The organism is Micromonospora sp. CA-249363 (genome assembly GCF_050950185.1).
In the GTDB taxonomy this organism is placed as follows: Bacteria; Actinomycetota; Actinomycetes; order Mycobacteriales; family Micromonosporaceae; genus Micromonospora.
This window is the reverse complement of sequence record NZ_CP192020.1, coordinates 2048952-2106622: the sequence shown is the minus strand read 5'-3', so window position 1 is coordinate 2106622 and position 57671 is coordinate 2048952. Positions and strand designations below refer to the sequence as shown.

At 70.9% G+C, this 57671-nt stretch carries 48 protein-coding genes (2 of these 48 cut by a window edge); 18 read left to right on the top strand and 30 right to left on the bottom strand.

What is annotated here, in order from left to right:
• The 4 genes from ACQPZK_RS09710 to ACQPZK_RS09695 form a co-directional block, all read left to right on the top strand.
• On the top strand, positions 1-109 hold the final stretch of the coding sequence (locus ACQPZK_RS09710) for a family 16 glycosylhydrolase (protein ID WP_433537969.1). The gene continues 1148 nt to the left of window position 1, outside the view; the window shows 109 of its 1257 coding nt (coding positions 1149-1257); its start codon lies off the left edge, out of view; it ends in the stop codon at positions 107-109.
• 154 nt (positions 110-263) lie between these two features.
• Positions 264-1286 carry a DUF4331 family protein gene (locus ACQPZK_RS09705; protein WP_433537968.1) on the top strand — a complete coding sequence of 341 codons (1023 nt, stop codon included), beginning with the start codon at positions 264-266 and terminating at the stop codon, positions 1284-1286.
• A gap of 104 nt (positions 1287-1390) precedes the next feature.
• Positions 1391-1936, top strand: coding sequence for a hypothetical protein (locus tag ACQPZK_RS09700; RefSeq protein ID WP_433537967.1), 546 nt, complete (start codon positions 1391-1393; stop codon positions 1934-1936).
• A gap of 40 nt (positions 1937-1976) precedes the next feature.
• A complete protein-coding gene (locus ACQPZK_RS09695) occupies positions 1977-2936 on the top strand; it encodes a hypothetical protein (protein WP_433537966.1) in 960 nt (319 codons plus the stop codon).
• 67 nt (positions 2937-3003) lie between these two features.
• Here the strand turns inward: ACQPZK_RS09695 and ACQPZK_RS09690 are convergent, their stop codons facing one another.
• The 4 genes from ACQPZK_RS09690 to ACQPZK_RS09675 form a co-directional block, all read right to left on the bottom strand.
• Positions 3004-3456, bottom strand: a complete 453-nt coding sequence (locus tag ACQPZK_RS09690; protein ID WP_433537965.1) for a pyridoxamine 5'-phosphate oxidase family protein — start codon at positions 3454-3456, stop codon at positions 3004-3006.
• Between the two features lie 442 nt (positions 3457-3898).
• Positions 3899-6907, bottom strand: coding sequence for a fibronectin type III domain-containing protein (locus tag ACQPZK_RS09685; protein ID WP_433537964.1), 3009 nt, complete (start codon positions 6905-6907; stop codon positions 3899-3901).
• A gap of 150 nt (positions 6908-7057) precedes the next feature.
• On the bottom strand, positions 7058-7288 hold the full coding sequence (locus ACQPZK_RS09680; protein WP_421475515.1) for a DUF2188 domain-containing protein: 231 nt from the start codon (positions 7286-7288) through the stop codon (positions 7058-7060).
• 73 nt (positions 7289-7361) lie between these two features.
• Entirely contained in the window at positions 7362-8021 is a 660-nt protein-coding gene (locus tag ACQPZK_RS09675; protein WP_433537963.1) for a M23 family metallopeptidase, read from the bottom strand.
• 79 nt (positions 8022-8100) lie between these two features.
• Between ACQPZK_RS09675 and ACQPZK_RS09670 the strand changes: the two genes are divergently transcribed.
• Genes ACQPZK_RS09670 through ACQPZK_RS09660 form a run of 3 tightly spaced genes read left to right on the top strand, consistent with a single transcriptional unit; the run spans position 8101 to position 11814 of the window.
• Positions 8101-10515, top strand: a complete 2415-nt coding sequence (locus tag ACQPZK_RS09670) for a PEP/pyruvate-binding domain-containing protein (RefSeq protein ID WP_433537962.1) — start codon at positions 8101-8103, stop codon at positions 10513-10515.
• Between the two features lie 26 nt (positions 10516-10541).
• Positions 10542-11234, top strand: a complete 693-nt coding sequence (locus ACQPZK_RS09665) for a PH domain-containing protein (RefSeq protein WP_433537961.1) — start codon at positions 10542-10544, stop codon at positions 11232-11234.
• Between the two features lie 13 nt (positions 11235-11247).
• On the top strand, positions 11248-11814 hold the full coding sequence (locus tag ACQPZK_RS09660) for a TetR/AcrR family transcriptional regulator (RefSeq protein WP_433537960.1): 567 nt from the start codon (positions 11248-11250) through the stop codon (positions 11812-11814).
• Between the two features lie 61 nt (positions 11815-11875).
• On the opposite strand, the gene ACQPZK_RS09655 is transcribed toward ACQPZK_RS09660, so the two are convergent.
• The 4 genes from ACQPZK_RS09655 to ACQPZK_RS09640 form a co-directional block, all read right to left on the bottom strand.
• On the bottom strand, positions 11876-13192 hold the full coding sequence (locus tag ACQPZK_RS09655) for a hypothetical protein (RefSeq protein ID WP_433537959.1): 1317 nt from the start codon (positions 13190-13192) through the stop codon (positions 11876-11878).
• A 13-nt stretch (positions 13193-13205) separates the two neighbouring features.
• Positions 13206-14732, bottom strand: coding sequence for an alkaline phosphatase D family protein (locus ACQPZK_RS09650; RefSeq protein WP_433537958.1), 1527 nt, complete (start codon positions 14730-14732; stop codon positions 13206-13208).
• A 113-nt stretch (positions 14733-14845) separates the two neighbouring features.
• Positions 14846-15823 (bottom strand): hypothetical protein, encoded by a 978-nt coding sequence (locus ACQPZK_RS09645; RefSeq protein ID WP_433539160.1) that lies wholly within the window; start codon positions 15821-15823, stop codon positions 14846-14848.
• Positions 15824-15828: 5 nt separating this feature from the next.
• Positions 15829-17103 (bottom strand): MFS transporter, encoded by a 1275-nt coding sequence (locus ACQPZK_RS09640; RefSeq protein ID WP_433537957.1) that lies wholly within the window; start codon positions 17101-17103, stop codon positions 15829-15831.
• A 223-nt stretch (positions 17104-17326) separates the two neighbouring features.
• Here ACQPZK_RS09640 and ACQPZK_RS09635 point away from each other — a divergent pair, with 223 nt between their 5' ends.
• Entirely contained in the window at positions 17327-18703 is a 1377-nt protein-coding gene (locus ACQPZK_RS09635) for a CBM96 family carbohydrate-binding protein (RefSeq protein WP_433537956.1), read from the top strand.
• A 65-nt stretch (positions 18704-18768) separates the two neighbouring features.
• On the opposite strand, the gene mmsB is transcribed toward ACQPZK_RS09635, so the two are convergent.
• The 18 genes from mmsB to ACQPZK_RS09545 form a co-directional block, all read right to left on the bottom strand.
• Positions 18769-20019, bottom strand: coding sequence for a multiple monosaccharide ABC transporter permease (gene mmsB, locus ACQPZK_RS09630; RefSeq protein ID WP_433537955.1), 1251 nt, complete (start codon positions 20017-20019; stop codon positions 18769-18771).
• Positions 20016-21554 (bottom strand): multiple monosaccharide ABC transporter ATP-binding protein, encoded by a 1539-nt coding sequence (gene mmsA, locus ACQPZK_RS09625; RefSeq protein ID WP_433537954.1) that lies wholly within the window; start codon positions 21552-21554, stop codon positions 20016-20018. The genes mmsB and mmsA overlap by 4 nt, the downstream gene beginning before the upstream one ends.
• An 82-nt stretch (positions 21555-21636) precedes the next feature.
• Positions 21637-22782 (bottom strand): multiple monosaccharide ABC transporter substrate-binding protein, encoded by a 1146-nt coding sequence (chvE, locus tag ACQPZK_RS09620; RefSeq protein WP_433537953.1) that lies wholly within the window; start codon positions 22780-22782, stop codon positions 21637-21639.
• A 209-nt stretch (positions 22783-22991) separates the two neighbouring features.
• A complete protein-coding gene (locus ACQPZK_RS09615; RefSeq protein WP_433537952.1) occupies positions 22992-23987 on the bottom strand; it encodes a LacI family DNA-binding transcriptional regulator in 996 nt (331 codons plus the stop codon).
• Between the two features lie 393 nt (positions 23988-24380).
• Complete coding sequence (locus ACQPZK_RS09610) at positions 24381-26516, bottom strand: family 43 glycosylhydrolase (RefSeq protein ID WP_433537951.1); 2136 nt, start codon at positions 26514-26516, stop codon at positions 24381-24383.
• Positions 26517-26871: 355 nt separating this feature from the next.
• Positions 26872-28374 (bottom strand): L-arabinose isomerase, encoded by a 1503-nt coding sequence (gene araA / locus ACQPZK_RS09605; RefSeq protein WP_433537950.1) that lies wholly within the window; start codon positions 28372-28374, stop codon positions 26872-26874.
• A 26-nt stretch (positions 28375-28400) separates the two neighbouring features.
• Positions 28401-29393, bottom strand: a complete 993-nt coding sequence (gene yjfF, locus ACQPZK_RS09600; RefSeq protein WP_433537949.1) for a galactofuranose ABC transporter, permease protein YjfF — start codon at positions 29391-29393, stop codon at positions 28401-28403.
• Positions 29390-30460 (bottom strand): ABC transporter permease, encoded by a 1071-nt coding sequence (locus tag ACQPZK_RS09595; RefSeq protein WP_433537948.1) that lies wholly within the window; start codon positions 30458-30460, stop codon positions 29390-29392. Before ACQPZK_RS09595 ends, yjfF begins: the two co-directional genes overlap by 4 nt.
• Complete coding sequence (locus ACQPZK_RS09590) at positions 30457-31998, bottom strand: sugar ABC transporter ATP-binding protein (protein ID WP_433537947.1); 1542 nt, start codon at positions 31996-31998, stop codon at positions 30457-30459. Before ACQPZK_RS09590 ends, ACQPZK_RS09595 begins: the two co-directional genes overlap by 4 nt.
• 188 nt (positions 31999-32186) lie before the next feature.
• The gene (locus ACQPZK_RS09585; RefSeq protein WP_433537946.1) at positions 32187-33179 is read right to left on the bottom strand and encodes an ABC transporter substrate-binding protein; all 993 of its coding nucleotides are present in this window, start codon (positions 33177-33179) and stop codon (positions 32187-32189) included.
• Positions 33180-33299: 120 nt separating this feature from the next.
• Positions 33300-33992, bottom strand: coding sequence for an L-ribulose-5-phosphate 4-epimerase (locus ACQPZK_RS09580; protein WP_433537945.1), 693 nt, complete (start codon positions 33990-33992; stop codon positions 33300-33302).
• The gene (araB, locus tag ACQPZK_RS09575) at positions 33989-35671 is read right to left on the bottom strand and encodes a ribulokinase (RefSeq protein WP_433537944.1); all 1683 of its coding nucleotides are present in this window, start codon (positions 35669-35671) and stop codon (positions 33989-33991) included. Before araB ends, ACQPZK_RS09580 begins: the two co-directional genes overlap by 4 nt.
• A gap of 529 nt (positions 35672-36200) precedes the next feature.
• Positions 36201-36989, bottom strand: coding sequence for an ABC transporter permease (locus ACQPZK_RS09570; protein ID WP_433537943.1), 789 nt, complete (start codon positions 36987-36989; stop codon positions 36201-36203).
• Positions 36986-37954: an ATP-binding cassette domain-containing protein gene (locus ACQPZK_RS09565; protein ID WP_433537942.1), complete on the bottom strand. Its 969-nt coding sequence runs from the start codon at positions 37952-37954 to the stop codon at positions 36986-36988. Before ACQPZK_RS09565 ends, ACQPZK_RS09570 begins: the two co-directional genes overlap by 4 nt.
• Positions 37955-37986: 32 nt before the next feature.
• A complete protein-coding gene (locus tag ACQPZK_RS09560; RefSeq protein ID WP_433537941.1) occupies positions 37987-38829 on the bottom strand; it encodes a DUF4097 family beta strand repeat-containing protein in 843 nt (280 codons plus the stop codon).
• Between the two features lie 58 nt (positions 38830-38887).
• Positions 38888-39415, bottom strand: coding sequence for a hypothetical protein (locus ACQPZK_RS09555; protein ID WP_433537940.1), 528 nt, complete (start codon positions 39413-39415; stop codon positions 38888-38890).
• A 66-nt stretch (positions 39416-39481) separates the two neighbouring features.
• Complete coding sequence (locus ACQPZK_RS09550) at positions 39482-40693, bottom strand: FUSC family protein (protein WP_433537939.1); 1212 nt, start codon at positions 40691-40693, stop codon at positions 39482-39484.
• 95 nt (positions 40694-40788) lie between these two features.
• A complete protein-coding gene (locus ACQPZK_RS09545; protein ID WP_433537938.1) occupies positions 40789-41757 on the bottom strand; it encodes an SDR family NAD(P)-dependent oxidoreductase in 969 nt (322 codons plus the stop codon).
• Positions 41758-41840: 83 nt separating this feature from the next.
• On the opposite strand from ACQPZK_RS09545, the gene ACQPZK_RS09540 reads away from it, so the two are divergent.
• The 3 genes from ACQPZK_RS09540 to ACQPZK_RS09530 all read left to right on the top strand — a co-directional run bounded on the left by ACQPZK_RS09540 (position 41841) and on the right by ACQPZK_RS09530 (position 45916).
• Complete coding sequence (locus ACQPZK_RS09540; RefSeq protein WP_433537937.1) at positions 41841-42767, top strand: AraC family transcriptional regulator; 927 nt, start codon at positions 41841-41843, stop codon at positions 42765-42767.
• A 162-nt stretch (positions 42768-42929) separates the two neighbouring features.
• On the top strand, positions 42930-45125 hold the full coding sequence (locus tag ACQPZK_RS09535) for a hypothetical protein (protein WP_433537936.1): 2196 nt from the start codon (positions 42930-42932) through the stop codon (positions 45123-45125).
• Between the two features lie 140 nt (positions 45126-45265).
• Positions 45266-45916 carry a class I SAM-dependent methyltransferase gene (locus ACQPZK_RS09530; protein WP_433537935.1) on the top strand — a complete coding sequence of 217 codons (651 nt, stop codon included), beginning with the start codon at positions 45266-45268 and terminating at the stop codon, positions 45914-45916.
• Between the two features lie 6 nt (positions 45917-45922).
• Here the strand turns inward: ACQPZK_RS09530 and ACQPZK_RS09525 are convergent, their stop codons facing one another.
• Positions 45923-46453: an adenylate kinase gene (locus ACQPZK_RS09525; RefSeq protein WP_433537934.1), complete on the bottom strand. Its 531-nt coding sequence runs from the start codon at positions 46451-46453 to the stop codon at positions 45923-45925.
• Between the two features lie 226 nt (positions 46454-46679).
• On the opposite strand from ACQPZK_RS09525, the gene ACQPZK_RS09520 reads away from it, so the two are divergent.
• The 3 genes from ACQPZK_RS09520 to ACQPZK_RS09510 all read left to right on the top strand — a co-directional run bounded on the left by ACQPZK_RS09520 (position 46680) and on the right by ACQPZK_RS09510 (position 50024).
• Positions 46680-47867: an RNA ligase RtcB family protein gene (locus ACQPZK_RS09520; protein ID WP_433537933.1), complete on the top strand. Its 1188-nt coding sequence runs from the start codon at positions 46680-46682 to the stop codon at positions 47865-47867.
• Positions 47864-48526: a peptide chain release factor H gene (prfH, locus tag ACQPZK_RS09515; RefSeq protein ID WP_433537932.1), complete on the top strand. Its 663-nt coding sequence runs from the start codon at positions 47864-47866 to the stop codon at positions 48524-48526. The genes ACQPZK_RS09520 and prfH overlap by 4 nt, the downstream gene beginning before the upstream one ends.
• Positions 48527-48638: 112 nt before the next feature.
• Positions 48639-50024, top strand: a complete 1386-nt coding sequence (locus tag ACQPZK_RS09510) for a glycoside hydrolase family 43 protein (RefSeq protein WP_433537931.1) — start codon at positions 48639-48641, stop codon at positions 50022-50024.
• Between the two features lie 17 nt (positions 50025-50041).
• On the opposite strand, the gene ACQPZK_RS09505 is transcribed toward ACQPZK_RS09510, so the two are convergent.
• The gene (locus tag ACQPZK_RS09505) at positions 50042-50935 is read right to left on the bottom strand and encodes an alpha/beta fold hydrolase (protein ID WP_433537930.1); all 894 of its coding nucleotides are present in this window, start codon (positions 50933-50935) and stop codon (positions 50042-50044) included.
• 183 nt (positions 50936-51118) lie between these two features.
• On the opposite strand from ACQPZK_RS09505, the gene ACQPZK_RS09500 reads away from it, so the two are divergent.
• Positions 51119-51946 (top strand): PIG-L family deacetylase, encoded by an 828-nt coding sequence (locus tag ACQPZK_RS09500; protein WP_433537929.1) that lies wholly within the window; start codon positions 51119-51121, stop codon positions 51944-51946.
• A gap of 21 nt (positions 51947-51967) precedes the next feature.
• On the opposite strand, the gene map is transcribed toward ACQPZK_RS09500, so the two are convergent.
• A complete protein-coding gene (map, locus tag ACQPZK_RS09495; RefSeq protein WP_433537928.1) occupies positions 51968-52786 on the bottom strand; it encodes a type I methionyl aminopeptidase in 819 nt (272 codons plus the stop codon).
• 100 nt (positions 52787-52886) lie between these two features.
• Between map and ACQPZK_RS09490 the strand changes: the two genes are divergently transcribed.
• From ACQPZK_RS09490 to ACQPZK_RS09480, 3 genes are read left to right on the top strand one after another with little or no spacing between them, the layout of a single operon-like run.
• Positions 52887-53153 carry a helix-turn-helix domain-containing protein gene (locus tag ACQPZK_RS09490; protein WP_433537927.1) on the top strand — a complete coding sequence of 89 codons (267 nt, stop codon included), beginning with the start codon at positions 52887-52889 and terminating at the stop codon, positions 53151-53153.
• Between the two features lie 52 nt (positions 53154-53205).
• Entirely contained in the window at positions 53206-53472 is a 267-nt protein-coding gene (locus ACQPZK_RS09485) for a hypothetical protein (RefSeq protein ID WP_433537926.1), read from the top strand.
• Positions 53469-53978 carry a hypothetical protein gene (locus ACQPZK_RS09480; RefSeq protein ID WP_433537925.1) on the top strand — a complete coding sequence of 170 codons (510 nt, stop codon included), beginning with the start codon at positions 53469-53471 and terminating at the stop codon, positions 53976-53978. The genes ACQPZK_RS09485 and ACQPZK_RS09480 overlap by 4 nt, the downstream gene beginning before the upstream one ends.
• A gap of 17 nt (positions 53979-53995) precedes the next feature.
• On the opposite strand, the gene eccCb is transcribed toward ACQPZK_RS09480, so the two are convergent.
• Positions 53996-57671, bottom strand: the 3' portion of a protein-coding gene (gene eccCb / locus ACQPZK_RS09475; RefSeq protein WP_433537924.1) for a type VII secretion protein EccCb. 671 nt of this gene lie beyond the right edge of the window; only the last 3676 of its 4347 coding nucleotides appear in the window; its start codon lies beyond the right edge, outside the window; the stop codon is at positions 53996-53998.

Sequence of the window (57671 nt, the reverse complement as noted above, 5' to 3'; positions counted from 1 at the left end):
CAGCGCCAACAAGTGCGTCGACGTACGGGAGGCCAACCCCAACAACGGCGGCAAGCTGCACCTCTGGGACTGCCTCGGCGCGTCCAACCAGAAGTGGTCCCGCTTCTGACGAGGCCGGCAGGAGCGAACGGGCCGTCCGAGCGCAGCCGCGGACGGCCCGTTCCCGTGCGGGGCAGTGCCCCGAAGCCGATTCGGTCGGGCGATCGCACCACGACCGCTATGTTCGGTTTGTTCCGAAATGTAGCTGTTACGGGAGTGAGCCCATGTCGCACCATCTCGACACCCCCCTCGCCGCCCAGGGAGGTCAGCTCTACATCGACGATCTGTACGTCTTCGACGGCGACCGCGCCACGGTGTTCGTCGTGGACGTCAACAGCTCGGTGACCAGAGCCGACATCAAGCGCGGCTTCCACGCCGAGGCCCGCTACGAGTTCAAGATTCACTTCAACGGGGCGGACACCGAGGAGTTGACCTACCGGTTCGCGTTCGGCGAGCCGGACGCGAACGCCACGCAGGCCCTCCAGCTGTACGAGCTCACCGGCGCCGACGCCCGCGACGACGCCGCCATGGGCACCCCCATCGCCGAGGGCAGAACCGGCGAGGTGACGACCGGGCAGCGCGTCCGGGTCTGGGCCGGCCGGATCACCGACCCGTTCTACATCGACCTCGGCGAACTCGCCACCATCAACGGAGCGGTCAAGAACGGCGCGAAGGTGGACCGCTCGGCGTGGCGGGCGGACCAGGCGAAGAACAGCTTCGCCGGCACCACCGTCGAGTCGATCGTCCTGGAGGTCTCCCACGACGAGCCGCTGCTGCGCGAGGGCACCGAGATCGGCGTCTGGTGTCGGACGCTGCTGGCCACCGACGCGGGCGGGTGGCGACAGATCAACCGTGCCGGCCACCCAATGATGTGGCCCGTGTTCTGGCCCCACGACACCGACTTCTCGGACCCGGCGAACTTCCGGCACCCCCGCCAGGACCTGCCCGAGGACGGGGAGGAGATCGCCAAGGCGGTCGCCGGGGTCGTCGCGGCGAACGGCACCGCGCCGGACCCGCAGGCGTACGGCTGGAGCGTGGCTCGGGCGCTCTATCCCGACGTGCTGTCGTACACGGTGGGCACGGCCGCGAACTACGGCTTCGCGGTGCGTAACGGCCGCACCATGGCCGACAACGCGCCCGAGGTGATGTTCTCGCTGGTTCTCAACACGGGCACGACGTCGGGCCTCACCGCCGACGTGACGAAGGCGGCTCGTGCCGACGCGTTCCCGTACGTGGTGCCGGCCTGACAGCACCTCACCCGGGTGACAACCATACCGTTTGACCGTTTCATGTGTTTTTGCGCAGTTAGCCTCTGACTCGCATCCGTTGGGCGACTCAGATAGGAGACTTGATGCGCAGGAAGCTTCTCGCGGGCGTGGCCGGCATCGCCGCCACCCTCGCTCTCGCGGGACCGGCCGCCGCCGACACCACCGGCGACACCATCGTGACCCTCACCGTCGACGCCGCCGGTGGTCTCTCGATCACGGTGCCGGCGACGGCGAACATCGGACACGGCGTGGAGGGTTCGACAGTCACCGGCCAACTCGGCCCGGTAACCGTGCTGGACCAGCGCGGATCGCTCACCCCCAACTGGAACGCCACCGTCATCTCCACCGACTTCACCACCGGTGGCGGCACCTCGGGTGAGACCATCCCCAACATCAACGTCCTGTACTGGTCCGGTCCCGCCACGGCGACCGCCGGTGGCGGCACCTTCACGCCCGGACAGCTGACCGCGGCCCAGCAGGTGATCATCAACGTCCCGCGGACGGCGATGAGCCACACCGGCGGAACGGGCAACAACTTCGCCACCTGGAACCCCACGCTGTCGGTGAACATCCCGGTCGGCACCGTCCAGGGTGTCTACACGGGGACGGTGACACATTCGGTGTTCTGAGCCGCTCGGCCGGCTGGCGCTGCTGGCCTCCGTCGCCCTCGTGGCGCTCGGGGTCTCCGCGGCGCCAGCCGTCGCCGTGCGGGAGCAGCGACAGGATCCCGCCGACGACGCCGCGATCAGCATCCGCATGCTGGACATCCCGGCGAGCCGGGTGCAGGACCCGCGTGCCCAGGTCTACATCGTGGACCACCTGAATCCGGGCACGACGATCCACCGCCGGGTCGAGGTGCAGAACACCTCGGACGAGACCCAGAAGATCGACTTCTACTCCGGGGCGGCCTCGGTGGAGAACAACGCCTTCGCCGTGCCCGAAGGGCGTACGGGCAACGAACTCAGCGGATGGATCCGGCTGAAGACCGCCACGCTGGAACTGGACCCGGGCGAGCGCCGGCCGGTCGAGGTCGAGATCGCCGTCCCGAGGAAGGCGTCCAAGGGCGAGCGGTACGCCGCGATCTGGGCACAGGTCACCAGCTCGAAGGAGCGCACCGGCAACGTCACCCAGATCCACCGGGTGGGCATCCGGGTCTACCTCGACGTCGGCCCGGGCGGTGAGCCACCGACGGACTTCCGCATCGACGGGCTGGCCGCCGAGCCCGGAACCGGCGAGTTTCCCGTGGTGACCGCCAGGATCACGAACACCGGCCAGCGCGCCCTCGACATGACCGGCACCCTGTCGCTGCGCAAGGCGGCGGTGCAGGCCGGCCCGTTCAAGGTGACGAACGGCGTGACGATCCTGCCCGGCCAGAGCGGCCAGGTCCGCGTCGAGGTCAACCAGTCCCTGCCCGCCGGCACCTGGGAGGTGCACGCGAAGCTCGCCAGCGGCACCGTCGAGCGCACCGCGACCGGCACGATCGTCCTGCCCGTCGCCGCGCCGATGGCGGTCACGACGACCGCCGGGCCGAGTTGGCTGGTCTACGCGGTCGGCGGGCTCGCCGTGCTGGTTCTGGTGATCCTGGGCGGCTGGTACCTCGTCCGCCGGCAACGGACCCGACTGGCCTGACCGCCGACGGTCGAGACCGCCCGGTCGTTCCCTCGCGGGAACGGCCGGGCGACGCCCCTCTCGGCCTTCAACCCAGCCACCGGCCGGCCCGCATCAGGTCACGGTCGGCGATCTCGTTCTCCTCCCGCCACGCCTGTATCCGGCGAGGCGTCACCCGCAGGTACGCGTAGCGGGTCGCGCCGACCCGCGCGTCCCAGAGCTTCGCGGCGAACGCGTCGGCGAGGTCGTCCGGCACGGTCTCGCGCGCGAAGGTCTCGACGGTGCCCTCGACGATGACCACGTCACGGGTCGTGCCGAGCGACATGCGCACGCGTCCGGAGAGACGCAGATTGCGCGCGGTCGGGCTGGACTCGGCGGTGGCCAGGGTGAGCGCCGCGCCGTCCCAGAGAAACGACAGGGGTACCAGGTGGACGTTGCCCTCCCGGTCCGCCGACGCGACCCAGGCATCCAGGTCGTGGTCGAGCCGGGTCAACGTGTCCTGCTTGCGTTGCGTCAGACTGCGCGGTGGTTCGGGCTGCACGTCTGCATCACCCTTCCTGCGGCCGTGAGGGCGCGACCATCGCGCCCCGGGCAGTCTCGCTGTTGAAGCCCGCTTCACCGCAAGAGCCCGCCAGATCGCCGGTGTCGCGGCGTCGCCGCCTGCGGACACCGCCAGATCCCCGATCCGCAGTCGACCTCCCGCCGCGACGGCGGCCCAGGACCCGCGTCCCGGCTGCCCGTCGGTAGGGCGAATGCCCGGCGGCAGCGCCGCATCCCGCCGCCTCCGGTAGGGGCGAGGACTCACCTGAGCGTGATGCCGGTGAGTCATCAAGATGACTCACCGGCATCACGCTCGCCACACCAGGACCCGGGACGCCGCCGCCGGCAGCAGCACCAGGAATGACAGAGGCCGGCTCAGCAAGCACCGGCAATCCGGCGGCGGGGACCCGCCGATCAGACGAGGCGCCGTGATCCCCGCCGCGCTAGATGACGGAGTGCGTCACGACCGCCTGGTAGTCGCCGACCACCAGCCCGTTCGGAAGCCGCACCACGAGCGTCGGGTTCCAGGTGGCGGAGTTCGCGCCGCCGGTCTGGCCGGACCAGCCGGCGGCCGTACGTGGCGTGTCCAGCACGGCGCCGGGCTGCGGGAGGAACGTGCCGTCACCGGTGGTGGCGAGAGCAGCCCCCGAGGCGTACGTGATGTTGCTGTTCGGAATGGTCTCGCCCGACGTGCCGGAACCGGTGGTGAAGTTCGTCGTCGAGACGACGCTGACCCACCGTCCGGAGAAGGGACCGCGATCGTCGGTCACGGTCACCGGGCCGAGTTGGCCGGACACGCCGGTAGCGGCCGAGGTGACGGTGCCGAGTGAGGAGATCGTCGGGACACTGATGGAGAGACCACCGAGCGGGCTGATGACCAGTTGGACGCCCCGGGTGTCGGACTGGTCGAACGAGTCGGTGACCCGGACGGTGAACGGGAACGTCCCGGACGCCGTCGGTGTGCCGGCGAGCAGGCCGGTGACGGGGTCGAGGCTCAGGCCGGGGGGCAGGGATCCCGAGCTGACCGACCAGACGAAGGGGCTGGTGCCGCCGGCCACCGTGAGCTGGTACTGGTACTCGACGTACGCCTTGCCCGGCGGCGGAGGCGCGAAGGTCAGGGTCGGCGGCGGGTTGACCGTCACCGGCGCGGAGGGGGCCGACTGGGGGCCGGTACCGGCCGCGTTGATCGCGGCCACCCGGAAGGTGTAGGTGGCGCCGCCGGTCAGCCCGGTGACGACCTGGGTCGTGGCGGTCCCGCTGAAGGTCTGCGGGGTCTGCGCCACCCCGTTCAGGTAGGGCGTCACCGTGTAGCCGGTGATCGGCGAACTCCCGTTGGCCGGGGTCGTCCAGCTCAGCCTGGCGGCGGTCGTCCCTGGAGTGACCGAGGTGATCGTCGGAGCGCCCGGCAGGGTGTACGGGACCACCGTCGCCGAGGCGGGGCTGGCCGCGCCGGTGCCGAACGCGTTCACCGCCGCCACCCGGAAGGCGTACGACGATCCGGCGGTGAGTCCGGTGAGGGTACGGGTGGTGGTGGAGGCGTCGAACGTGAGCGTCGGTTGGGTGACGCCGTCCCGGATCGGCGTGACGAGGTAGCTGGTGATGGGGCTGCCGTTGCTCGCCGGCGCGGTCCAGCTCACGGTGGCGCTGGTGACGCCGGCGACGGCGGTGGGCGCGGCCGGCGTACCCGGGGTGGACGCGTAGGTGTAGCTCGCCGAGCCCGCCGATCCTCGGGTGACCACGGTGACCGTGACCGCCGCCGAGCTGGACCGGGCGGGCATCGAGGAGATGGCGAGGGTGCCGTTGGGGTTAACGGTGAAGCAGCCGGCCGCCGGGCCAGAGGCGCAGGGCAGCAGTACCACCGACGTGCCGGCCTGCTGTTCGGCGGCCGTACCGATGGTGATGGCGGTGGCGCCGGTGAGGTTGCTGCCGCCGACGGTGACCGCGCCGCCCCCGGAGATCGAGCCGGACGCGGGAGTGGCCGTGATCCCGCTGGGTGCGCTCGCCGGTGCCACCGGTGTGGTGGAGGTGGACAGGCCCGGGTTCGCGTCGATCGACGACGAGGTCGCCACCGTCGCGGTCTGGATCAGCGCGGGTGTCACGCCGGTGCCGGTGACGGTCGCGACGACCGTGATCGGTGGCAGCGAGGTGCCCCCGGCGAACGGGCCGTTGCTGTTGGTACAGGTGATGGTCTGGCCCGATGGAGCGCCGCAGACCCAACCGGTGCCGAACGCGCCGCGTGGCGTGACACCGGCGGGGACGGTCTGGGTGACCGAGATCGGAGCTGTCTCCGCGGTCCCGGCATCGACCCCCGCGATGACCGAGTAGGTGACCGGGTCGCCGGGCTGCGGGGAGGCGCCGACCGAGCTGGTCTGCGACACGTTCAGGTCCGGCACCTGGTTGAAGGTCACCGCCCGGGCCTCGTCGACCTCGTGGAAGTCGGTGACCGAACCGGTCGAGCCGACCCAGCCGAAGGCGAGTTGCCGGGGGTAGCCGTTGGCGTTCAGCCAGGTCGGCGACGGGTACAGGCTCGGCGACACGACCGGGAGCGTGCCCTCCAGGGTCCGCGCGGATCCGCCGACCGGGGTGAACCGGACCCGGTACTGGCCGGCCGGCACGGTGATCCCGGTGTCGGTGGTGTACGGCGAGCCGGTGGTGTTGATGACGACCTCGACCGGCACCACGGACGCGGCGCGGGTGCTGGCCCGTAACGCCACTGCAGGCGCCGAGGTGCTGCCGGCGGTGCTGTTGATCGCGCAGTAGCCGACGCTGTTGCGGCCGGGCCCACGGATCACGACCTGGCCCGGCACCCGCCCTCCGGTGGTGGAGATGTACGGCGGATTGGTACAGCCGGTGCCCTGGTAGGTGCTGCTGCTGAAGTTGCCGAAGACGTCCAGCCCGATGCCCAGGTAGCCGTTGGACAGACCGGCCGACACGCCGTTGAACGCCGCGGAGTAGCCAAGCGAGCCGCCGGACTGGCCGAGTGTCGCCGGGGATCGCGGGTTGGCGGGGTCGACGGCGGCCAGCGCGAAGGCGAGGCCGTCCGCGCCCGGGGTGGAGCCACCGTACTGGTAGGTGTTGAACATGAGGTGCAGGCCCTGCGAGGTGGGGACGCTGACCGCGCCGAACACCCCGCCCTGCCGGTTGATGGTGGCGGGGGTGAGGCGCAGCTTGCCGGCGCCCTGCGGGTCGGTGGAGGTGGTGCAGCTCAGCAGTGGGCCGGTGGTGGAGTTGCCGGCCGCGCTCAGGCACGCGGCGTTGGTGGCGAGGACGCCGGGCACGGCGGGCACGGCCACCGCGCCGATGCCGTTCGCGGTGTTGTTGTGGAACGGCTGGTCGAACAGGACGGTTCCGGCCGCGAACGCCGGTAGCGCCGTGAGCGTCAGGGCTCCCGCGATGACGGCGGCCACGAGAGCCACGCTGCTCGTCGGTCGACGCCGCGCCCCAAACGCCATGCCCACTCCCAGCTGTCACTACAGTCCCGAAACGGACTATATCCCCCCAAAGTTCCTCGACAGCCGGGTCCGCGAAAGCCGACGACGTCCACCCGAAAGCGGACCGACCCCTCGGCCACGCCGAGGGGTCGGTCCGCAGGTAAGGCGCGGTCAGCCCGCGATGTCGCGAGGGTCGCGACTGCGCGGGTAGGTGTTCTTCTCGCCGATCGTGCCGTCCTGCTTCTTGATCACGTGCTCGACGCCCCGGTCGGCCGCCATCTCGCGGCCCTGCGCCTGCGCGTCGGCCTTGGTGTCATGCGTGCTGCTGGCCCGGTCGTTGCCCTCCGGACGGTTCTTCCACTGCCCGTTCTCCTGGTAGGTGTCGACATCGCCCTTGGTCATCGCCAGCTCCTCCCCTGCGTCTGCGCGGTCGTCCTCTTCAGTGCCCCGAGCCGGGGCGGGCAAACCGCCGTCCTCAGGAGACGGCCGGGCAGTTGTTGCTCACCCGGCGGAGGATCTGTTCGCGCTCGTCGGTCGTGATGCCCGACGGCGTGCCGTCGAAGTGGGTCTCCACCTTGTCCCATCCCCGGCGCTGCTCGTAGTGCAGGTGCGGGGCGCCCGAGTTGCCGGTGCTGCCGAGTCGACCGATCTGCTCACCCTGGGCGACCTCCTGGCCGACCGTGACCAGCGGCGGTTCGAGCAGGTGCAGGTACTGCGTCTCCCACTTGCCGCCGTGGTCGATCTTGACCCAGTAGCCACCGCCGCGCCCGCGCGGACCTTCCGGGTTCTCCGGGGTACGCCCACCCAGCGAGCCGTTGATGCCGGCCACCGTGACCGTGCCGCCGTAGGAGGCGAGGACGGGACGCCCCCACGCCTCGCCCTCGATGGGGAAGAAGTCGACGTCGTAGTCGTCATGGCCGGGGTAGGTGCTGAGCTGCCAGGTCTCCCCGCAGGCGACGGGCATCTGGAAGAGCGGGCGCGGACCGGCCGGTCGCAGCATCGGCACCACCACCACGGCGACGCCGACGACGGCCGCCGCCGCGACGAGCGCGAGCAGGATGACGAGGGTTCGCCGGCGGGGCCGGCGATGGGTGCGGACTCTGGTGGGGCGGCCGGTCGTCACCGGTCCGAGCATGGCAGACGCCGGCAATCCCCACCACTTTTACGTTGCAGGTGCATCGTGAAGGGGTTACGGTGGACGCAATGCAGTCGTATTGCAACTGGGGGTCGGCGTGTACGTGCTCGCGTTGTCCGAGGTGACCGCCGAGATGAATGACCTGGTCGGCGGGAAGGCAGCCGGGTTGGGCGCGCTGATCCGGCACGGCGAACGCGTACCGGAGGGCTTCTGCGTCACCACGGAGGCCCACCGACGCGGCGTCGTGCCGGAGCTGGAGATCATCGCGGCGTACGAGCGGCTCGGGGCCGGACCGGTGGCCGTACGCTCCAGCGCCACCGCCGAGGATCTGCCGGACGCCAGCTTCGCCGGGCAGCAGGACACCGTCCTCGGCGTCTCCGGCAGCGCCGAACTGATCGCCGCCGTCGAGAAGTGCTGGAACTCCCTGCACAGTGACCGCGCGACCGTCTACCGCGACGCGCACGGGATCGACCAGCACGAGGTGGCGATGGCCGTCGTCGTGCAACGCATGGTCACGCCCGTGGTGGCGGGGGTGCTCTACACCGCCAACCCGTTGACCGGTCGGCGGGACGAGATGGTGGTCGACGCCGCGCCCGGACTCGGCACCGCCGTCGTGGACGGCGCGACCGTCGTCGACCACTACGTCCTCGACGACATCGCTCGGGACGACACCGGATGCCTGACCTTCGCGCAACGGGAGCGGCTGCGGGCCGCCGGCGAGCGGCTGGCCGGGCACTTCGGCTGCCCCCAGGACGTCGAGTGGGCGATCGACGCGGACGACGTGCTGTGGTTGCTGCAGTCGCGCCCGATCACCAGCCTGTTCCCCCTGCCACCGGCCACCGGCGAACCCCTCCCCCGCGTCTTTCTGGAGTTCGGGCACGTCCAGGGCATGCTGCGACCGGTCACCCCGATGGGCATGGCGACCCTGCGGGCGCAGATCACCGCGATGCTCGCGGCGCTCGGCGTCCGGGTGGAGATCGTCGACATCGGCGGACGCCTCTACGGTGACCTGACCGACCTGGCCCGGAGCAGGTCGTCCCGGAGACGGCTGGTCAAGCTCATGGCCGTCGACTTCGGCCCCCGCGCGCAGGCGGTGATGCAGCACGTCCTGGCCGATCCGCGGTTCGCCCCGACCAGCGGCGGGCGCGGCGCGGCGCAGCAGGCGGCGTCCCTGCGGACCGCCGGCCGGGCGGTGGTGGGGATCGTGCGCGCCCTGGCCCGTCCGGAGGCCGCACGCATCCGGATGTTCGCGGCGATCGAACAGCTCCGAGCCCGCTCGGTGGCCCCCGACGACCTGCGGACCACGGCCGAGCGGCTGCGCTACGTCGAGACGCGCGACGACACGGACCACAGCGACGCCATCATGTGGCCGATCGTCGCCGGCATGCTCGCCGCGGCACTGCCGGCCGCGCTGCTCAAGGGCATCGCCGGTCCCGACGAGATCCACGCCGTGCTCGGCGGGATGCCGCACAACGTCACCATCGAGATGGACCTGGCGCTGTGGCGGCTCGCCCAGGGCGTGGGTGAGCACCGACGGCTGCTTCTCGACACGTCACCGGACGAGCTGGCCGCCCGTCACCTGCGCGGCGCGCTGCCCGACATCGGCCTGGCCGGCTTCCTCGACGCGTACGGGCACCGGGGTGTGGCCGAGGTCGACCTCGGGGTGCCGCGCTGGGCCGAGGACCCCACACCGGTCTTCGCCGCGCTCGCCAACTACGTCCGGGTCACCGACCCGGAGCAGGGCCCCGACCAGCGCTTCCACCGTGCCGCCGCAGCGGCGGAGACGGCGTTGAGGGACCTCGTCGCGCGGGCCCGGCGACGGCGGCCGGTGCGCGGCCGGATCGCCGGGTTCCTGCTCGGCCGCGCCCGCTCGTTGGCGGGCCTGCGCGAGGCCGGCAAGTTCGCCGGGCTGTACCCGCTGCGGGAGACCCGCCGACAGTTGCTCCTGATCGGCGCCGACCTGACCGACGCCGGACTGCTGGACCAGCGCGACGACATCATGTTCCTGACCCTCGACGAGGTGCGTGTCGCCGTACACCAGGGTGTCGACCAGCGCGACGTCGTCGCGTCCCGGCGGGCCGTGCACCGCCGCGAGCTGCGGCGCCGGTCGGTACCGGTGGCGCTGCTGTCCGACGGCACCGACGTCGAGACCGTCCTGCCCCGGGTTCACGACGGTGACGGGACGCTCGTCGGCGTGGGGGCGTCCGCGGGTCGCGTCACCGGCCCGGCCCGGGTCGTGCACGACCCGGCCACCGCCCACGTCGAACCGGGCGACGTCCTGGTCACCGCGACCACGGACCCCGGTTGGACCCCGCTGTTCCTCACCGCCGCCGCCCTGGTCACCGAGACGGGCGCGATCATGGCGCACGGCCCCACGGTGGCCCGGGAGTACGGCATACCTGCCGTCATCTGCGTGCCGGACGCCACCCGGACGATCACCACAGGTCAGCTCGTCACCGTCGACGGTGGCGCGGGCGTCGTGACCGTCCACTGATTACCACCTGAGACCCGAGGACGACGATGACCGAGACAAGGATGCCGACCAGGGCGGCCGTGGGGCCGCTGCTGCGCCGGGCGGTCGTGACCGAGGCCGCGATGTGGCGCAGCCTCTACCGGTGGGCGCGTCGCCGCCCCCTGCCGCTCGTGCCGGGTGACGACCCGTTCGGCTACCTCGGCGTGGTCAAGCCGATCCTCGGGATCTTCATCGCCCTGTCGGCCGTCGAGATCCCGATCTTCGACCTGATCGTCACCCACGTGGTCCCCTGGCGGCCGGCCCGCTGGATCGTGCTCGGCCTCGGCATCTGGGGTCTGCTCTGGATGGTCGGCCTCTGGGCGAGCATGACCATCCACCCACACGTCGTCACCGACACCGGGCTGCGGGTACGCAACAGCTCCGGCATCGACATCTGGATCCCGTGGGCCGACGTCACCGCGCTGCGCAAGCGGTACCGTTCCCTGCCGTCGAGCAGGACCGTCCAGGTCGAGCAGGAGGGCGCCCGCCAGATCCTGCACATCTCGGTCGGCAGCCAGACGAGCATCGACGTCGTGCTCCGTCGACCGATCACGTTCGACCTGCCCAAGGGCCGGTCCGCGCCGATGGACGAGCTGCGACTGTACGCCGACGACCCCGACGGCCTGCTGCGCAGCGCCCGGGGCACACCCGCGCCGGAGGCTGACCGTCACGCGACGGCGGCTCCCGGCCACCCCCTGTGAAACGATCGAGACCATGCCCAAGAAGGTCGATCACCAGCAGCGACGCACCCTCATCGCGGACGCGTTGATGCGGGTCGCCGCGGATCAGGGCCTGGAAGCCGTCAGCCTCCGTCACGTCGCCACCGAGGCGGGCGTGTCCGCCGGGATGGTCCAGCACTACTTCCGCACCAAGGACGAGATGATGGCGTTCGCGTTGAGCGTGGTCCGCGAACGCAGCCAGATCCGGGTCACCGAGGCGGTGGCGCGACTCGGCGAGGCCCCGGCCCCCCGGCTGCTGCTGCGTACGATCATCGCCGCGCTCCTGCCGCTCGACGCGCACACCCGGGACGACGGTCGGGTGGCGCTCGCGTTCCTCGCCTACACGGCGGTGCGCCCGACGGCCGCGACCGGCCTGCGCGAGGGCACCGCGCAGCTCACCGCCTTCATCGCCAGCATTCTGCCGGCCGGCCGTGGCGACACCGCCGCGCGGGGCCTGCTGGCGCTCATGGAGGGGTTGGGCGTCCACCTGCTCGGTGGGCAGTACACCCCCGAGCAGGCCCTCGCCGCCCTGGACGCCCACCTCGACCTGCTCTTCGGCTGACCGGCACGACCGACGGGCCGCGACTCCGACGTCGAGTCACGGCCCGTGGTCGCCGATCCGCTCAGCCCATCCGGGCGGCGGCGCGCGCCTTGCGTTGCCGCAGGTCCTCGGCGGTCATCAGCCAGGTGGAGTTCGTCGCCCCGAGACCGAGGAGCACCTGGTCGAAGCCGTTGCCGTCGTTGTCGTCGGTGTAGCAGAGGCTCACCTCGCCCCACGGGGACGCGGCGACGGCCAGGTGCTCCTGACGACCCGTCGTGGTCTGGCTCAACGCCTGCGCCGCCAGCCGGCCGGCGGTGCTGCCGTCCGGGTTGAGGCCGCGCGCCCAGACGTCCGGGTTCGCGCCGGACACCGTCCAGCCCACCACGACGTTGTCCTCGTCGTCGATGCCGACGCCCGGGGCGACGGCCCCGGTCCCGGTGGACACCTGGACCTCCTGGTGGCGGGCGGCACCGGCCGCGGTGAACGAGCGCACCCAGACGCCCGTCGTGCCGGTGTGGTCCGACTCCCAGCCCACGGCGAAGTCACCGGAGTAGGTCGCCGCGACCGACGCCCGCCGCTGCTGTCCGCCGCTCTGCGCGTTGGCCGTACGCCGGGACAGCACCACCGCGCCGTTCGACCGGGCCAGCCGGGTCAGACCGATGTTGTACGACCCGTTCGCGTCGGCGTCCTCATCCCAGACCACCAGCGCCTCGCCGCTGGCGGACACCGCCACGTCGGGGCGGTGGTGGCTGCCGGTCGTCTGCGAGGCCGTCACCTCGTACCCCTTGGTGGTGGGGCCGGTGAAGCCGGCGGCCTTGACGGTGGCCGGCGCGGTCCCCTGCACGTCCTCCCAGACGACCGTGAAGCCGACGGCCGCGCTGGTGGGCGCGCCGTCCGGGTCGACGGCCACCTTCGGCCAGATCTGCTGGCCGGCGTCGCTGGCGTTGGCCTGCCCAGAGCCGAGGATCGCGCCGGACGGGGACACCACCCGGTACTGGATGTTGTAGACGCCGTTGCCGTCACCGTCGGCGGCCCAGACGACCACGGCGTTGCCCCGGTCGTCGAGCCCCACGTCGGGGCTGATGTGCCGCCAGGCGGCGCCGCTGGTGCCACCGGTCGAGAGCTTCAGCTCGTAGCCGGGCGTGCCGTCCCGGAACAGGCGTACGTAGATCTCGCTGTGGGTGTCGTCCTCGGGAGCGGTGCTGTCCCGGTCGTCCTCCCAGGCCACCGCGACCTGGCCGTTGCGGTTCATGGCGATGGCGGGCAGGTCCTGGTCGCCGGTGGCCACGCTGTTGGCGGTGGTCCAGGTGATCGCGTCGGCGGTCATGGCGGTCGGAGCGGGCGTCAGCGCGGTCGGCACCAACAGGGACGCGGCGAGCAGTGTCGTGAGTGCGGTCATCGGTCTGCTCCTTCTACCCGGCCTGCAGGCCGGGCTGGCCGTCGAGGATGACGAACGAGCGCACCGTCGACGCCGCCGCGCCGTGCTCGGTCACCGTGTTCACCGCGCGGAAGTCCGCGCGGACCTGGCTGCGGCTGATCGTCGTACGGACGTAGCCGCGCCGGTCGGAGTAGAACTTCAGGTGCGGGTTGGCCGCCGCGTTCGGGACGGTGGTGCTGCCGGTCCCGTTGCCGGTCGAGGTGATCGAGGTGCAGACCAGTTCGGTGCCGATCGTCGCCGACGACGGGTTGGCGTAGTCGGCCTTCAGCTCGTTGGCCCACGACTTGTGCACGTCGCCGGTGAGGACGAGCGGGTTGCGCACGCCGCGCTGCTGCCAGCCGGTCTGGATGCGGCTGCGCGACGCCCGGTAGCCGTCCCAGGCGTCCATGTTCGCCGCACCGGTCTCGTCGAGCTGGCGGGCGAAGAACACCTGCTGGCCGAGGATGTCCCAGGTGCCGTAGTGCTGGGCCAGCCCGTCGAGCAGCCACGCCTCCTGGGTCGCCCCGGTCAACGACCGGGAGGCCAGGTCGGCGTCCGCGCAGACCTTCCAGCCGTCACCGCACGCCTGGTCGTCACGGAACTGCCGGGTGTCGAGCATGTGGAAGGTGGCGAGCTGGCCCCACCGTACGCGGCGGTAGAGCGGGATGCTGTTGCCGCTCGGCGCGGAGGCCGGCCGCAGTGGCATGTTCTCGTAGTAGGCGCGGTACGCGGCGGTACGCCGTGCCGTCCACTGGGCGGCGGTCAGCGTGGGGCTGCTGTCGGCCCGGACCATGTTGGCGTAGTTGTTCTCCACCTCGTGGTCGTCCGGGACCACCAGCCAGGGCGCCGCCGCGTGCGCCGCCTGGAGGTCCGGATCGGACTTGTAGAGGGCGTACCGGCGGCGGTAGTCCGCCAGCGACACGATCTCCGCGCCCACGTGCTGACGTACCGCCGAGGTATTGACGCCACCCTCGTAGATGTAGTCGCCGAGGTGCAGGATCAGCCCCGGGTTCTCCTCCGCCATCCGCCGGTACGCCGTGTAGTAACCGGCTTCGTAGTGGGCGCAGGAGGCGAACGCCATGACCAGGTCACGGCCGAACGTGCCCGCGGCCGGTGCGGTCCGCGTACGCCCGACCGGGGAGATCTGCCCCTGCGCCCGGAAGCGGTAGTAGTAGTCGGAGTCCGCCGCCAGGCCACCCGCGACGACGTGCACCGAGTGGGCGTCGGCGTACCGGGCGACCACCGAGCCGGACGCGACCAGCGAGGAGAAGCGGTCCGTGGTGGACACCTGCCACTCGACGGTCACGTCGGCGTCGGCCATGCCACCCTGCCCGTCGGCGTTGAGCGGTGACGGTGCCAGCCGGGTCCACAGGACCACGCTGTCGGCGGCCGGATCACCCGACGCCACACCGAGTTTGAAGGGGTACGGCGTCGCGGCGCGGGCACTCTGCCAGGGGGTTACCGCGGCGCCGGCGGCGGCAAGTCCACCGAGGACGAATATGCGACGACTCAGGCTTTTCATGGTCCATACCTTCGAGGCCGTCGATGAACGGCGAAGGCTGCGGCGCGGAAGCCGACATGACGGGACGTTGACCGCGTCAAGGCCGTCAGGTGTCGCGCCCCACGGCCGGGCCGTCAGGTCAGCGGCGACGGCGACTCGGCGCCGGGGATCAGCAGTTTCGGCGTACCGGAGCCGTCGGCGGGGACGCCGAAGACGTCCGGGCGGCCGTCGCTCTGGCGCAGCGTGTAGGCCAGCGTCGCGCCGTCGAGCCAGGCCGCCTGGTCGTCCACGCTGGCGGTCTCCGCCGTCGCGGTGATCCGCCCCGAGCCCAGGTCGAGAACGGACAGCCGCCAGCCCTTCGTGGGGTCGGCGTCGATGGCCTGTTTGAAGGCGATCCGGGTGCCGTCGGGCGACAGCGACGGGCACTCGACGTTCTCCCGCAGCGTCTCCACGCTCCGGGCGGCCACGTCGCCGCGTACCAGGTAGCGCTTGCCGCCTGTCGACATGGTCGCGTAGAACCGGTTGTCATCGGCGGTGAAGGTGACACCCCAGTAGTTGACGTCCGGACTGCGGTAGGCGCGGCCGTCCCGCGTGACGGCGAACCCCTCCAGCGACGTGACGGTCGCCCCGGTGACCGTGTCGAGGATGCCGGTGCGGGTGGAGAACCCACTCGCCGTGTAGGAGTCGCCCCCGACGAACGTCGTCCAGGAGACCATCCGGCCCGACGCCGAGACCCGGGCCCGGTTGGGTAGGCCCGGCACGTTCAGCGTCCGCTTCTGGCGCAGCGCCGCGTCGAGCACCACCACCTGGTACGACCACGCGGTCGCAGGCCGCAGGCAGACACCCGTGCCGGCCGCCGCGTACACCCGCAGGCATTCCAGACCCGAGACGGTACGCGGCCCGGCGGGGTCGGCGGTGGCGACGCTGGAGACGTACCGGTCGGTGACGGCCAGCAGGCGCGGGCCCGGCGTCAGCGTGACCGCCTGGTCCCCGGCGGCGGCCGGCGGCGGGGTCCGGGGCGGCTCGGCGGCGATGGCCGCGTAGCCCACGGCTCCGCTGGCCAGCAGCACCGCCGAGGCAGCCACCACACCGAGCTTGGCCCGGGTCGACATCGCGGTCACGAGGACACCTTCCGAGGAATCAGACGGGACGGGGAAGCCAGCAGGAGCACGGTGACCACCAGGACACCGGCGACGGCCACGGCCGCCGCCCGGACCGCCGTCTGCGGCCCCCACGCCTGCCAGGCGAGACCGAACAGGATCGAGGAGACGAGGTACGCGAGCGCCTGCCCGGTCTGGACCAACGCGATCCCGGTGGTCCGCAGCCGCGGTGGCAGCACCGGTCCGGCGAGCGCGATGAGCACGCCGTCGGTGGCCGCGTAGAACGCGCCGTAGAGCGCCAGCGTGAGCACGAGCGCCGGCCAGCCGTGCAACGGTCCGGACAGCAGCAGGTAGGTCGCGCCGAGGGCGACGTACCCGCCCATCACCACCGGCAGCCTGCCGATCCGGTCGGCGAGGACACCGAGCGGGGCGGCGAGCAGCAGGTACGCGAGGCTGGTGCCCACCGCCAGCAGGGGGAACCAGCGCAGACCCAGGTCCTCGCGGCGTTGCAGCACCAGGTAGACGAAGCCGTCCCCGATGGTGGCCAGGCCGAGCATCGTCGCGGCCAGCAGCAGCCGACGGGCCGGCCGGCTGCGCAGCAGGCCCCACGCCTCGCCGACGGTGACCCGGGGCTCGTCCGGCGCGTCGGCCGGTTCGCCGCTCGGGCGCTCCCGGACGAACAGCACGAGCACGACGACCGCCAGGGCGGCCACGCAGAAGCTGGTGACGAAGACCGCGTCGTACGACTGCCCGACGGCCAGCAGGACGGCGAACGCGGCGAGCGGCCCGAGGAACGCGCCGACGCTGTCCATGGCCCGGTGCACCCCAAACGCCCGGCCCAGCGCCTCGGGCGGGGTGGAGAGCGTGATCAGCGCGTCCCGGGGCGCGCTGCGGACGCCCTTGCCGAGCCGGTCGACGGCGATGACCGCACCGATGGCGGGGACCGACCGGCCGGCGAGCAACAGGCCGAGCTTGGCGACCGCCGACAGCGCGTAGCCGACGCCGGCGACGAGTTTGCGCCGCCGGAACCGGTCGGCGACGAAGCCGCCGACGACCCGCAGCAGCGCGGTCGCGCCGGTGTGGACGCCGTCGAGCACACCGAAGGCCACCGGGCTGAGTTGCAGACCCAGCACCAGGTAGAGCGGCAGGACGGCGGCCACCATCTCGGCCGAGACGTCGGTGATCAGGCTGACCGTGCCGAGCGCGACCACGTTGCCGCTGACCAGGGCGAGCCGGCGGCGGCGCGGCCCGGGTGGGTCGGTGACCGGGTGGGAGACGGTCGACAGGTACACGCGCATCTCCTGGACATCGGTGGGCGACGGTCAGCCATCGTGACGATCCGGTGCGAAGGGCCACAAGAGAGCACGGGCTGCGGGCAGGCGTGCGGTGGGTGAACATCGCGCAAACATCGAGATGTTTCGCTGTCTGAGCGTACTGTTCATCTGACGGCAGCGCGCCGGTTCATCGGCCTTCCTACGTTCCTTGCGCTCTCCACCCGCAACGAAGGGGTCCTGGATGGACATTCGAATCGCCCGCCCGCCGATGACGGTCGGGACGGTGGCGGTACTCGTCGCCGCCACCGCCGCCGTCGTCCTGACCGGCTCGGGCACGGCCTCTGCGGCGAGCGTGACGTTCACGCCGGTCGCCGACACCTACGTCCAGAACGACACGGCATCCACCAACTACGGCACGTCCACGCAGGTCGTGGTCGACAACTCGCCCACCCGGCGCATGTTCCTGCGCTTCACGGTGAGCGGGGTCAGCGGCACGGTCACGAGTGCCAAGCTGCGGCTGCGCACGATCAGCGGCAACAACGGCAGCGACGCCGGTGGCACGTTCCGGAGGATGTCCAGCACCACCTGGTCGGAGACCGGCACCACCTGGAACAACCAGCCGGCCATCGACGGGGCCACCCTCGGATCGCTCGGCGCGGTCTCCGGCAACACCTGGTACGAGGTCGACGTCACCTCCGCGGTAACCGGCAACGGCACGTACAGCTTCGGCGCCACCTCGACCAGCGGCGACGGCGCGTACTACGACACCCGCGAGAGCGGAGGCGACGCCCCGCAACTGGTCGTCACCACCGGAACCACGACGCCACCGTCCGGTGACCCGGTCCTCGTCGGGGCCGGCGACATCGCCACCTCCGGCTCCGGCGACACGGCCACCGCGGCCCTGCTCGACAACATCTCCGGCACCGTCTTCACGACCGGCGACAACGTGTACGACAGCGGCACCGCGTCGCAGTTCGCCAGCTATTACGAGCCCACCTGGGGCCGGCACAAGAGCCGCACCCGCCCGTCGCCGGGCAACCACGACTACAACACGTCGGGCGCCACCGGCTACTACAACTACTTCGGTACGACCGCCGGCCCGAGCGGCCGAGGCTACTACTCGTACGACCTCGGCAACTGGCACGTCGTGTCGCTGAACTCGAACATCAGCATGTCGGCCGGCTCCACCCAGGAGCAGTGGCTGCGCGCCGACCTGGCGGCCAGCACCAAGCCGTGCACGATCGCGTACTGGCACCACCCGCTCTTCACGTCAAGCTCCGACCACTCGCCGTCCACGTCGACGCGCCCGCTGTACCAGGCGCTCTACGACTACAACGCCGACGTCGTGGTGTGGGGTCACAACCACGTGTACGAGCGGTTCGGCCCGATGAACCCGTCCGGGAGCTACGACGCCAGTCGGGGCATGCGCAGCTTCGTCGCCGGCATGGGCGGCGCGGACCACTACGGCTTCGGCACCATCCAGCCCAACAGCGAGGCGCGCAACAGCTCCGCGTGGGGGGTTCTGAAGTTCACGCTGCACTCCGGCAGCTACGACTGGCAGTTCGTGCCGGTCGCCGGCCAGACCTACTCCGACAGCGGCACCGGCAACTGCCACTGACCCGCTGACGACGTGTGCCCCTGCCCGTTGATCGGGCAGGGGCACACGTACGTGCGGTCAGGGCGTCAGCGGGTGCCGGCCGCCCGGCGCTTGTTGTAGACGTCGAACGCGACGGCGACGAGCAGGACGAGCCCCTTCACCACCGACTGCGTCGACTGGTCGACGCCCATGAGCTGCATGCCGTTGCTCATCACCGCCATGATCAGACCACCGACCATCGCGCCGACCACGGTGCCCACGCCGCCGGTGACCGCCGCGCCGCCGATGAAGGCCGCCGCGATCGCGTCCAGCTCGAACATGTTGCCGGCCGCGGGCTGCGCGCCGTTCGAGCGCGACGAGTAGATGACGCCCGCCACGGCCGCGAGGAAGCCCATGTTGACGAACATCCAGAAGTTGACGGTACGGACCTTCACGCCCGACAGCGCCGCCGCCGAGAGGTTGCCGCCGATCGCGTAGACCTGGCGACCGAAGACCGTCCGCCGGGTGAGCAGGCCGTAGACCAGCACCAGCACCGCCAGGATGATCAGTACGATCGGCAGGCCCCGGGCGTGCGCCAACTGCCAGGCGAAGTACATGATGACCGCGCCCACCACGACGACCCGCGCCACGAACAGCGGGAACGACTCGACCGGCTGCTGGTAGCGGATGCGCGCGAGGCGGGTGCGGAAGCCGCTCACCGCGTACCCGGCCACGGCGATCGCGCCGATCAGCAGCGTGAAGGCGTCGAACCCGTTACCGCCGAGCAGGCCGTTGAGGAAGCCCGCCGCGACCTTCTGGTACTCGGCCGGGAACGGCGACAACGAGATGTTGTCGAGCACCCGCAGGGTGAGACCCCGGAACAGCAGCATGCCGGCGAGGGTCACGATGAACGCCGGGATGCCGGCGTACGCCACCCAGAAGCCGTGCCACGCGCCGACCGCGATGCCGACGGCCAGCGCCGCGAGAACACCCAGCCACCACGGGTGGCCCTGCTGGATCACGAGGACGGCGGACACCGCGCCGGTCAGCGCGACCACCGACCCCACCGACAGGTCGATGTGCCCGCCGATGATCAGGATGACCATGCCGATCGCGAGGACCAGGATGTACGAGTACTGCAGGACGATGTTGGTGATGTTGCCGGGGCTCAGCGACACCCCGTCGGTCAGGACCGCGAAGAGCGCCACGATGACGACCAGGGCGACGTAGATCCCGCTCTGCCGGAGGTTGTTCAGCACCAGGGCCCGCAGGTCGCTCGTCCCCGTGTGCAGAGCGGCGGCCGGCGCGGTGTCCGACGGTGTCGGGCGCTCCGTCGAAGGGGTTTTGATGCTGGTCATCCGACGAGCTCCTTGTCCTTTGTCATCAGCTCCATGAGGCTCTCCTGGGTCGCCTCGCTCACCGGCTTCTCACCGGTGATCCGGCCCGCGGCGAGGGTGTAGATGCGGTCACACATTCCGAGCAGCTCCGGCAGCTCGCTGGAGATGACGATCACCGCCTTGCCGGCGGCCACCAGCCGGTTGATGATCGTGTAGATCTCGAACTTCGCACCGACGTCGATCCCGCGCGTCGGCTCGTCCAGGATCAGCACGTCCGGGTCGGTGAAGAGCCACTTCGACAGCACGACCTTCTGCTGGTTGCCGCCGGAGAGCTTGCCGACGACGGCCATCACGCTCGTCGTCTTGATGTTCATGTCCCGCCGGCTCGACTCGGCGACCTTGATCTCCTCGTTGCCGTTCACCCAGCCGTACCGGGCCAGCCGGTCCAGGGCGGCGGCGGAGACGTTGCGCCGGACGTCGTCGATGAGGTTGAGGCCGTACCGCTTGCGGTCCTCGGTGACGTACGCGATGCCGTTGTCGATGGCCTCCGCGACGTTGCGGGCGTTGACCTCCCGACCGTGCATGAAGAGCTTGCCCTTGATGTCGCGGCCGTACGAGCGACCGAAGACGCTCATCGCCAACTCCGTCCGGCCGGCGCCCATCAGCCCCGCGATGCCGACCACCTCACCGGCGCGCACCGACAGGTTGACGTCCTCGACGACCATCCGCTCCTGGGTCGGGTGCCGCACCGACCAGTCCTCGATCCGCAGCACCTCCTCGCCGGGCGACGACTCGCGGTCGGGGTAGAAGCTCTCGATGTCGCGGCCGACCATGCCCCGGATGATGCGCTGCTGGTTGACGTCGTCGGCGCGCATGTCCAGGGTCTCCACCGTACGACCGTCGCGGATGACGGTGGTGGAGTCGGCGATCGCGGTGATCTCGTTGAGCTTGTGCGAGATCATGATGCAGGTGATGCCCCGCTCCTTGAGCTGTCGGAGCAGGCCGAGCAGGTGCGCCGAGTCGACGTCGTTGAGAGCGGCCGTCGGCTCGTCCAGGATGAGCAGGCGCACCTTCTTCGACAGCGCCTTGGCGATCTCCACGAGTTGCTGCTTGCCGACGCCGAGCTGGATGACCGGGGTCACGGGGTTCTCGTGCAGCCCGACGGACGCCAGCAGCTCCGCCGCCTCGGCGTTGGCCCGGTTCCAGTCGATCAGGCCGGTACGACCCCGCCGCTCGTTGCCCAGGAACAGGTTCTCGGCGATCGACAGGTAGGGCACCAGGGCGAGTTCCTGGTGGATGATGACGATGCCATTGGCCTCGCTGTCCCGGATGCCCCGGAACTGCATCGGCTTGCCGTCGAAGAGGATCTCGCCGTCGTACGAGCCGGATGGGTGGACACCGGAGAGCACCTTCATGAGGGTGGACTTGCCGGCGCCGTTCTCGCCGCAGATGGCGTGGATCTCTCCCCGGCGTACGGCGAGGTTCACGTCCTCCAGCGCGGTCACTCCGGGGAAGGTCTTCGTGATACGACGCATCTCGAGGATGGTGTCGTCCATGGTCACTGTCCTCTGTCAGTCTGGACGTTGCCCGATCACGGCGTCGGGCTCGGCGGTCACCCGCCGAGCCCGACGAGGTGACCTACTTCTTGGCCTGACCGGCGGCGACCTCTTCCGCCGTCCAGTAGCCGGAGTCGATCAGCGTCGCCTTGATGTCGTCCTTGTAGACGGTCGCGATCGGCAGCAGGTACGACGGCACGACCTTGACGCCGTTGTTGTACGTCTCGGTGTCGTTGGCCTGCGGCGTCTTGTCCTGCAGGAACGCCTCGGCGGCGTTGGCGGCCTGGTCGGCCAGCAGGCGGGTGTCCTTGAAGACGGTCGAGTTCTGCACGCCATCGTTGATCAGCTTGATCGAGGCGATCTCGGCGTCCTGGCCGGTCACGACGGGCAGCTTCTTCTTGCCGGTCGCGCTGTAGCCCGCGTTCTGCAGGGCGGTGATGATGCCCCGGGAGATGCCGTCGTACGGCGAGAGAACCCCGTCGACGACCGAGCCGTCGTTGTAGCTGGAGGTGAGCAGGTCCTCCATGCGCTTCTGCGCGGTCTCCTGCTGCCAACGCAGGGTGGCCACCTGCTCCTTGGTGGTCTGCTTCGACTTCACCTTCAGCGTGCCGGCGTCGATGAACGGCTTCAGGGTGTCCATCGCGCCGCCGAAGAAGTACTGCGTGTTGTTGTCGTCCAGCGAGCCGGCGAACAGCTCGATGTTGAACGGACCCTTGGCCGTGCCCTTCGAGCCGTCCTTGTTCTGCAGGCCGAGCCCGACCAGGAGCGCGGTGGCCTGCGCCACGCCGACCTTGTAGTTGTCGAAGCTGACGTAGAAGTCGACGTTCTTGCTGCCGCGGATGAGCCGGTCGTACGAGATGACCGGGATCTTCGCGTCGGCGGCGGCCTGCAGCTGACCGCTGAGCGCCGTACCGTCGATGGCCGCGATGATCAGGACGTCCGCGCCCTGGGTGATCATCTGGTCGACCTGCTGCGACTGGGTCGGGATGTCGTCGCCCGCGTACTGCAGGTCGACCTTGTAACCCTTGGACTCCAGCTTCGACTTCACCGCGTTGCCGTCGGCGATCCACCGCTCCGAGGTCTGCGTCGGCATCGCGACGCCGATCGTCAGGTCCCCCGGCTTCTTGTCGCTGGTGTTGTCGCCGCTGCCGGCGCCTCCACCACTGCACGCCGCCAGGCTCAACGCCAACGCCGCGCTACCGAGAGCAACCAGGAATTTCCTGCTCACGGGCCGTCTCCTCTCCCGATTCCCCCCGCCGACCGCCGGGGCCACCTGTCATCTTTCGGGTAGTGTTAGCGCTCACATAGGGCACGTCAACACTTGATCCGAAATACCGGTGTCACGGTCTCGTAACGGAGACTTCCCCACCCGCACCACCTCGCGCAACCCCTCCCGACAGTTGATCGGCTGGCGCAGGTCGCGACGCATCGACGCGCTCAACGCCGCGGCGGGGCGACGCTGTCGCGGGCGACCAGCCTCGGCGCGATGGTCTGGCGCAGGGCGCCGCCGCCGTTGCCGTTGCCCGACTCGATCTGGGTCAGCAACATCTGCAGGCTCGCCCGCGCCACCGCGTCGAAGTCCGGTCGTACGGTGGTCAGCGGCGGGATGAAGTACGCCGCCTCCGGCACGTCGTCGAAACCCACGACGCTGATCTCGGCCGGCACCTTGCGCCCGAACTCGTGCAGCGCCCGCAGCACGCCCAGGGCGAGGTGGTCGTTCGCCGTGAAGATCGCGGTCACCTCGGGCATCCGGGCGAGCATCTGCCCGCACCGGTAGCCCGACGCCGCCGACCAGTCCCCGTGCATCAGGGGCGGCGGCTCGATGCCCGCGGCCAGCAACGCCTCCCGCCAGCCCTCGATCCGACCGGCGCTGTCAAACCAGTCGGACGGCCCGGACACGTGCCACACCGTGCGGTGCCCCGCGTCGAGGAGATGCTGTGTCACCGCTCGGGCGCCCGCCACCTGGTCGACCGTCACCAACGGCACCGGACGGTGCGGGTCACCGTCGACTGTCACCAGTGGAACGTCCTTGGGGAGCCGCTCCAACGCCTCACCGGCCGACTCGACCGGCGCGATGACCACGATGCCGGCGACCCGGTGCGCCAGGTGCCGCTCGACCGCGGCCGAGATGGATCGGTGGTCCAGGTCGCGCACGCTGCCGACGCTGACGGCGAAGCCCTCCGCCGCGGCGGTCTGCTCCAGGGCGGCCAGCAGCGACGCGGGACCGTAGAGGGTCGTGTTCTGGGCCACCACGCCGATGACCTGGGACCGGCCGGTCACCAGGGCGCGCGCGGCGCCGTTCGGGCGGTAGCCGAGTTCGGCGATCGCCGCCCGTACCCGCAACCGGGTCTGCTCGCGCACGTTGGGGTGCCCGTTGAGCACTCGCGACACCGTCTGGTGGGAGACACCGGCCAGACGAGCGACATCTGTCATCGCGGGACCGTGGACGGCCATTTCACTCCCCCCGCCTTCAACCCGACCCGCGGCCCGTCGACGTTGACTGGAGCGGCCCGGCCCGATCCCCCTCGCTCAGCCACCACGCCGGTGCTGAATCGCAGGTGACCAGCGCTGGATCGCCGACAGTCTACGCCAGCGATCCCACCGAACACGGCACCGCTGAGCACGAACGACACGGCACGCGCCTGGTCGTACCGGCAGCCCGTCTCGCCGCCCGCCCGCGACCCCGCGCCGGAGGCGGCCCACAACGGGCCGCCGCCCCGCTCCAAGCTCCTGGACAGAGCGTGGAACAGGGCGGCGGCGGGGTCGATCCGTTGGTGCGGTCGGTGCGGTCGCGACGTGTTCAGATGACTCGCTGTGTGACCGGCGTCACGGTGTGGTCAGGTCGAAACGGCGGACGGTGACCGCGCCGCCGAGCGCCTGGGTCGCGTGGTTGAAGATGGCGAACCGGTAGCCCATGAAGAACTGCCAGTTGTTCGCCAACGTCAGCGCGTTGCCGAACGACGTGAAGTTGACGCCGTCGGTGCTGTACGAGAACTGCGCCTGCCGGCCCGAGCCCGGTCTGATGTCGGCGTTGGCGCGCAACCAGATCCGTCCGCCGGAGATGGCGGTGCTCGCCACCTCGCTGCCGGTGCTGGTGGTGTTCCAGTTGCCGTCCATCGTCAGACCGTTCTGCATGACCAGGCGGGTGGATCCGTTGTCCCGTCGGAGCCCGATCCAGGCGGACGAGTTGCGCAGCACCGCCAGACCGGCACGGTCACCGTCGCGCATCGTGGAGTAGTCCAGCTCGATGGTGGCGGTGGAGGTGGGGCCCTGGATCCGGTGTGTCAACGTGTTGCGCGCCTTGTACAGGTCGTTCGTAACGGTGGCGGTCTGCAGGTTCAGCCCGTTGTTGACCGAGTACCTGCTGGTGTCCGGGTTGTGGTTCCACTCCCACTGCGGGCCGAGCGTGGTGCCGGCGAACGTGTCGGTGCCCGTCAGCGGCTTGACCGCCCGCGGCGGCGCGGGCAGGTTCGGCTTCGGGTACGTGCTGCCCCACCTGCCGTTGACCGTCTGCAGCACCGGCCAACCGTCGCTGGTCCAGGTGATCGGCGCGAGGGCCGGCATCCGACCACCGGGGTACGCATCGACGAACGACATGTAGTACCAGTCGCCGTTCTGCGTCTGCACGAGGCCGCCCTGGTGCGGCACGCCGCCACCGGAGATCGGACCGGGCAGGTCGAGCAGCACCTGCCGCTGCTCGTACGGGCCGAACGGGCCGTTGGTCGACTTCAGCACGTACTGGCCGTTGGCCGGGCGGGTGAGCCAGATGTAGTAGGCGCCGTTGCGCTTGTAGAACCGCGCGCCTTCGAGCGTCCCGATGCTCGACGGCGTCTGGTACACCTGCTGGGCGCGGACCTGGGACTTCCCGTCGGCGGAGAGCTGGGCGACGCTGATGGTGCCGTTGCCGTACGCGATGTACGGGGTGTCGTTGTCGTCGAACAGCAGGCCGGCGTCGTAGTAGCAGTTGGGGATGGTGGTGTGCTTGCTCCAGGTGCCGTCGACGGCGGACGCGGTGTAGATGTGCGTCTGCGCGAAGTCGATGCACCCGGCCCAGTAGTACGTCCGGTTGCTCGGCCGGTAGTTGAGCGTCGACGCCCAGATCCCGTCGACGTACGCGTTGCCACCGCTCATGTCGTACTTCGAGCCGAAGTCGAGCCGGGGCACGGCGTGACCGGCGAACTCCCAGTTCACCAGGTCGTACGAGCGCAGGACCGGCGCTCCCGGCGAGTAGTGCATGGTGGACGACGTCAGGTAGTAGACGTTGTCCACCCGGATGATGTCGACGTCGGCGAAGTCCTGCCAGATGGCCGGGTTCGAGAACGTTCCGTTCGACGGTGGCGGCGTGGTGGGGGGCGGCGTGGTCGGCGGCGGCGTGGTGGGGTTGCCCCCGCCGTCGACGCGGACCAGCTGCCACTGCTGGTTGGTGCCGTTCCAGTCGTCGTACTGCACGATGTTGCCACCGTCGGCGGTCGAGGCGCTCTGCACCTCCATGACCTTGTTGCTGTTGCGGTTGATCAGCCGGACGTAACCGCCGTCCGAGTCGGCCAGGCGGAACTGCTGGTTGGTCCCGTTGTTGTCCGACCACTGCACGATCGCCGCACCGTTCGCGGTCGACCGGTTGTACACGTCCAGCACCTTGCCCGACAACCGCGACTTGAGCCGGTAGTAGCCGCTGCCGGAGTCCACGAACTGCCACTGCTGCTGGTTACCGTTGTTACGCGTCCACTGGGTGATCCGCGCGCCGTCGTTCGTGGCCAGGTTGTAGACATCCAACGCCTTGCCACTGTTGCGGTTCACCAGGACGTACCACGCGCTGGTGTCGACCGTGGCCGCCGACGCGGGCGCCGCGGCAACCGCCGCGGCCGCGCCACCGACCACCAGTGCCGTCGCGGCGACGGCCAATCTCGACAGCCAGTTGCGCCGGCGTGGCGCACCCCGGGGAACCCGACCGATGGAAAGCATGATCCTCCTCTGCTGACGCGAACCGTGCGGTCTGGGCCGGCGTCCGCGGCACCGGGCGGGGCACCGAGCTGACCACGCCCGGCCATGTGATCGCTAACAGCACGCCCCGGACGTCACGGCAGCACGATGCCGACAACGGAGGGTTAGGACGCGCGCACGGCCGGACCAGGCAACGACATCGACCACCTTGGTTATAGACTGTGAGCGATAACATGCTCTTAGTCAAGGCGTAACACAACCGGCTCGCGGGCCTGCTAGCGCGCGTGACAGAGCCCCGCCGCGGACACGAACGGGTGGTCCACCCCGGCCCGCAGGCAGGGGTGAACCACCCGTTTCACGAAGGGCGTGGGGCAGGTCAGAAGCCGCGCGCCAACCGGTAGTAGGCCTGGTTCCAGCGGATCTCGTCGGCGAAGCGGCGTGTCGTCGTCTCGGCGTCGATCACGACCAGCTCGGTCCGGCTCATCTCGGCCAGGTCGTGCAGCTCCTCGGCCCCCACCGCCTGCGACAGCACCGTGTGGTGCGGTGCGCCGGCGGTGATCCAGGACTCGGCGGAGACCGGCAGGTCCGGACGCGGTCGCCAGACAGCGCGCGCCACCGGCAGCCGGCGCAGCGGCTGGGGCGGCGGCACGACGTCGATCTCGTTCGCCACGAGCCGGAACCGCTCCCCCATGTCGGCCAACCCCAGCACCACGGCCGGCCCGGGCGCGGCGTCGAACACGAGCCGCACCGGATCCTCGCGACCGCCGATGCTCAGCGGGTGGATCTCGACGTTGGGCACGTCGGACGCGATGGTCGGGCAGACCTCGAGCATGTGCGCGCCCAGCACCAGCTCCTGGCCGGGCGTGAGGTCGTAGGTGTAGTCCTCCATGAACGACGTGCCGCCCTGGACGCCCACGGACATCGCCTTGATGGTGTGCACCAGGACCGACGTCTTCCAGTCGCCCTCGCCGCCGAAGCCGTAACCGTCGGCCATCAGCCGCTGCACGGCGATGCCGGGGAGCTGACGCAGGCCGCCGAGATCCTCGAAGTTCGTGGTGAACGCCCGGAACCCACCGGCCTTCAGGAAGGCCCGCATACCCAGCTCCAGGCGGGCGGCGTACCGCAGCGAGTCGTGCCGCTCACCACCGGGAAGCAGCTCGGCGCCCACGCGGTAGGTGTCGCCGTACTCCTTGACCAGCTCGTCCACGTCGGCGTCGGCGACCTCGCCGACCACGTCGACCAGGTCGTTGACGCCGTAGGTGTTGACCGACACCCCGAAGCGCAGCTCCGCCTCGACCTTGTCGCCCTCGGTCACCGCGACGTCGCGCATGTTGTCACCGAAGCGGGCCAGACGCAGCGACCGCATCGCCGACCAGCCGGTCGCCGCACGGGCCCAGGCGCCGACCCGGGCGGTCACCCGCGGGTCGCTGACGTGCCCCGCGACCGTCTTGCGGGCCACCCCGAGGCGGGTCTGGATGTACCCGAACTCACGGTCGCCGTGCGCGGCCTGGTTCAGGTTCATGAAGTCCATGTCGATGTCGTCCCAGGGCAGCAGGACGTTCGACTGGGTGTGCAGGTGCAGCAGCGGCGTCTGCAGCGCGTCCAGTCCGGCGATCCACATCTTCGCCGGCGAGAACGTGTGCATCCACGCGATGACCCCGATCGCGCCCTGGGCGGCGGCCTCCCGGCAGACCCGCAGGATCTCGCCGCTGTTGGTCAGGACGGGCTTCCAGACCACCCGGGCGGGAATCTGCGGCGAGTCGTCGAGCGCGGCCGCGATCTGGCGGGACTGCTCGGCGACCTGCCGGAGCGTCTCCTCGCCGTACATGCCTTGGCTGCCGGTGAGGAACCAGATCTCGGGTTCGGGGTGTGGTGCCATGGGGTTGCCTTCCGCGAGAGGGGCGGTCACTTGTAACGGATTCCGATGAGTCGCTGCAGGAGGATGAACGCGAAGAGCAGGCCGCCAATCACGATCTTGGTCCACCAGGAGTTGAGGCTGCCGTCGAACGTGATCAGGGTCTGGATCACACCCAGGACCAGCACGCCGAGCACCGTGCCGAAAATGTAACCCGAGCCGCCGGTGAGCACCGTGCCACCGATGACGACGGCGGCGATGACGTCCAGCTCCATGCCGACGGCGATCAGCGGCGCGCCGGAGAGGGTGTAGAACGACAGCAGGATCCCGCCGATCGCGGAGCAGAGCCCGCTGATCGTGTACACGGCGATCCGGGTACGCCCCAGCGGCAGGCCCATCAGCAGCGCCGACTGGGGATTGCCGCCGATCGCGTACACGTTGCGCCCCAGGCGGGTGTACGCCAGCACGTACGCGGCGACGAGCACCACGGCGAAGGCGATCAGCACGCTGATCGAGACGAAGTTGCCCCGGGGATCGCCGATCCGCTCCTGCGACATCCTGGTCCAGAAGCCGTCCGTGATCGGGATGGACGAGTCCGAGATGAACGTGCACATGCCGCGGGCGAAGAACATCCCGGCGAGCGTGACGATGAACGGCTGGATCTCGAAGAAGTGGATGACGCAGCCCATCAACAGGCCGAGCGTCGGACCGATGAGCAGCGCGATGACGAGCACGAGCGCCGCCGGCAGGCCCTTCTCCAACAGCGACGCCGACACCATCGCCGTCATCGCGACGACGGACCCGACCGACAGGTCGATGCCCCCGGTGAGGATCACGAAGGTCATGCCCACCGCGACGACGAGCAGGAAGCCGTTGTCGATGAAGACGTTGAAGATGACCTGTACGTTCGAGAACGCCGTGTACTGGGACACGCCGATGCCGTACATGACCAGCAGCAGGGCGAGCGTGGCCAGCACCGGCACCTGCCGCCGGGGCAGCCGGAACCGGGTGCGGCGGGGGGCGGTGAGCGATCCGGTGGTCATGCCGGCACCTGCTCCTTCGGCTTGTCGGCGACGGGGCGCGGCGGTGGGGTGCTCTTCCGACGCCGGCTGAACCGGGCGCGGAAGGCCGGCGCCTGGATGAGGCACACGGCGATGACGACGACCGCCTTGAACAGCAGCGACGTCTGCGGCGAGATGTTCATCGCGTACACCGTGGTGGTGAGGGTCTGGATGATCAGTGCGCCGAGGATGGTGCCGCTGAGGTAGAACCGGCCGCCGGCGAGGGACGTACCGCCGATGACCACCGCGAGGATGGCGTCCAACTCCACCCAGAGGCCGACCGCGTTGCCGTCGGCGCTGGACACGTTGGCCGTCATCATGAAGCCGGCGATCGCGGCGCAGGCGGCGCTGAGCACGTACACGAGGAAGATGACCCGGTTGGAGCGGATGCCCGCCAGTCGGCTCGCCTCGGCGTTGCCACCCACCGACTCGACGATCATGCCGAGCGCGGTGCGACGGGTGAACGCGGCGACGAGCAGGGCGGCGGCGAGCGCGATGAAGATGGCCAGCGGCAGGGTCAGCAGGTGCCCCAACCCGATCGCCCGGAACGGCCCGGAGTTGATGGTGATGATCTGGCCCTGCGTGATGAGCTGGGCCAGGCCCCGACCGGCCACCATGAGGATCAGCGTGGCGATGATCGGTTGGATGCCGATCACCGCTACCAGCACCCCGTTCCAGGCGCCCAGCACCAGCGAGATCCCGAACGCCATCGCGAGCGCGGTCAGCACCACGGCGAGGCTGTTCTGGTCGGGCTGCTTGCTGATGTACATGCAGGCGACCGCGCCGCTGATCGCGCACAGGGAGCCGACCGACAGGTCGATGCCGCCGGTCGAGATGACGAGCGTCATGCCCAGCGCCACGAGGATCAGCGGGGCGCTCAGCCGCAGGATGTCGATCGGCGTGCCGTACAGGTGCCCGTCCTTGAGCTCGATGGACAGGAACCCGGGCCGGTAGATCGTGTTCGCGGCGAGCATGACCACCAGCACGGCGACGGGCCAGAACAGCCGGTGACCGATCATCGTCCGATAGCGGCCCTTGGTGTCGTTCATCGGTCCGCCTCCTCCCGCTGGGATCCGCTCGCGATCGTCTGCATGATGCGCTCCGCGTCGAGGTCCTCGTTGTTGGCGAGCTGCGCGACCATCTGCCGGTCCCGCATGACCGCCACCTTGTGGCTGAGGCGCAGCACCTCCTCCAGCTCGGCCGAGATGAACAGCACCGCCATCCCACCGTCGGACAGTTGCGCGACGAGGCGCTGGATCTCTGTCTTCGCGCCGATGTCGATACCGCGGGTCGGCTCGTCCAGGATCAGCAGCCGCGGCTCGGTGATCAGCCAGCGGGCGAGGAGCACCTTCTGCTGGTTGCCGCCGGAGAGGTTGCGCACCGGCACCTCCGGGTCCGCCGGACGGATGTTGAGCGCCTTGACGTACTTGTCGACCAGCTCGTCCTGGCGGCGGCGCGGGATGGGCCGCAACCAGCCCCGGGCGGCCTGCATGGCGAGGATCATGTTCTCGCGGACCGACAGGTCGGGGACGATGCCCTCGGCCCGACGGTTCTCCGAGCAGAACCCGACGCCCTGGTCGATGGCCTGCGCGGGGGTACGCAGACTGCTCGACGTGCCGTCGATCGCGACCTGGCCGCCGTCGGCCCGGTCGGCGCCGAAGAACAACCGCGCCACCTCGGTACGCCCCGAGCCCAGCAGGCCGGCGAGGCCCACCACCTCACCGGCGTGGATGGTCAGGCTGAACGGCTCGACCGCGCCCGCCCGGCCGAGCTTCGACACCGCCACCAGGGGCGTGCCCTCCTCGATCGCGGCCAGGTCGCGCCGGGAGTGCTCCTCGATCCCCTCGAGGACGTCGAGCTCCTTGCCGATCATCTTCTCGACGAGGCTGAGTTGGGGCAGCTCGGCGGTCAGGTACTCGCCGACGAGCCCGCCGTTGCGCAGCACCGTGATGCGGTCGGCGATCTCGTAGACCTGGTCGAGGAAGTGCGTCACGAACAGGATCGCGATGCCCTCGTCGCGGAGCTGCCGCATGATGCGGAACAACTGCGCGACCTCACCGGCGTCGAGGCTGGACGTCGGCTCGTCCAGGATCAGCACCCGCGCCTGGATGTCGATCGCGCGGGCGATCGCGACCATCTGCTGGATCGCGAGCGAGTACGAGCCCAGCGGCGCGCTGACGTCGAGGTCGAGGTCGAGCCGCTTCAGGAGTGCGCGGGCGCGGCGGCGGACCTCGCCCCAGCGGACGGCGCCGAAGATCCGCGGCTCACGCCCGATGAAGATGTTCTCCGCCACCGAGAGGTTGGTGCAGAGATTGACCTCCTGGTAGACGGTGCTCACCCCGGCGGCCGTCGCCTGCATCGGCCCGCTGAAGGACACCGGCTCACCGCCGAGGGTGATCGTGCCGTCGTCGGTGTCGTAGACGCCGGTCAGCACCTTGATGAGGGTCGACTTCCCGGCGCCGTTCTCGCCCATCAGGGCGTGCACCTCGCCGGGGAAGAGCCGGAAGTTGACGTCGTGGAGTGCACGCACCCCGGGGAAGGACTTGCTGATCCCGGTCATCGTCAGGACCGGACGGCTATCCGTCATCCCATCAGACCTCTTCTGGGGGTTGTCGACGCGGATGGGCCGTTGCGCTCCCACCGCGCCCGCCCGGCCCCTGGAGCTGGGCTCGGGCGGGCGTGGCGCGGGTCGTCGCGGGTCATGCCCGGTCCGTTCGGGTTTACGGGGCGACGCGGCGGGGCCGCCACGCGAGCGCGGCGACCCCTTACCGTCGATCAGTACTTGCGGTTGGGCAGAGCCTCCTTGGCCTGCTCCTGGGTGAAGGTGGTCTCCTCGGTCTCGATCCGGGCGGGCACCGTCTCACCCGCGTGGACCTTCTTGGCGAGGTCCATCAGCTGTGGGCCGAGCAGCGGGCTGCACTCCGCGATGAAGTTGAACTTCCCGTCGGCGAGAGCCTGCATACCGTCCTTGACGGCGTCGACCGTGATGATGGTGATGTCCTTGCCCGGGACCTTGCCGGCCGCGGTGATGGCCTCGAGAGCACCCAGACCCATGTCGTCGTTGTGCGCGAACAGCACGTCGATCTTCGGGTTGGCCTTGAGGAACTGCTCCATGACCTGCTTGCCACCCGCCCGGGTGAAGTCACCCGGCTGCGAGGCGATGATCTTCAGGTTCGGGTTGACGGCGATCGCCTCGCCGAAGCCCTTCTTGCGGTCGTTGGCCGGAGCGGCACCGGTGTTGCCCTGCAGCTCGACGATGTTGACCGGGCCCGTGGCGCCCTTCTTCTGCTCGACCAGCCACTCGCCCGCGAGCTTGCCCTCCTTGACGAAGTCCGAGCCGAGGAAGGTCTTGTACAGGCTCTTGTCGGCCGAGTCGACCGAGCGGTCGGTCAGGATGACCGGGATGCCGGCGTCCTTGGCCTCCTTGAGGACGGTGTCCCATCCGGACTCCACCACCGGCGAGAAGGCGATGACGTCCACCTTCTGCTGGATGTAGTTGCGGATGGCCTTGATCTGGTTCTCCTGCTTCTGCTGCGCGTCGTCGAACTTCAGCTCGATGCCCGCCGCGGCAGCCGACTCCTTGATCGAGGTGGTGTTCGCCGTACGCCACCCGCTCTCGGCGCCGACCTGGGAGAAGCCCATCGTGATCTTGCCGTCGTCCTTGGACCCGCCGCCGCCGGTGTCGCTGTTGCCGCAGGCCGCCACGCCGCCGATGAGCAGCACACTGGCGAGGACCGCGATAGCGCGCTGCGTTCGCATCTTTCTCATCAGATCTCCTTGGCTGGGTGTGGTGGGGACCGCGTGAGCCGCCGACGAGCAGAGGTGGCGTACGCGGGTGGTGCGTGCTGGTGCGTCGGTGGAGCAGACCGGCGGGCCGTGTGGAGACGGTCAGGAGCCCGCAGGTGCGACTGGTTGTTGGCCGTAGACGTTCTGGTAACGGTGGTAGAGAGCGTCGATGTCGGCCTGCGCGATCGGCACGGGCTGCCCGAGGGTCCGCGCCAGGTACGAGGTACGCGCCACGTCCTCACACATGACCGCGGCCTTGACCGCCGCGCGGGCGTTCCGGCCGATGGTGAAGACGCCGTGGTTGCGCATGAGCACGGCGGGTGAACGGTGCCCGGAGAGCGTGGCGACGATGCCCTTGCCGATGTCGTCGCCACCGATCAGCGCGAAGGGGCCCAGCGGGATCTCCCCGCCGAACTCGTCGGCCTGCGCCGTGAGGTGGCAGGGGATGGCCTCTCCGCAGGCGGCCCAGGCGCTCGCGTACGAGCTGTGCGTGTGCACCACGCCACCGACCTCGGGCATGGCGCGGTAGACGTAGGCGTGCGCGGCCGTGTCGCTGGACGGCGCGAGGTCGCCCTCGACCAGGACGCCGTCGAGGTCGCAGACCACCATCGTGTCGGCCGTGAGATCGTCGTAGCCCACGCCGCTCGGCTTGATGACCATGAGGTCCTGGCCGGGAACCCGCGCGGAGACGTTGCCGGACGTCCAGGCGACCAGGTTGTACCGGGTCAGCTCGCTGTGCAGGCGCGCAACCTGCTCGCGCAGTTCACCGATCTGCCGACTCACCTCTGCGTTCATGCGACGACCTCCAGCGGCGCCTCGTGCGTGGCCGCGGCGGCCTCCACCGCCGCGTTGCGGATCGCCCGGAGGCGGAGCATGACCTCGTTGCCGCCGCGACCGAAGTGGTCGTGCAGCGCCCGGTACTCGGCGTACAAACCGTCGTAGGCGCGGGCGCGCTCCGGGTCCGGCGTGTAGACGGCCTCGTGCACCCGCCCCATCGCCTGGGAGGCCTCGTGGATCGACGGGTACGCCCCGGCGGCGACGGCGGCGTGGATCGCCGAGCCGAGCGCCGGCCCCTGCGCGGAGGCGATGATGTTCAGCGGGCGCCTGGTCACGTCCGCGTAGATCTGCATCAGGAGCTTGTTGTTGGTGAGGCCACCGGCGATCACCAGGTCGTTGACGGGCACCCCGGCGTCGACGAACGCGTCGATGATCATCCTGGTGCCGTACGCCGTGGCCTCCAGCAGCGCGCGGTAGATGTCCTGCGGGCGGGTGGCCAGGGTCATCCCGACGATCATCCCGCTGAGGTCGTGGTTGACCAGCAACGAGCGGTTGCCGTTCCACCAGTCCAGCGCGACCAGGCCGTGCGCGCCGACCGGCTGGCCGGCGGCCAACTCGGTGAGGCGTTCGTGTGAGTCGAACCCGGCCGGTGCGCCGTGCTCGACGAACCAGCCGAAGATGTCGCCGACACCGCTCTGGCCGGCCTCGTAGCCCCACGCGCCCGGGCTGATGCCGCCGTCGACCACGCCGCACATCCCGGCGACCTCGGCCGGGTGCTCGCCGTTGACCACGTGACAGGTGGACGTGCCCATGATGGCGACCAGGCGACCGGGCTGTACGGCCTGCGCGGAGGCCGCGGTGACGTGCGCGTCGACGTTGCCGACCGCCACGGCGATCCCCTCCGGCAGCCCGGTCCAGGCGGACGCGCGTGCGGTGAGCGTGCCGGCCTGGGCGCCGAGCGGCAGCAGCGGGCCGTCGAGCTTGGCCACGAAGTCGCCGAAGTCGGGGTTGAGCGCGGTCAGGAAACCCTCGGACGGGTACTGCCCGTCCTGCAGGATGCCCTTGTAACCGGCGGTGCAGACGTTACGGGTCTCGGTGCCGCTGAGCTGCCAGACGATCCAGTCGGCGGCCTCGATGAACCGCTCGGCCCGGTGGTAGATCTCCGGGTCCTCCTCCAGGATCTGCAGACCCTTGGCGTACTGCCACTCGGCGGAGATCTTTCCGCCGTACCGGCCGATCCACGGCTCCGACCGCTCGTGGGCGAGCGCGTTGATCCGGTCGGCGTGCGGCTGCGCGGCGTGGTGCTTCCAGAGCTTGACCCAGGAGTGGGGCCGGTCCCGCAGCTCGGGATCCTCGCAGAGCGGGGTGCCGTCGGCGCGCGTCGGGAGCACCGTGCAGGCGGTGAAGTCGATGCCGATGCCCACCACCGCCGCGGGGTCCACCCCCGCCGCGGCGACCGCGGCCGGAACGGCGTGGCGCAGCACGTCGCGGTAGTCGTCCGGATTCTGCAACGCCCAGTCCGGGGGCAGCGACCGACCTCCGGGCAGCGTCTCGCTGATGACCCCGTCGCCGTACTCGTGCACCGCGGTCCCGAGCTCGGCACCATCAGAAACCCGGACCACAAGGGCCCGCCCGGAGAGGGTGCCGAAATCGACACCCACGACGTAGCTTTCGGCAGCTCCGCCCACACGCTCCATGTTCACCTCCACCGTTAACGGGGATAGTGTTAACGCTCACATCCAGCCTCGTCAAGACATCTACCTGCAACAGCTCCGTAACGGAACGCGGAGGGCGTACCGACTCGGGCGCGTCGATACCGGACCGACGCACGGCGCTCGATCCGGGGCGCCGGGCGGTCGCGACCCCGCCCGGTGGCGACGACGATCGGCAGCGGCGCGGATGGCAGCGATAACATCGACGGCGTCGCCGACCACGCATGATCAGAACTGTCGAACGCGCCGTCGCAGCGCCCGGGCCCCTGACCCCGCGCTCCGGCGCCCGAACGACCCGGCGGGCCACCGTCGGCACGGCGTGTTATCGATAACATTCGATGCCATGTTCGCGGTGTCGACTCGTCGCCGGAGTGATCGGCTCCGGGCCGGCCAGGTGTGGGCTTTCCGGCCCCCCGCCGGGCGGGCAGGCCGCGCCCGGGCCGGCCCGGGGACCACGCGATGACACCGACGACCCGGCCCATCCGGGCCGGGTCGTCGGTCGTCGGTCGTCGGGTCAGGCCGTTCGAGGACGGTTGTAGAGCGCCTTGGCCCAGCAGAAGCAGCCGACCGTGATGACGGCGCACCAGGCGACCGCGAGGAGCCCGTTGATGCCGACCCCACTGCCGAGCAGCAGGCCACGGAGCGTCTCCATGACCGGGGTGAACGGCTGGTAGTCGGCGAACAGGCGGACCGGCGTCGGCATCGAGTCGGTGGGGACGAACCCGCTGCCGAGGAACGGCAGCAGCACCAGCGGCATGGGCAGGTTGCTGGCCGTCTCGACGCTCCTGGTGACCAGGCCCAGAGCGACCGACAGCCAGGTGACGGCGACGGTGACCATGGTCAGCACGCCGATCGCGGCGAGCCACTCCACGGCGTCGGCGGTGGGGCGGAACCCGACGAGCAGCGCCGCGCCGGTGACGGCAGCGAGGCTGACCATCGTCTGGAACACGCTGCCCACGACGTGGCCGGTGAGAACCGACGGTCGAAAGATCGCCATTGTACGGAAACGGGCGATGATGCCCTCGGCCATGTCCATGGCGACCGAGATCGCGGTGCCCTGCGCCGCGCTGGCCACCGTGATGAGCAGGATGCCGGGGGTGACGTAGTTGGCGTACTCGGCCCGGCCGCCGGTCGGCCCGAGGCCGGCGCCGAGCGTGCCGCCGAAGACGTACACGAAGAGCAGCAGGAGGATGACCGGGATGCCGACGAGCATGAGGGTCAGCGAGGGGTAGCGGCGCATGTGCAGGAGGTTGCGCCGCAACATCGTGTTGGAGTCGCGCAGGGCGAGGGTGAGGGTGCTCATCGCGCAGCGGCCCTTTCGTGGCGGGATCGGGCGTCGGGCTGGCCGGTGAGGGCGAGGAAGACGTCGTCGAGGTCGGGGGTGTGCACGGCGAGACCGGCCACGGTGATGGCGGCCCGGTCGAGGTCGTCGAGAAGGGACCGCAGCGAACCGACCCCGCCGTCGCTCGGCACCTCGAGGGTCAGCGCGGCGTCGTCCCGGGTGGCCGTCGCGAACGTACGGGCCGCCGAGTCGAGGTCGTCCTGGTCGGTGAACCGAAGGACCACGTGACCGCCCGGGATGCGCCGCTTGAGCTCGTGCGGGGTGCCCTCGGCGATCAGTCGGCCATGGTCGAGGAAGGCCACGCGGTCGGCGAGCTGGTCGGCCTCCTCCAGGTACTGCGTCGTCAACAGGATGGTGACGCCCTCGGCGGCCAGCGCCTTGATGATGTGCCACATGGCGCGACGGCTGCGCGGGTCGAGACCGGTCGTCGGCTCGTCGAGGAAGATGACGCGCGGGTCGCCGACGAGCGTCATCGCGAGGTCGAGTCGACGGCGGGTACCACCGGAGTACGTCGCGGCCGGCTTGTCCGCCGCTTCGGTCAGGTCGAACTGGTCGAGCAGGTCGGCGATCCGCCGGCGACCCGCCGCGCGGTCCAGGTGGCACAGATCGGCCATGAGGTGCAGGTTCTCCCGGCCGGTGAGCAGGCTGTCCACGGCCGAGAACTGACCGGTGACGCCGATCAGCTCGCGTACCGCGTCGGCGTCACGGGTCACGTCGTGTCCGAGTACGCGGGCGTGGCCGCCGTCGGCCCGGAGAAGGGTGGAGAGGATCTGCACGGTGGTCGTCTTGCCGGCGCCGTTGGGGCCGAGCAGCGCGAAGATCGTTCCCTCGGTGATCATCAGGTCGATGCCGTCGAGCACGACCTTGTTCCCGTAGGACTTGCGCAGCTCGGTGGTGACGATCGCGGGTCTGCTGCTGCCGTTCATGGTCTCCTCATCTGTGGTGGAGTCGGGGCGCGTCAGGCGCGGCGGATGGTGATGTCGCCGTAGGAGGTGTTGGCACGGATCTCGACCGTCTCGTCGGTCTCGGCCGGGCTGTCGGTCGCTTCGAGGGCGTTGTGCACGCGGCCGTGTCGGGAGCTGACGTCGAGCCAGGCGGCGGTGCCGCGTCGGACACCGACCTCGATCGCGCCGTAGGAGGTCTGCGACTCGACCGAGCCGCGCACGACCTCGCCCAGCCGGACGTTGCCGTACGCGGTGCGCGCCGCCACCGAGGCGTTCGACGCGTCGACGGTGATGTCGCCGTACGCGGTGTTGATCCGGACGTCGCCTCCGCTGCGGCCGATCCAGCAGTCACCGGACGAGTTCTTGATTTCCGTGTTGCCGTCGACCGCGCCGAGTCGCACCTTGCCGGACGACGCCTTCACCCGGGCCGAACCGGTGACCCGCTCGACCACGACCTCGCCGTGGCTGCTGTCGATCTCCAGCGGCCCGGTCTCCTCCAGCCGGATCGCGCTTCCGGTCTTGATCCGGCACTCGCCGAGCCGCCCCTCGCCACGGAAGGCCGCCCACGCCGCCTCGGCGTGCAGCCGGGTACCGCTCGGCACCTCGATCAGGACGTCGACCGACGGGCCGGAGCCGAAGCCGTACCGACGCCAACTCTTCGGCACCCTGATGCGCAGCTGGCCGGCGGCGAAGTCGACGGTGGTCTGCTCGGCCGCGTTCACGTCGGCCTTGCTCGACGGGTCGCGGGGACGCACCCGCACCACCGTGTCGGTGCGGTCGGTCGCGGCGATCCAGGCGTCCCCGATGGGCAGCTCGACCTGGACGGAGATCGGTTCTGGCGTGTCGAAAACAGGCATGGTGGTCTCCCGGAAGGTGTCGGCGGAGGCGGAGAGAGGGTGTGGGCGGGCGCGCTGGTCAGCGCGCCCAGCCGGTGACGTGCTGGCCGGACCTCGGGGGCTCCGGCCGGCGCGGCGGCTGACGGTCGGAGCCACCGGCCCCGACCGCGCTGGCGACGGCGCGCACCAGCCAGGCGTTGACGGAGAGCCCGGCGCGGCTCGCGGCCTCGTCGACGCTGGCCTTGAGGTGGTCCGGAAGGCGGAGGTTGATCCGGGACGTACCGCCCTCGTCGCCCTCGGGCGGCAGCAGGGGCGCCGGGGCCGGAGGTGTCTCGCCGACCTCGCCCGGCCCGTCCGTGGGCGGGGTGGCGGGTGCCACCACGAAGTCGGGCTCGCGTCCGCGGAGCCGGACGTGCACCGACCCGGGGGCCAGATCGCGGGTGATCTCGTCGGCCGCGTCGGACAGCGCCTCGAGCAGCGTGAGGTGGGTCGCCGCTTCGAGTTGGGTGAACAGCCGTTCGGCGAGCACCCGGCCCTCCGGGTCCACGCCCTCGGCTGCCACGGCGAACTCGTTACGCAGGTTCTCGACGTACGGCCTCAAGTCCATGGCACCATCATGGCACCACTTTGGCTCAGCATGCAACACCGATGGCTCACATTGCTGCCGCGACCATCATGTGCGCTGCTCAGCGGCGGTGCCTGGGCTGTCGAACGCGCGGCGGACCAGTCGGTTCGCGGCCTCCTGACTCAGCCCGGTGGCCACCAGGAGGTCGCTGGCGGTCGTCCGGACCTGCGCCACCACGACGGCCCCGGAGAAGCCGACTCCTTCCCGATAGGCGTCACCGGCGGCACAGACCGCCCGGAGCGCCCGCTCACGCGCCTGAACGGGTTCCTTGCCTGCGGCGAACTGCCGCTTGAGCAGGCGTACCGCCTCGGCCAGACCAGCGACGGCCGCAGGCATCGGTTCGGGGACGGGCTCACCGTCCTCGATCAGGGTCACCGCCCGGCGGATCAGCGTTCCCGCGTTACGCATGGCCCGGTCGATCGGCTCCGCCGTCTGCGCGTACCGGGCCACCGGCCCCTGCCGCTGATGCCAGTGCACGGGTGAGAGGGTGCTGGCCTCCCGGGCACCCTGCGTCGCCTCGACGAGCGCACCCAGCTCGTCCTTGTTCTGCCGCAACCTCGCCCGGGCGGCCAGCGCGCGGTCGATGTCACGGTCGGCCAGTGCGCCGGCGGCGGCCTCGAGCTGAACGCTGAGCAGGTCCAGCGCCGGTCGCGCGGCCCGGTTGAGCACCCGCAACGGGCTCAACGGCAGCAGGACGGCGGTGACCAGCAGTGCCACGGCGCCCCCGACGAGGGCGTCCACGAAGCGGGGAATCTCCAGGTCGCGCACGGCCGGACTCAACGTGGCGATGAGCACGGCCGTGGCACCCGCCTGGATCACCACCGCCGCGCTGCCGACGAGGAACAGCGCGACGAGGATCGCCAACACGACGATCAGCGCGAGCTGCCACCACCCGGTGCCCATCACCCCGAGCAGCAGGTCACCGACCAGCACCCCGACGGTGACGCCGATGATCAGCTCGATGGTGCGCCGCAGGCGTTGCCCGACCGACGCCGCGAGGGTGGAGACCGCGGAGATCGGCGCGAAGACCGGCTGCGATACGTGCAGCACCTCGCGCGCCACCAGCCAGGACAGCGCCGCGGCCACGCCGGCCTGCAGAGCCAGCCCCCCGATACCCCGAACGCGCCGCGCCCGCTCCCGCAGCGTGCCCGACAGCCGGCCCCGCAACCGCGCGACGGTCGACGTCGGGCCGGGACGCGCTCCCGCGCCGGCACGCGCCGATGCGTCCCCGTCCGTACCGGGCCGACCGGCAGCGACCATGGCGGGCGGCTACCCCGCCGTACCCCGATCAATCCTGGACACCGGGCGCGGCCACGCGGGCCCGCGCCGCGCCCGGCGCCGGACGGCGGTCGCGCTCAGCGTTCGGCGAGCGCCTTCTCGGCGTACGCCCAGAGCTCGTCCGCGGCCGTCGGGTCGATCGCGTGGTCCGCGACGCCGTCGGAGGCATCGGGGCCGCCGGGAACCACGTCCATCTCCTGGTTGTCGACGAAGTACCGGCCCCCGATGCCCTCCAGCAGGGGCGACGCGGCGAGCAGGACCGTGGTCGACGCGCCCTGGGCAGGCGTCTTGTAGTAGTCGGGCACCACCAGGTTGCCCTCCTCGTCCATCCCGCCGAGCGCGCGCATCGTGTCGTCGTCGATGTGGCGCTGGAGATTCGTGTGGATGTACCCGGGGTTGAGGGCGTTGGCGGTGATCCCGTCCGCCGCCCACCGCCGGGTGATGCCCACCGCCAGCAGGACGTCCGCCGTCTTCGACTGCCCGTACGCCTGCCACCGGTCGTACGGCCGCCGCTCGAAGTGGGGATCCGCGGCGTCGAACGGGGCGCTCAGGTGTGCTCCGGAGCTGACCAGCACGACCCGCGCCGCGCCCGCCGCCCGCAGGTTGTCGTGCAGTCCGACGGCCAGCGCGAAGTGCCCCAGATAGTTGGTCGCGAGCTGGAGCTCCCAGCCCTGGGCCGAGAGCTGACGGGTCGGCAGCGCCATGATGCCGGCGTTGGCGACCAGCGCGTGGAGCGGACCGTCCCAGGCCGCGACGAACGCGTCGACCGACGACAGGTCGGCGAGGTCGAGCGCGGCCGCCCGGACGCTACCCCGCGCGGCGTCGCCGGCGAACTCCTCGACGAGCCCCGCTGCTCGATCCGGATCACGGACCGCTACCGTGACCTCGGCTCCGGCTCCGGCCAGGGCGCGAACCGTCTCGACACCGATGCCCGAGGCGCCGCCGGTGACGATCATCCGACGCCCGGTCAGGTCCACGCCGTCGAGGATCTCGGCGGCCGTGGTGCGGGCGGTGAATCCAGTGGTGAGGCGTGCGTGCTCTGTCATGTCCACCACGCTATGCACCGTCGCTCTGGACTGCCTATAGTTTGGAATCCTTCATACTTTCGCCAGCGTCCAGGACGGTGAGGATGGATCCGCTCGAAGACGTGCTGGCACTGCTCGGTGCCACCGCGCACCTGTCCGCCGGTCTCGTCACCGGCGGGCGCTGGGCGGTCCGGTTCGACCCGCCGGCCGGCGCCAAGTTCAACGCCATCCGACGTGGCAGCTGTCACCTCGTCGTCGAGGGCGAGGCGGAACCGATCGCCCTCACCGAGGGCGACTGCTACCTGTTGACCCGGCCGGTGTCGTACACGCTCTTCAGTGATCCCGACGTGCCGGCCCAGCCGGCGTACCCGATCTTCGCCGCCGCCGGCGACGGCGTGGCACGCGCCGGCGAGGGTGCCGACATGTTCCTCATCGGTGGCGCGTTCTCCCTGGGCGACCGGGGACGAAGTCTCCTGCTGGACGGTCTTCCGCCGGTCATCCACGTGCCGGCCGACGCTCCCGAGGCCACCACCATCCGGTGGGCTCTCGACCAGATCGACATCGAGCTGCGGCGGCCTCAGCTCGGATCGCGGCTCGTCGCGGAACACCTGGCGCTCGTCCTGCTGATCCAGGTTCTGCGGGTGCACCTCGCCCGCGACCCGCAGCACACCTCCGGTTGGCTGGCCGGGCTCGCCGACCCGGTGGTCGCCCCGGCGCTGCGGGCGATGCACGCCCGGCCCGCGCAGCAGTGGACCGTGGACGCGATCGCCCGCACCGCCGCCGTCTCCCGGTCGACGCTCGCCGCCCGCTTTCGGAAGGTCGTCGGCGTGGGCCCGCTGGAATACCTCACCGGATGGCGGATCGAACTCGCGGCGGACCGCATACGGCACGGCTCCGACTCCGTCGCGGCCATCGCCCGAGCCGTCGGATACGGGTCGGAGAGCGCGCTCAGCGTGGCCTTCAAACGGGTCACCGGCATCTCACCACGCGCCTATCGCCAGCAGGTCGCCGGGAGCGTTGCGGGCGGATAGGCGACGCGGCACGCGCCGACCGGGGGCAGCCCCCGGCGATTGGGCGCCTCCCGGCGGGGTAGACCCCGGTCCGCCACACCGGTGGTGGGCCACCCACGGCCCGATCGCCGGCACCGGGCGGTCGGGGTGCCTCGGGGGGCGGTGGCGGATGGATCAGCGCGGGTGAGCGGTCCCGGGACCGCCTTCGACATCGTGGAGCTGCGGGTGCACGGCGTCTCCGGCGCGAGCACCGAGCAGGTGCTCGGCCTGGCGCGCACGGTGCAGGTCGCCGGCGACCAGATGGGCGGCTTCGTCCGGGTCCGGCCGCGCTGGGCGACTCCCGAGGCGCGCGGCGTGACGCTGGAGGCCTACCGCTGGGGGGATCTGCCCTCCGGGACCGTCGCCCGCACCCTGGCGCTGGTGCTGCTCCTGCCGTTCCTGCTGGTCAACGTGGCGATCTGGATGCGGCCCGCGAACCCCCGTTCGGAGGGCATGGTCACGTCCCTCTGCCGCCTGCTGGCACTCACCCTCACCGTGCTGTACGTGCTCGCCATCGCCGGCGTCGCCCTCGACCTGCTCGCCTGGCACTGCCTGAACTCGCCCCGCTGCCTGGCCGGCCGCAGCTGGTTGTCCTGGTTCAGCGGCCAACCCGTCGGGCGACGACTCGCGGTGTTCGCGCTGGTCCCGGCCGCCGCGATCGGCCTGGTGTGGCGGCTCAGCAACCGGCCCGGACGGTCGTTCGAGGCGTTCCGCGCCCCCGACGAGGAGGTCGCCGGGCATCGGCTCAGCACGGTCGGCACGTGGGACGCGGAACCCCTGGTGGGGCGGTTGCGATCCGTGCATGTCGCCGCGGCGTTCGGGACGTTGAGTCTCGTGCTGCTCACCGCCCGCGCCGCGCGGGGCGCCTCGGTCGCCACGATCGCGTTGGCGGTGGTCACGGGCGTGGTTCTGGCTGCCTGCGTGGCGCTGCTCTGCGCGCCGGCGCTGATCGACCGGTCCCCCACCGACCGGCGGCTCGACGCGATCACCACCGCGCTGCGGACGACCGGGACGATCCTGGCCGTCGTGGTCGCCGTCCACGTGGCGACCAGCCCGGCCGGCTGGCGCGAGGACGCCGCTCTGCCCGGGTACGACAGGACGCTGGTCTGGCTGTTCGCCACGCAGACGATCCTGCTGGCCGCGCTCGGCGTGATCCTGCTCTGGCGGCGACGGGGCAGTCCCCTGTTCGGGCTGGGAGCGCTGGTCATCGCGGCCGCGGCGATCAGCACCGCGGTGGGGTACTCCGCCGAGCTGGTCTACCGGGTGGCGGACTACCTCGACCGCGACCTGCCGACCGGGGAGGGCATCGCGACGGGCCCGCCCCGGGCGTACACCTGGGCGATTTTCGGTTTTCTCCGCACCGCGCTGGTCACCGTGCTCGTCGCCGTGCTGGTCGTCGCGGTCTCCCGCCCCGGCCGTCGCCGCCGTGCGGCGGCGATCGTCGCACGCGACTACCCGGACGCCCCGACGGAAGCGCGTCCGCGGCTGCGACAGGTACGCGACGCGGTGGCCCGGGCCAGCTTCACCGAACGCCTGGTGCTGCTGGGCGTGATCTTCGGTTGCCTCGCCGGGGTCGGGTCCGCCACCACCACCCTCGGCCTGTTGGGGGTGTTTCCGGGCGACGTCGTCGAGCGGTTCACCCGGTTGCCGGCCGGCGCGATCACCTTCAGCATCGCGTTCACCAGTTGGGTGAAGGCCGCGGGCCTTCTCGGCCTGGTTCTCGCCGGCATCTTCGCCTACCGCACCACCAGCTTCCGGCGGCACGTCGGCGTCATCTGGGACCTCGGCACCTTCTGGCCCCGGGCCGCCCACCCGTTCGCGCCGCCCTGCTACGCGGAACGGGCCGTGCCGGAGCTGACGCGCCGGATCACCTACCTGGTGGAGCGCGGCGACAGTGTGCTGCTCTCCGGGCACAGCCACGGCTCGGTCCTGCTCGCCGCCGCGGTGCTCCAGTTGCCACCCCGGATCGGCGACCGGGTCGCGCTGCTCACGCACGGGTCACCGCTGCGCCGGCTCTACGCGCGCCTGTTCCCCGCCTACCTCGACGACGCGGTGCTGCGGGAGATCGGCAACCGGGTGGGCTGGCGGTGGGTCAACCTCTGGCGGGACACCGACCCGATCGGCGGACGCGTCTTTCCCGACCGGGGAACCGAGGCGTCCGACGACGACCCGGCCGCCGCGGTGGACCGCCGGGAGGTAGACCCCGGCGACGTGGTGACCCCGCCCGGCGACAGCGTTCCGCCGCCGATCCTCGGGCACTGGCCGGCCGAATCCGACCAACGGTTCGCGGCGGCGGTACGGGAGTTGGCGGACCGCCTGCGGCGCGCACCAGCCGGGTGAGGCGGCGCCTGCCCCGCCACCCGGGCACGCCACTCGTCGAGGCGGGTGTCGGCGATGCGGGCGCCGTCGGCAGGAACGAGCGAGCGGTTGACATCGCGACCCATGATTGTGGTCGCTGTCCGTGAATCCTGGAGGTCGACGTGGCCGCTGTGTCCCATCCGGTGTTCGCGCGGGTCTACGAACGGCTCAGCGTCGCCATGGACCGTGCCGGCACCGCCGAGTTCCGCCGTGACCTGGCCGCTGGCCTGACCGGCCGGGTGATCGAGGTCGGCGCCGGCAACGGCCGCATGTTCGCCCACTACCCCCGAACGGTGACCGAGGTCGTCGCGGTCGAGCCGGAACGTCGCCTGCGCGCCGCCGCCGTCCGCGCGGCCCCGGACGCGCCGGTGCCGATCACGGTCGTCGACGGTCTGGCCGAGGCGTTGCCCGCCGCCGACGGCGAGTTCGACGCGGCAGTGGTCGCGCTGGTGCTCTGCACCGTGCCCGACCAGGCGGCAGCGCTCGCCGAGATCCACCGCGTGCTGCGTCCCGGCGGGCAACTGCGCTTCTTCGAGCACGTGGCGGCCGACGAACCCAGCCGCCTGCGCCGGGTCCAACGCATCTCCGACGCCACGCTGTGGCCGAAGCTGTTCGCCGGCTGCCACACCGGCCGCGACACCACGGCAGCCATCGAAGCGGCGGGGTTCACCGTCGAGGAGTTGCGACGCTTCCGGTTCCCGACCGGCAGCTCCAGCCCCTCCTCGCCGTGCGTCGTGGGCCGGGCGACCCGGGTCGACGGCCGGCCGGGCTGAGCGCGTTCACCGGGTCGGCAGGCTCGACAGCCAGTCGTCCAGCGCCGCGGGGTGCGTGAACAGAAGGACCGGCGGGCCGGTCGGGTCGGCCTGCCAGGCGCGCATCCGCCGTCGGGCGCGTCCGAACGCGGCGACGTGCCAGAGCAGGATCGAGTCCCGGGACAACACACTGCCGACGGATTCGCGGTTGCCGTTGCAGATCATTTCGCCCGTGCCGACGCGGCGCAGCGTACGACGCAGCAGACGCCCGAACGAACGCCACCGCGGGTAGTCCAGGGCCACCACCAGGTCGGCGCGCGCCAGCGGTACGTCCCGCCACCCGTGGTACGCGCCATCGAGGATCCAGGCGTCCCGGCGGCAGATCTTCTCGATGCGGCTGCGCTGCTCGGCGACCGGCACCTCGACCCAGCCCGGCAGCCACAGCAGGTCGTCCACCGGATACCACGGCACCCCGAGGCGCTTCGCCAGCCGCGCGGCGAGAGTGGACTTGCCCGCCCCGTACACCCCGTAGACCAGGATGCGACGCGGTGCGGCCATCGCGGCAGCGTACGTCCCTCGATCGCGGGGTGCTCGGGTGGGCCGACCATCTCACGACAGCGGACGCCGTCGCCATTAATGACTTGCCGCACGCGAGGGGTGTCGCCACAGTGGTGCCCATGACGTACTGACGGACACCACCTGAGCGCCGCGCCGAGGCCACCGCACGATGCCCGGCGCCGTACCGCCGTCCGTCCACTTGCGATTGCGCGAGAAGAGAGCGTCGTTGTCCCAGCACCACTTCTTCCGGGAAGCCTCGTCCCCGTCCACCCCCGCCACCGTCACCGTGTTCGCGTCCCCCACGAGCTGGATCGAGTCCGCCGCGCTCGACCAGTGCCGGCAGGTGGCCGCCCTCGACGGCATGGTCCACGTCGCCGGCATGCCGGACCTGCACCCGGGCAAGGGCGCACCCATCGGCGCGGCCATGGCGTCGACGGTCCTGTATCCGTTCCTCGTCGGCTCCGACATCGGTTGCGGTATCGCCGTCTTCCCCATCCGACTCCGACGCGTCGTACCGGAGCGGCTGGCCGCCCGGTTCCCCGACCTCGACCGCGCGCTGGACCCGGAGCGGGACGCCGACGACCCCGCCTGGGCCGTCCTCACGGGTGACGTTCCCGGCGGCCACCTGGACGGGCTCGGCACGGTCGGCCGCGGTAACCACTTCGTCGAGCTGGCCCGCGTCGACACCGTCTTCGCACCCGAGCACGCCCACCGTCTCGGGTTGGCGGCCGGTGACCTCGTCCTCGTCGTGCACAGCGGTTCGCGGGGCCTGGGTGAGCGGATCCTGCGCACGCACACCGAGACGCACGGGGCGGGCCCCGCACCCGACCCGGCCGGATACCTGGCCCGGCACGACGAGGCGGTGCGCTGGGGTTCGCTCAACCGACGGCTGCTGGCCGCCCGGGTCGCGTACGCCCTGGGGGCCGAGCCGACCGAGCCGGTCGTCGACCAGTGCCACAACCTCGTCGAGGTACGCGACGGCGTCTACCTGCACCGCAAGGGAGCGGCGCCCGGTGACGGTCGCGATGTGCTCGTCGCCGGTACGCGGGGCACCGCGTCGTACCTGGTGGCTGCCCATGCCGGGGCGGACGCCAACCACTCGGTGGCGCACGGCGCGGGTCGGAAGATGTCCCGCGCCGACGCGCTGCGTCGGGGTCGGGCCAAGCACACGGTCGAGGAGCTACGGCGTACCCCGGTGGGTTCGCTGGTGGTGTGCGGCGACCGGCAGTTGCTCTTCGAGGAGGCGCCCACGGCGTACAAGCGGATCGAGCAGGTGATCGGCGACCTCGCCGCGCACCGGCTCGCCACGCCGGTGGCCACCACCATCCCCCTGGTCACCTACAAGACGCCGGACGTCGGGGCCGTGGCTCGGTCGGATCGGCGGGACCAGCGTCGCGGGCGGGGTCGGTCGTGAGCGCGGACCTGTTGCTGTCCGCCGGCCGTGGGCCACGGGAGTGCGCGTGGGCGCTGGCCCACCTGCTGCGCCGTTTGGAGGGGGACGCCACCCGCCACGGCGTGGCGGTCCAGCGGGTCCACGCGGTGCCCGGTGACCGGCCCGGCACGTACCGCTCGGTGCTGATCCGGCTGTCCGGCGTCGACGCCGAGGCGTTCGCCGCCTCCTGGACGGGGACGTTGTGCTGGCAGGCGCCCAGCCCCTACCGGACGAGCGCGGGTCGTAAGAACTGGTACGTGACGGCGCAACCGCCGCCGAGCGACGCGCCGACGACGACGTTCGCCGAGGCCGACGTCGACATCGTCGGCTGCCGCACCGGCGGTCCCGGCGGCCAGCACCGGAACAAGGCCAGCACGGCGGTACGCGCCACCCACCGCCCGTCGGGCCTCGTCGTGGTGGTGGACGACGAACGGCAGTTCAGTCAGAACCGGCGCATCGCCCTCGAACTGCTGCGCCAGCGTGTCGAGCGCGGCGACGAGGCGGCCCAACGCGCGGTCACCACCGCCCGTTGGCGCATCCACGACAACCTCGTACGGGGCGACCCGACCCGCGTCGAGCGCCCGGCACCGGTGTCCCAGCCGCGCCGGCAGCGGCACGGGCGGACGGTCTCCGGGCGCTGAGAGCGGTGCGCCGGCAAGGGTTGCCGGCGTGCGGAGGACATCGTATGTTAACGGTCACATAGATGCTCTCGAATGGAATGCGTGCGTTCACCGCCACGGAAAGGTCGCAACCGTGCCTCTGACCCGACGCGCGTTCACCCTTGGCGCGCTGTCCACCGCCGCTGCCGCCACCGGCGCGCTAAGCCTGCCCCGCACCGCCCTCGCCGCCCCGAACACCTCGTACGTCATGGCGTACTTCACCGAGTCGCCGCAGGGCCTGGGCGCGGACTACGGGCTCCACCTCGCCGTCAGCCGCGACGGTCTGAACTGGACGCCGCTGAACCAGAACAACCCCGTCGTCACGCCGACCGCCGGGCAGTTGGGTCTGCGGGACCCGTTCGTCCTCCGCAAGCAGGACGGCACCTTCGTGGTGCTCGCCACCGATCTCAAGGGCACCAACTGGAACCAGACCAGCCAGTACCTGCACGTGTGGGACTCGACCGACCTGACCAGCTTCACCGGCTACCGCCGGATCCGGATGCACACCCTGAACACCCACACCTGGGCGCCGACCGCCTTCTGGGACGCGGCACGCGGGCAGTACGCCATCGTCTACTCGGCGAACAACGGTCAGGACGTCCTCCTGGTCAACTACACCAGCGACTTCCGGACGGTCAGCTCGCCGCAGGTGTTCTTCAGCCCCGGCTTCGGGGTCCTCGACGGCGATGTCGTCGTCGACGGCGGCACCACGTACCTGTACTACAAGAACCTCGCCAACGGGAACCTCTACGGCGCCCGGTCCAGCACCGGCGCGCCGAACAGCTTCACGACGTACACGTCGGGGCTTCTCCAGGGCAGCGGCATCGAGGCGCCGTTGCTGGTCAAGGCGGTCGACGGCAGCGGCTGGCGGCTTTGGGGCGACTCGTACAGCCCGGTCAACAACGACTTCTACGCCTGGTCGACCACCGCTATCGGCGGCAACTCCTGGACGCCGCTCAACCAGCGTGACTACACCCCGCCGCTGAACTCGAAGCACGGGTCGATGACCGGCATCACCGACGCGGAGTACGCCGGTCTCGTCGCGCGGTGGGGTACGCCGAACTGGGTCCGGCTCAAGTCCTCCAACCTGCCGGACCGCTACGTGCGGCACTACAACTACGTGGCTCGCGTCGACACGTACCCGTTCGACCCGTACCAGGACCAGTTGTGGCGGATGGTTCCCGGCCTCGCCGACTCCGCCGGCGTGTCGTTCGAGTCGGTGAACAAGCCCGGGTACTTCCTGCGGCACTACAACTACGAGGTACGGCTGGAAGTCAGCGACAACACCTCGACGTTCCGGGCCGACGCGACCTTCTACCGCACGGCCGGACTGGCCGACGCATCGTGGACGTCGTTCCGCTCGTACAACTTCCCGACCCGCTACCTCCGGCACTACAACTACGTGCTGCGCATCGATCCGTTGAGCGCCAGCTCCGGTGCCACGGACCGGCAGGACGCCACCTTCCGGATCACCTCGTAGGGGCGCCGGGCCCGGCCTCACACCTCCAGGACCGCGTCGGCGAACGCCCGGGGCGCCTCCTGGGGCAGGTTGTGCCCGACGCCCCCGCCGACGGTCCGATGCTCGTACCGGCCGGAGAACTGCTTGCCGTAGACGCTGGGGTCCAGATGGGGCGCGCCGTTGGCGTCACCCTCCAGGGTGATGCTGGGCACCGTGATCTTCGGCTTGCCGGCCAGGCGCTTCTCCACCTCGTCGTACTGCGGTTCGCCCTCGGCCAGGGCCAGCCGCCACCGGTAGTTGTGGATCACGACGTCGACGTGGTCGGGATTGTCGAACGCGGCCGCGCTCCGGTCGAACGTCGCGTCGTCGAACATCCACTTCGGCGACGCCGTCTGCCAGATCAGCCGGGCGAAGTCGCGGCGGTTGCGGTCGTACCCCTGCCGGCCGCGCTCGGTGGCGAAGTAGTACTGGTACCACCAGGCGAACTCGGCCTTCGGCGGCAGCGGCACCCGGCCCGACTCCTGACCGTCGATCAGATAGCCGCTCACCGACACCAGGCCGGAACAGCGCTCGGGCCACAACGCGGCCACGACGTCCGCCGTACGCGCTCCCCAGTCGAATCCGGCCAGCTTCGCGCTCTCGATACCCAGGGCGTCCATGAGGGCGACGAGGTCGAGCCCCATGGCGGCCGGCTCGCCGTTGCGCACGGCGTCGTCGGCGAGGAACCGGGTCGTGCCGTAACCCCGCAGGTACGGCACGACGACCCGGTGACCGGCGTCGGTGAGCAGCGGCACGACGTCGACAAAGCTGTGGATGTCGTACGGCCAGCCGTGCAGCAGGATCACGGGCGGCCCGTCCGGCGGCCCGGCGTCGACGTACCCGACGCTCAGGACCCCGGCGTCGATCTGTCGCACGTCATCGAAGACCGCCATGGCACCGGTACCCTTCGTCGCAACTGTCGGCGCGTGGGCCGGGTGCGCCGGCCGCCCCCGACAGCGTAGGAAACCCCGAGCAGCCCGACAGCGCGTTGGAAGAAGACGCCGGCACCGGCCGGCGAATGGCTAGGATGCGCCGCCGTACCCGTCGAGGCGTGCCGCTGGTCGTAGGGTGATGACATGGCTGAGCGATCCCTGACCCTGATGGCGGTGCACGCGCATCCCGACGACGAGGCGACGAGCACCGGCGGCGTCCTCGCCCGGTACGCCGCCGAGGGTGTCACCACCGTCCTCGTGACCTGCACGGACGGACGGTGTGGCGACGGGCCCGGCGGGGTGAAGCCCGGCGAGCCCGGTCACGACCCGGCCGCCGTCGTGGCGATGCGCCAGGCCGAGCTGGAGGTCAGCGCCGCCAGGTTGAAGATCACCCACCTGGAGACGCTCGGTTACGCCGACTCCGGGATGATGGGCTGGTCGACGAACGACCAGCCCGGCTCCTTCTGGACGACGCCGGTGGCGCAGGCCGCGGACCGGCTCGCCGAGCTGATCCGCCGGTACCGGCCGGACGTCGTCGTCACCTACGACGAGAACGGCTTCTACGGTCACCCCGACCACATCCAGGCGCACCGCATCACCATGGCCGCCGTGGCGCAGACCGACATCCCCGCGAAGGTCTACTGGACCACCGTGCCCCGCACGGCGTTCGAGGAGTTCGGCCGCGTCATGAAGGAGCTCGGCGTCGAGTGGGCCGAGCCGGACGAGCCGTCGGACATGCCCGAGCTGGGTCTCCCCGACGACGAGATCACCACCTGGGTCGACACCCGCGCCCACGGCGTGCAGAAGTTCGAGGCCCTGGCCGCGCACGCCAGCCAGACCGAGAACATCTTCTTCCTCCAGCTCGGCCAGGAGCGGTTCACCGAGTTGATGGGGATGGAGACCTTCGTCCGGGTACGGGACACCACCGACGCGCCCGTTCCCGAGGACGACCTCTTCGCCGGCCTGCGCTGACGCCTGTGCGGTGGTCGTCGGTCAGGCCGCCGTGGCCGACTGTCCGCTGCGACGGTCCCGCTCCGGGTCCTTCCCGGGGCGGGACGTCAACACCCGGGGACCGGACTCGGTGATCGCGACGGTGTGCTCGGAGTGAGCTGAGCGCGAGCCGTCCGCGGATCGGATCGTCCAGCCGTCCTCGTCGAATTTGATCTTGTCGGTGGTACGGCAGAACCACGGCTCGATCGCGAGCGTCAGGCCGGGCTTGAGTCTCATGCCTCGCCCGGGACGGCCGTTGTTGGGCACGTGCGGGGCCTCGTGCATGGTGCGACCGATGCCGTGCCCGCCGAACTCGTTGTTGACCCGGTATCCGTACCGGTGGGCGACCTCACCGATGGCGGCGGAGATGTCGCCGAGATGGTTACCTGCCCGGGCGGCGTCGATGCCGGCCGTCAGCGCGACCTCGGTGGCCTCGATCAGCTTCAGGTCGGCCGGGCCGGGAGCGCCGACGACGAACGACAGCGCGGAGTCGGCGGCCCAGCCGTCGATCGCGACCGCCATGTCGATGCTCAGCAGGTCACCGTCGCGCAGGACGTAGTCGTGCGGCAGACCGTGCAGCACCGCGTCGTTGACCGACAGGCACAGGACGTTACGGAACGGCCCCCGACCGAACGACGGCGTGTAGTCCCAGTAGCAGGATTCGGCGCCACGCTCGGCGATACGGCGGCGGGCGTGGTGCTCGATGTCCATCAGGTTCACGCCCACAGCGGCCACCGCTCGCAGCTCGGCCAGTAGCTCGCCGACGAACTGGCCGGTCACGGCCATCCGGTCGATCTCCGCGGCGGACTTCAGCTCGATCACGACAAACCTCCCCATCCGATGCGGTATATTTATACCACGTCGCTCGTGGGTCCAGCGGGTCGACATTGCCGGTGCACGAGGTCGGAACTATCCTGCTCACATGGTTCGGCCACCGCTCACACCGGAGCAGATCGCCGCGGGGCAACGCCTTGGCGCGGCGCTCCGGGTCGCGCGGGGCAGCCGCAGTCTCGTCGAGGTGGCCGTGGCGGCCGGCATCTCACCGGAGACCCTGCGCAAGATCGAGGTTGGTCGGCTCCCGGCGCCTGCCTTCGGCACCGTGGTCTGCCTCAGCGAGGTCCTCGGTGTCGCGCTCAGCGACCTCGCCGACGTGTGGCTCGCCGACCTGCGCGTCCGCGCGGCGTCCTGAGCGCGCGGTCGGGGCACGCCGGCGGCCTTCTGCCGAGGATGGTGAGCGACCGATGAGCAGCGCCGCCCTCGACATCGACCCCGAGGACATCCGTGACGTCGCTTCCGACATCGACGCCGTCGCGCACCGCCTGGAAGCGATCGGGGCACTGGTCGCCGACGAGACGTCCCCGGCGTCCGTCGTGGAGTGGGTCGACGAGTTACCGCGAATCACCGACGAACTGCGCCAGGTCGCCGATGTCATCCGTACCGTCGTGGGCTCCGTCTCGGTCGCCGACGACGAGCTGGCGCGCCGCTTCGCTCGCCACGGTGACGGATGACGACCGACGACAGGGCCGCCTACGCACGGCTGCTGGCCGCGCCGTCGACGGTCGACGCGGGTCGCGCCGAGCGGTGGATGCGAGCGGCACAGGCCCTCGGCGAGGCGGCCGACGAACTCCGGCGACTGCATCGCCTGCTGGCCGGGCACTGGCGGGCCGGATCCGGCCAGCAGGACACCGACGAGATGGTTCGACGGCTGGTACGTCAGCTCGACGAGGCGCACGACGCGTACACGCGGATCGCCGGCGCGATCACGGGCCGGGACGACGACCTGACCCGGGCGCGTGGGCTCGCGCTCGCGGCCGCCGCCGACGCGCGTCTCGCCGGTCTCGTGGTCAACGCCGAGGGCGAGGTCGCATCGGAAGCGGTCACCCCGCCGATGGCGGTACGCGCCGTCGCGAGCCGCCTGACCGCCCGGATCGCCGAGGCGACGGCGCAGGCGGAGGTCGCCGAGCGGCGCGCGTCCGAGGCGTACGCGGACATCCCGCCGCCGCACCCGCGCTGATCCGCGTCCGGGGTCGGTCAGCTCGGACCGACCAACGCCGTCTGGATGAGCTGTCGACCGTCGCTGCGCCGGACGAGCGTGCCACGGCCCGGCGGCTGCGGGCTCGGCCGGAGGCTGCCCACGACGGGGCCCTCCTCCCGGTTGCCCGACATCAGCAGGAGCGGCGAGTCGAGCTCGCGCAGGCGTTGCAGGACCGGCTCGTAGAGTGCCCGGGCCATGCCTCCGACCCGGCGCGCGACGATCAGGTGCAGGCCGATGTCGCGGGCCTGGGGCAGCAGGTCGAGCAGGGCGCTGACCGGGTTGCTGCCGGCCGAGGCGACCAGGTCGTAGTCGTCGATCAAAATGAACAGGTCCGGTCCCTTCCACCAGCTCCGATCGCGCAGCTGCGCGGGGGTCACGTCCGCGCCGGGCAGCCGGTTCTGCATGGCGGTGCGGATGGACATCATGCTCTCGCCGAACACCTTGTTCGACGCGGCGTAGTCGAGCAGGTAGTCCCCCTCGACCGCGCCCAACAGGCTCCGCCGGTAGTCGGCGATCACCAGCCGGGCCTGGGTCGGCGTGTACCGCTCCACGATGCCCTCGGCGATCAGCCACAACAGATTGCTCTTGCCGCACTCGGCGTCGCCGAAGACGGTGAGGTGCGGCTCGACGGAGAAGTCGAGGTGGACCGGCGCCAGCGCGGACTCGTTGACCCCGATGGGCAGCCCGGGCGTGGACCGATCGGTGACCTTGGCCAGCTCGGCGACGGTCAGCTTCCGCGGCAGCAGACGTACCTTCGGGGCCGGCGGGCCCGGCCAGCTCGCCGCGACCTGCCGGGCGAGCGCCACCGACGCCTCGCCGAGGTCCTCGATGTCCTGCCGACCGTCGATGCGCGAGAGCGCAGCGAGGAAGTGCAGCTTGTCGGGCGTCACACCGCGACCGGGCGAGCCGACCGGCACGTTCTGCGCGGCGCGCCGGTCGATCTCCGACTCGGCCGCGTCGCCGAGTCGCAGCTCCAGCCTGGTGCCGAGCAGATCGCGCATGGCGATCCTGATCTCTGCCCAGCGCACGGCGGTGACGATCACGTGGATGCCGAAGCTCAGTCCACGGTTGGCGAGGCTGGTGACGGTCTGCTCCAGCTCCTCGTAATCCTCCCGCAGGGTGTTCCAGCCGTCGACGACCAGGAAGACATCGCCGAACGGGTCGTCGGCGAACTCGCCGTCCGCCCGCCGACGTCGGTAGTCGGCCATCGAGTCGACGCCCTCCCGCGCGAACCGGGCCTCCCGGTCGTCGAGCACGGCGACCACCTCGGCCACCGTCCGGCGCACCCGTTCGGTGTCGCGCCGCACGGCCACCCCGGACACGTGCGGCAACTCCCACAGGCTGCGCAGCGCGCCACCGCCGAAGTCGAGGCAGAAGAACTGCGCCTCGCGTGGCGTATGGGTGAGGGCGAGCGCCGCGACCAGCGACCGCAGCAGGGTGCTCTTGCCGCTGAGCAGGCCGCCCACGATCACCACGTTGCCGCCCGCCCCGGCGAGGTCCACCATCATCGGCTCACGGCGCTGCTCGTAGGGGCGGTCCACCACGCCGACCGGCACGGTGAGCCGGCCACGCCCGACCCAGTCCGCGGTGCACAGCCCGAAGCGTGGATGCAGCGCCAGCGGAGGCAGCAGCTCGCCCAGGGTCGGTGGCTCGGCCAGCGGCGGCAACCAGACCTGGTGCGCCGGGCGTCCACGGCCCCGAAGCCGGTCCACGACGAGGTCCAGCACCGTCCTGCCGGCGTCCACCGCGGCGACGCCCGGGTCGGTGTCGACGAGGATGGGCGGTCGGGACACGTACGCGGCCCGGAACCGCACCATCGTGGAGTTGTCGGTCCTCAGGTAGCCGTGCCCCGGCGCGTTGGGCAGTTCGTGCGCGTACGGCACGCCGAGCACGATCCGGCTCTCCACCGCCGAGAAGGTCCGCAACCCGATCCGGTACGACAGATGCGTGTCCAGACCCCGCAGCTTGCCCTCCTCCAGCCGCTGCGAGGCCAGCAACAGATGCACACCCAACGACCGACCCAACCGACCGATCATCACGAACAGATCGATGAAGTCCGGCTTCGCGGCCAACAACTCACTGAACTCGTCACAAATGATCAACAAGCTCGGCATCGGCGCCAACGGCTCCCCCGCCGCCCGCGCCTTCTCGTACTCGAACCGCGAGACGTAGTTACCCGCCGCCCGCAACAACTCCTGCCGACGCACCATCTCACCGGCGAGCGCGTCACGCATCCGGTCCACCAACGGCAACTCGTCGGCCAGGTTCGTGATCACCGCGCTCGTGTGCGGCAACGCCTCCAACGACGCGAACGTCGCGCCACCCTTGAAGTCCACCAGGACGAAGTTCAACTCCTCCGACGGGTGGCGCGTCGCCAGCGCCGCGACGATCGTCCGCAGCAGTTCGCTCTTGCCGGAGCCGGTCGCGCCGATGAGCAGACCGTGGGGACCCATTCCCGCGCGGGCGGACTCCTTGAGGTCGAGCAGGACCGGCTGGCCGTCCAACTGGAAACCGATGGGCGCCCGCAGGTGCTGCTCCGGATACATGAAGGCGGTGGCGCCCTCGAAGGCGGCGAGCGCGGCGTGGTCGGCGAATCCGAGGATTTCCAGCGCCTCGTCCCGGGACTCCCAGGCGCCACCGACCCGCTGGGACACCGACACCGGCGGCAGGCCCCACGCCTGGGCGATCATGGAGATCATCGGTGTCGCGCCGTCGGTGACCGCGACGCCGAACTCCGCGCCGAGTTCCGGATCGACCTCGGTCACGGTCAGCTCGGGAAGGGCGATCCGGAACGTACGCCGTCCCTGGATGGCCCAACCGGGCATCGACAGGGGCAGTCGGGCCGCGTGGTCCGGATCGACCATCGACTCCTGCGGATCCGACAGGCGGGTCTCGATCCGTAGCTGTGGCAGCTCGATCAGCTCCGGTGGGATGGACCGCCAACTCCGCTCGACCACGGCGAGGTGGAACCCGTACCCCAGGCCCTTGTTGGCCAGCTCAATGACGCGCGCCGTGAAGTCGGGTTGCAGCGCGACGAAGTCCTGCCAACGGTCCACGACGAGGAAGATGTCCGGCTGCGGGCCGGCGTCCAGGCTGTCGCGCCGCGCCCGGAGGCTGGCCGGCGACTCCAACTCGTGCTCACGGAACAGGCGCTTGCGCCGCAGCACGTCGTCCTCGAGCTGGCTCAGCAGCTTGCCCAACTCGACCACCTGGTCGTCGCCGAGGACCGTCTCGACGTGCGGAAGCTTGCGCATCGGGCCCAACCAGTTGCCACCGGACTCGAGGCAGTGGAACTGCACCTCGTCGGTCGAGTGGGTGAGGGCGAGCCCACTGATGATCGTGCGCAGCAGGGTGGTCTTGCCCATCCCGGGGCGCCCCACGATCAGCAGGTGCCCCTCCGACGAGGCAAGGTCGAGCGAGACCGGCTCCCCGGTCGGCTGGTCGATGCGGTGGTGGAGACCGACCGGTACCTTGAGCGGCCCGCGCTGACGCCACTCGACGGCGCACAGCTTCACGTCCTCCCGGGTCCGCAACGGGCCCAGCAGGTCGCCGAGGCGGGGATCGCGCGGGTCACGCGGATCGCGCGGGCGGTGATGGCCGTCGCGGGACAGCGCGAGGTGCACCTCGCTGCTCGCGCGACCGAACTGGCACGGGGACTGCTCGGTCGTCCGC

Excerpts from the sequence above, each read along its gene's own strand:
- ACQPZK_RS09705 (WP_433537968.1), top strand. The coding sequence starts at position 264 with ATGTCGCACCATCTCGACACCCCCCTCGCCGCCCAGGGAGGTCAGCTC.
- ACQPZK_RS09700 (WP_433537967.1), top strand. The coding sequence starts at position 1,391 with ATGCGCAGGAAGCTTCTCGCGGGCGTGGCCGGCATCGCCGCCACCCTC.
- ACQPZK_RS09685 (WP_433537964.1), bottom strand. The coding sequence starts at position 6,907 with ATGGCGTTTGGGGCGCGGCGTCGACCGACGAGCAGCGTGGCTCTCGTG.
- ACQPZK_RS09680 (WP_421475515.1), bottom strand. The coding sequence starts at position 7,288 with ATGACCAAGGGCGATGTCGACACCTACCAGGAGAACGGGCAGTGGAAG.
- ACQPZK_RS09675 (WP_433537963.1), bottom strand. The coding sequence starts at position 8,021 with ATGCTCGGACCGGTGACGACCGGCCGCCCCACCAGAGTCCGCACCCAT.
- ACQPZK_RS09665 (WP_433537961.1), top strand. The coding sequence starts at position 10,542 with ATGACCGAGACAAGGATGCCGACCAGGGCGGCCGTGGGGCCGCTGCTG.
- ACQPZK_RS09660 (WP_433537960.1), top strand. The coding sequence starts at position 11,248 with ATGCCCAAGAAGGTCGATCACCAGCAGCGACGCACCCTCATCGCGGAC.
- ACQPZK_RS09655 (WP_433537959.1), bottom strand. The coding sequence starts at position 13,192 with ATGACCGCACTCACGACACTGCTCGCCGCGTCCCTGTTGGTGCCGACC.
- ACQPZK_RS09650 (WP_433537958.1), bottom strand. The coding sequence starts at position 14,732 with ATGAAAAGCCTGAGTCGTCGCATATTCGTCCTCGGTGGACTTGCCGCC.
- ACQPZK_RS09645 (WP_433539160.1), bottom strand. The coding sequence starts at position 15,823 with ATGTCGACCCGGGCCAAGCTCGGTGTGGTGGCTGCCTCGGCGGTGCTG.
- ACQPZK_RS09635 (WP_433537956.1), top strand. The coding sequence starts at position 17,327 with ATGGACATTCGAATCGCCCGCCCGCCGATGACGGTCGGGACGGTGGCG.
- mmsB (WP_433537955.1), bottom strand. The coding sequence starts at position 20,019 with ATGACCAGCATCAAAACCCCTTCGACGGAGCGCCCGACACCGTCGGAC.
- mmsA (WP_433537954.1), bottom strand. The coding sequence starts at position 21,554 with ATGGACGACACCATCCTCGAGATGCGTCGTATCACGAAGACCTTCCCC.
- ACQPZK_RS09615 (WP_433537952.1), bottom strand. The coding sequence starts at position 23,987 with ATGACAGATGTCGCTCGTCTGGCCGGTGTCTCCCACCAGACGGTGTCG.
- ACQPZK_RS09610 (WP_433537951.1), bottom strand. The coding sequence starts at position 26,516 with ATGCTTTCCATCGGTCGGGTTCCCCGGGGTGCGCCACGCCGGCGCAAC.
- araA (WP_433537950.1), bottom strand. The coding sequence starts at position 28,374 with ATGGCACCACACCCCGAACCCGAGATCTGGTTCCTCACCGGCAGCCAA.
- yjfF (WP_433537949.1), bottom strand. The coding sequence starts at position 29,393 with ATGACCACCGGATCGCTCACCGCCCCCCGCCGCACCCGGTTCCGGCTG.
- ACQPZK_RS09595 (WP_433537948.1), bottom strand. The coding sequence starts at position 30,460 with ATGAACGACACCAAGGGCCGCTATCGGACGATGATCGGTCACCGGCTG.
- ACQPZK_RS09590 (WP_433537947.1), bottom strand. The coding sequence starts at position 31,998 with ATGACGGATAGCCGTCCGGTCCTGACGATGACCGGGATCAGCAAGTCC.
- ACQPZK_RS09585 (WP_433537946.1), bottom strand. The coding sequence starts at position 33,179 with ATGAGAAAGATGCGAACGCAGCGCGCTATCGCGGTCCTCGCCAGTGTG.
- ACQPZK_RS09580 (WP_433537945.1), bottom strand. The coding sequence starts at position 33,992 with ATGAACGCAGAGGTGAGTCGGCAGATCGGTGAACTGCGCGAGCAGGTT.
- araB (WP_433537944.1), bottom strand. The coding sequence starts at position 35,671 with ATGGAGCGTGTGGGCGGAGCTGCCGAAAGCTACGTCGTGGGTGTCGAT.
- ACQPZK_RS09570 (WP_433537943.1), bottom strand. The coding sequence starts at position 36,989 with ATGAGCACCCTCACCCTCGCCCTGCGCGACTCCAACACGATGTTGCGG.
- ACQPZK_RS09565 (WP_433537942.1), bottom strand. The coding sequence starts at position 37,954 with ATGAACGGCAGCAGCAGACCCGCGATCGTCACCACCGAGCTGCGCAAG.
- ACQPZK_RS09560 (WP_433537941.1), bottom strand. The coding sequence starts at position 38,829 with ATGCCTGTTTTCGACACGCCAGAACCGATCTCCGTCCAGGTCGAGCTG.
- ACQPZK_RS09555 (WP_433537940.1), bottom strand. The coding sequence starts at position 39,415 with ATGGACTTGAGGCCGTACGTCGAGAACCTGCGTAACGAGTTCGCCGTG.
- ACQPZK_RS09550 (WP_433537939.1), bottom strand. The coding sequence starts at position 40,693 with ATGGTCGCTGCCGGTCGGCCCGGTACGGACGGGGACGCATCGGCGCGT.
- ACQPZK_RS09545 (WP_433537938.1), bottom strand. The coding sequence starts at position 41,757 with ATGACAGAGCACGCACGCCTCACCACTGGATTCACCGCCCGCACCACG.
- ACQPZK_RS09540 (WP_433537937.1), top strand. The coding sequence starts at position 41,841 with ATGGATCCGCTCGAAGACGTGCTGGCACTGCTCGGTGCCACCGCGCAC.
- ACQPZK_RS09525 (WP_433537934.1), bottom strand. The coding sequence starts at position 46,453 with ATGGCCGCACCGCGTCGCATCCTGGTCTACGGGGTGTACGGGGCGGGC.
- ACQPZK_RS09505 (WP_433537930.1), bottom strand. The coding sequence starts at position 50,935 with ATGGCGGTCTTCGATGACGTGCGACAGATCGACGCCGGGGTCCTGAGC.
- ACQPZK_RS09500 (WP_433537929.1), top strand. The coding sequence starts at position 51,119 with ATGGCTGAGCGATCCCTGACCCTGATGGCGGTGCACGCGCATCCCGAC.
- ACQPZK_RS09490 (WP_433537927.1), top strand. The coding sequence starts at position 52,887 with ATGGTTCGGCCACCGCTCACACCGGAGCAGATCGCCGCGGGGCAACGC.
- ACQPZK_RS09485 (WP_433537926.1), top strand. The coding sequence starts at position 53,206 with ATGAGCAGCGCCGCCCTCGACATCGACCCCGAGGACATCCGTGACGTC.
- ACQPZK_RS09480 (WP_433537925.1), top strand. The coding sequence starts at position 53,469 with ATGACGACCGACGACAGGGCCGCCTACGCACGGCTGCTGGCCGCGCCG.